This window comes from Burkholderia pseudomultivorans (assembly GCF_001718415.1).
GTDB lineage: Bacteria > Pseudomonadota > Gammaproteobacteria > Burkholderiales > Burkholderiaceae > Burkholderia > Burkholderia pseudomultivorans_A.
Genome location: NZ_CP013378.1, coordinates 229037 through 286213, shown reverse-complemented (window position 1 = coordinate 286213; position 57177 = coordinate 229037). Strand labels below are relative to the sequence as shown.

Sequence of the window (57177 nt, the reverse complement as noted above, 5' to 3'; positions counted from 1 at the left end):
CAGAACGGCTGCCTGAACACCGTCGTCGCCAGCGATCCCGTGACGATCGTCAGCATCATGATGTTCGAGCCGAACCAGATCGTGAAGAGATCCTTCGCGCTGCCGTGCCGCTCAGTCAGCGGGATCGGCTGGATGGTGCTTTCTTCGAGATGAGCGATGGACTCGCGTTGACTCATTGCGTCTCCTGATTTCTGTTTAGATATGTATTCCTGATTAAATTTGTGACATCGGCACAGGTGCGATTGCCGTGGCGGGATCACGACACGTTCGGCACGCGGCCCGGGCATCGGACCATCGCTCCGGACGAGCGGTCCGGAGCGATGCCTGCCGCCACGCAGGCCCGTCAGCAGGCGATGCCGAGCACCTCGCGCGCGGTCGCGTCCACGGCCTTGCGCATCGTGCCGACCAGTTCGTCGATCTGCGCATGATCGATCACGAGCGGCGGCGCAACGATCAGGCGACCGTTCGTCGAGCGCACGATCGCGCCGAGTTCGAACCCGACGGTCCGGCTGTGCCAGGTCAGGTCGGCCTCGTTTGCAAAGCGCTCGCGCGTCGCTTTGTCCTTCGCGAACTGGATCGCACCGACCATGCCCGCGCCCTGAATCTCGCCGACCAGCGGATGGCCGTCGAACGCATCGCGCAGCGCCTTCTGCAGATACGGGCCCGTATCGGTCCGGGTCCGCTCGACGAGACCTTCGCGTTCGAGTACGTCGAGGTTCGCCAGTGCGACGGCGGCCGCGACCGGATGCCCCGAGTAGGTCAGCCCGTGCGCATAGACGCCGCCCTGGTCGACCAGCGCCTCGCCGACGCGCCGGCTCATGATCAGCCCACCCATCGGCACATAGCCCGACGTCAGTCCCTTCGCCATGCAGATCAGGTCGGGCTCGAAACCGAAATGCCGGTGCGCGAACCATTCGCCGGTACGGCCGAAGCCGCCGATCACTTCGTCCGCGCACAGCAGCACGTCGTACTGACGGCAGATGCGCTCGATCTCCTGCCAGTAGCCGTCCGGCGGGAAGATCATCCCGCCCGCGCCCTGGAACGGCTCGGCGACGAATGCGGCCACGCGGTCGGCGCCGAGTTCGAGGATCTTGCGTTCGAGCGACAGCGCGGCCTGCCTGCCGAAGGCCTCGGGGCTCAGGTCGCCGCCGTTCGCGTACCAGTACGGCTCGTCGACGTGCGCGACGTTCGGAATCGGCAGGTCGCCCATTTCATGCATGAACGTCATGCCGCCGAGCGATGCGCTGCCGACCGTCGACCCGTGATAGCCGTTCACGCGGCCGATCAGCACCTTCTTCTGCGGCTTGCCCATCACGTCCCAGAAGCGCCGCACGGTGCGGATCAGCACCTCGTTCGATTCGGATCCCGAATTGGTATAGACGACGTGGCTGAAGCGATTGCCCAGCAGCGCGAACAGTCGCTCCGACAGCTCGATCACCGACGGATGCGTCGTATGAAAGAACATGTTGTAGTAAGACAGTTCCTTCATCTGCCGCGCGGCGGCGTCGATCAGTTCCGGGCGCCCGTAGCCGACGTTGGTGCACCACAGCCCCGACATGCCGTCGAGATAGCGGTTGCCGTCGTTGTCCCACAGATAGACGCCTTCGCCGCGCACCATCACGCGCGCGCCTTCCTCGTTCAGCGCCTTCTGGTCGACGAACGCATGAAGATGATGCGCAGCGTCGCTGCGTTGGTAGTCCTGTGTCGTGCGGTGCGGAAAGTTGGGCGCATTCATGTGCGAGTCTCCGGTACGTTTTTTCAGGTAGAAAGAGGTGCGCTGCCCGGCACTGCGGTCTGCCGTCGCCGGACGACGCGGCACAGCATGTCGCATCGGATCAGTAGCTGATCCAGGTCGTCTTGAGCCCCGTGTACTTGTCGATCGCGTGCAACGACAGGTCGCGGCCGAACCCGGACTGGCGGAAGCCGCCGAACGGCGTCTGCGCGCTCAGCGCATCGACCGTATTGACGGACACCGTGCCGGCGCGCAGGCGGCCCGACACGCGATGTGCGCGCGACAGGCTGCCGGTCCACACCGATGCGGCCAGACCATAAATCGAATCGTTGGCCAGCCGCACGGCCTCGTCCTCGGTATCGAACGACATCACCGACAGCACGGGGCCGAAGATTTCCTCGCGTGCGATCGGGTGGTCGGGTTGCACGTCGATGAAGATGGTCGGCTCGATGAAGTAGCCTTTGCCGTCGATGCGCGGTGCGCCGCCGCCGACCGCGAGCGTCGCGCCCGCCCGGCCGCGTTCGATCCAGTCCCGCACGCGGCGATGCTGATGCTCGTCGACGATCGCCCCCATGCCGCTCCCGGGGTCGAGCGGATCGCCCGGCATGAAAGCGCCCGCATGAGCGATCAGCCGGTCGACGAACGCGTCGTGGATCGAGCGTTGCACCAGCAGCCGCGAATTCGCCGAGCACACCTCGCCCTGGTTGAAGAAGATCCCGAAGCAGGCCTTGCGCGCCGCGAGGTCGAGATCGTCGGTATCGTCGAAGACCAGATTCGGACTCTTGCCGCCGCACTCGAGCCATACCTGCTTCATGTTCGATTGCGCTGCGTATTCGAGAAACTTCTTGCCGACCGCCGTCGAGCCCGTGAACGCGAGGACGTCCACGTCGGGATGCAGGCCGAGCGCGCGCCCTGCCGTCTCGCCGTAGCCGGGCACGACGTTCAGCACGCCGGGCGGCAGGCCCGCTTCGAGCGCCAGTTCCGCGAGACGCAGCGCGGACAGCGGCGATTGCTCGGCGGGTTTCAGCACGACGCTGTTACCGGCCGCGAGCGCCGGCGCGACTTTCCACGCGACCATGTCGAGCGGGAAATTCCACGGCACGACGGCACCGACGACGCCGAGCGGCTCGCGCGTGACGATCGCGAGATTGCCCGGATCGGTGGACGCCACTTCTCCGTTCAGCTTGTCCACCGCCTCGCCGTACCATGCGAACAAACCGCCTGCGGCCGGCACGTCGATGCTGAACGCGTCCGCGACGCGCTTGCCCATGTTGAGCGAATCGAGCAGTGCGAGCTCTGCGCCATGCGATGCGATGAGTTCACCGAGCCGGCAAAGCACGCGCTTGCGTTCGGCCGGCGCGCAGCGCGACCAGACGCCCGACTCGAATGCGCGGCGGGCGGCGCGCACAGCGGCGTCAACATCCGCCGCGTCGCACGACGCGACTTCCGCGATGACGGCCTCGGTGGCCGGATTGATCGCGGCAAAGGTCTGGCCGCTACGGGCCGGCACGTTGCGTCCATCGATATGTGCGAGCGTTCCGGGAGTCACCTGCGCCGCGAGTCGTCTCCAGTCCGCGTGCTGATAGGTTTCTGCTGAAGTTGGGTTCATTCGACACTCCGTTGTGGCGACCAGGCGCTTCTACGTTGTTGTCCGCCTGAAATCGACCCGACGAAAATGCGCCGGCGGACACGATCGAGGTTCGTGACCGCCGTGAATCGCTGCAGTCGTCCGGTTGTCCAACTGTCGGTCATCAAAAGGGGATTTGAAAGAACAGTTTTTCTTCTCATTGAAGAGGTTATTTCTATACATCCGGCCAACATGCAGTGGGTTTTCCTGTCGGCATGCGCCAGGCGTGCCGTTCGCACGTGTATGCGGATGTGCGCGCTGTCACGCACCGCGCAGCGATGCGGCGTGCACGCGATGTTGCGCCCCGCTCCGGCCGACCACATACTGGTCGATCCGTACGACGGATGAACGAGGTCGCTTCGATGGTGAATGTCGATCCGTGTGCCGCTTCGCTCTTTGGCATTGCCGGATCCGCCGTGTCCCTGCTGGCGGCGATTCCGTACGGGCTCGCGATCTACCGGCGCACCGTTCGCCCGCATCTGTTCACGTGGCTCGTCTGGTCGGTGGTCACGGTCATTGCCGCTGCCGACCAGTTCGTGGCGGGCGCCGGGCCGTCGGCGTGGTGCACGGCGGCGATCGCCGTCACCTGTGTGCTGACCTTCGTAGCCAGCATTTTTCGCGGCGAACGCGGCTGGACCCGCACCGACTGGTTGTTCCTCTGCTGCGCGCTGTCGGCCATTCCGCTCTGGATGCTCACCGCCGAGCCGACGCTGTCGATCTGCGTCGTCACGCTGATCGAACTCGCAGGCCTCGGCCCGACCGTTCACAAGACGATCCGCGATCCGTGGAGCGAAAGTCTCGGCTACTTCGCGCTCTGCATCGTCAAATACGCGCTGGCGTTGCTGGCACTGCGGAGCTGGAGTGTCGCGGTCGCGTTTTACCCGATCGTCAATGTCCTGGCGTCGATCGGCATCTGCGTGGTGATGGTCGCGGGACGACATCGACTGCGGTCGAAAACGAAAGTCGGCCGCGGCTCATGAGCGATACGACGAACGGGAGACGAAATGCGCACACCATTTACCGTACGTGCCGCCCGCGCCTCGGATGCGGGGCAGTTGACGACGCTGGCTCGCCTGTCGAAGGCGCACTGGGGGTATCCGCGCGAATGGCTCGACTTGTGGGAAGCCGATCTCACGATCACACCGGAGACGATCGACGACTCGATCGGCTACGTCGCCGAATACGAAGGCCGGATCGTCGGCTTTTGGATCAGGGCAGCGATGGATTGCGATCGACCGACACCCGGATGGTTGTTCGTTCACCCGGATCATATGGGCCAGGGTATTGGCCGCGCGCTGTGGGCAGCGGTTCGGCAAGAAGCTGCGGCGCGGGGGATTGCCAGTTTCGTGATCGAAGCCGATCCCCATGCGGCAGCGTTCTATCTGTCGCTCGGTGCGCAGAGGATCGGGGAGAAGGAATCGGCCGTTATCCCGGGCAGGTTTTTTCCGATCTTGCGGATCATGGTTTGAACGGTGAACCAACGCGAGAATGAAAAACCAGGAAAGGGACGGTCGTGCCGAATCGCCGGATCTTTTCGCCTTTTCCGCGCCACAAATGCAAAAACCCCCGCCTTGTCGGGCGGGGGTTTCTGGCTTAGGGAGCCTGACGATTACCTACTTTCACACGGGAATCCGCACTATCATCGGCGTGGAGTCGTTTCACGGTCCTGTTCGGGATGGGAAGGGGTGGGACCGACTCGCTATGGTCATCAGGCAAAGAGGGTTGTTGCGTTGCTTCGCAGCGCAACCAATCTTGGAAGAAGCAGTAATTTGGTTGGGTTGTGAGGTTGTATCTCACACATACGCGGTACTTCAACCGCAGTACGTCGAGTGCCTCGCACTCGACGCTCGATATCCGTAAGCGCTGAAGCGCTAACGGCTATCGAGACAGACTTGTTATAGGATCAAGCCTTACGGGCAATTAGTATCGGTTAGCTGAACGCATTACTGCGCTTACACACCCGACCTATCAACGTCCTGGTCTCGAACGACCCTTCAAGGAGGTCAAGCCTCCAGGGATATCTCATCTTAAGGCGAGTTTCCCGCTTAGATGCTTTCAGCGGTTATCTCTTCCGAACATAGCTACCCGGCGATGCGACTGGCGTCACAACCGGTACACCAGAGGTTCGTCCACTCCGGTCCTCTCGTACTAGGAGCAGCCCCCTTCAAATATCCAACGCCCACGGCAGATAGGGACCAAACTGTCTCACGACGTTTTAAACCCAGCTCACGTACCTCTTTAAATGGCGAACAGCCATACCCTTGGGACCGGCTACAGCCCCAGGATGAGATGAGCCGACATCGAGGTGCCAAACACCGCCGTCGATATGAACTCTTGGGCGGTATCAGCCTGTTATCCCCAGAGTACCTTTTATCCGTTGAGCGATGGCCCTTCCATACAGAACCACCGGATCACTATGACCTGCTTTCGCACCTGCTCGACTTGTCGGTCTCGCAGTTAAGCACGCTTATGCCATTGCACTATCAGCACGATTTCCGACCGTACCTAGCGTACCTTCGTACTCCTCCGTTACCCTTTGGGAGGAGACCGCCCCAGTCAAACTGCCTACCATGCACTGTCCCCGATCCGGATCACGGACCAAGGTTAGAACCTCAAACAAACCAGGGTGGTATTTCAAGGACGGCTCCACCGAAACTAGCGTTCCGGTTTCATAGCCTCCCACCTATCCTACACAGATCGGTTCAAAGTCCAATGCAAAGCTACAGTAAAGGTTCATGGGGTCTTTCCGTCTAGCCGCGGGTAGATTGCATCATCACAAACACTTCAACTTCGCTGAGTCTCGGGAGGAGACAGTGTGGCCATCGTTACGCCATTCGTGCAGGTCGGAACTTACCCGACAAGGAATTTCGCTACCTTAGGACCGTTATAGTTACGGCCGCCGTTTACCGGGACTTCAATCAAGAGCTTGCACCCCATCATTTAATCTTCCGGCACCGGGCAGGCGTCACACCCTATACGTCCACTTTCGTGTTTGCAGAGTGCTGTGTTTTTATTAAACAGTCGCAGCCACCAGTTTATTGCAACCCCTTCACCCTCCTGGCGCAGGCCAGTCAAGCTACAAGGGCGTACCTTATCCCGAAGTTACGGTACCAATTTGCCGAGTTCCTTCTCCCGAGTTCTCTCAAGCGCCTTAGAATACTCATCTCGCCCACCTGTGTCGGTTTGCGGTACGGTCATCGTTAGACTGAAGCTTAGAGGCTTTTCTTGGAACCACTTCCAATTGCTTCGCTCCCGAAGGAGCTCGCGCCACACCCTTGAATTCCGCGCCCGGATTTGCCTAAGCGCCTTCTCCAATGCAGCGACCGGGACTTCCAACACCCGGACAACCTTCCGCGATCCGTCCCCCCATCGCATCTAACGACGGTGCAGGAATATTGACCTGCTTCCCATCAGCTACGCATTTCTGCCTCGCCTTAGGGGCCGACTCACCCTACGCCGATGAACGTTGCGTAGGAAACCTTGGGCTTACGGCGAGGGGGCCTTTCACCCCCTTTATCGCTACTCATGTCAGCATTCGCACTTCCGATACCTCCAGCACCCTTTACAAGGCACCTTCGCAGGCTTACGGAACGCTCTCCTACCATGCGAGCAAGCTCGCATCCGCAGCTTCGGTATATGGCTTAGCCCCGTTACATCTTCCGCGCAGGACGACTCGATCAGTGAGCTATTACGCTTTCTTTAAAGGGTGGCTGCTTCTAAGCCAACCTCCTGACTGTTTTAGCCTTCCCACTTCGTTTCCCACTTAGCCATATTTGGGGACCTTAGCTGGCGGTCTGGGTTGTTTCCCTCTTGACACCGGACGTTAGCACCCGATGTCTGTCTCCCGTGATTTCCAGGTTTGTTTAGCCTTTCACCCCTATCCACAGCTCATCCCCTAACTTTTCAACGTTAGTGGGTTCGGACCTCCAGTACGTGTTACCGCACCTTCATCCTGGCCATGGATAGATCACCTGGTTTCGGGTCTACGCCCAGCAACTGAACGCCCTATTCGGACTCGCTTTCGCTACGCCTGCCCTATACGGTTAAGCTTGCTACTGAACGTAAGTCGCTGACCCATTATACAAAAGGTACGCCGTCACCCCTGCAGAGGCTCCGACTGTTTGTATGCATGCGGTTTCAGGATCTATTTCACTCCCCTCCCGGGGTTCTTTTCGCCTTTCCCTCACGGTACTGGTTCACTATCGGTCGATCACGAGTATTTAGCCTTGGAGGATGGTCCCCCCATCTTCAGACAGGATTTCACGTGTCCCGCCCTACTTGTCGTACACCTAGTTCTTTCATACTGTTTTCGCCTACAGGGCTATCACCTGCTATGGCCGCACTTTCCAGAGCGTTCGGCTAACAATACAAATAAAGAGTACAAGGCTCATCCCATTTCGCTCGCCACTACTTTGGGAATCTCGGTTGATTTCTTTTCCTGCGGTTACTTAGATGTTTCAGTTCACCGCGTTCGCTTCGCATGGCCTATGTATTCAGCCATGGATACTCCATAAGGAGTGGGTTTCCCCATTCGGACATCCCCGGATCAAAGCTTGTTTGCCAGCTCCCCGGGGCTTTTCGCAGGCTACCGCGTCCTTCATCGCCTGTGATCGCCAAGGCATCCACCACATGCACTTGTTCGCTTGACCCTATAACGAGTCTGTCTCGTTACAGGTTGAGTTCTCGCGTTGTGCCGTATTCCAATTGAGTCGAACATGAAGTTCGAATCATCTTGAGATACATCGATACAATCACAACCCGGATAGTTTCCACGTCCATCTCAAAGACGCTTCCGCTATCCAAATTACTTACTTCTTCCAGATTGTTAAAGAACGACAGCCGATACAGTTGCCTGCATCACTCTGACTGGCTCAATCGCCAATGGCAAATGCTCGTCTCACACGTCACTTACGTGTGAGCCAAACGCTTCCCATTGAAGATTGGTGGAGGCAGACGGGATCGAACCGACGACCCCCTGCTTGCAAAGCAGGTGCTCTCCCAGCTGAGCTATGCCCCCATACAGAGACGCCCCAGGTTTCTTCACGCCAGACAACTTGGTGGGTCTGGTTGGATTCGAACCAACGACCCCCGCCTTATCAAGACGGTGCTCTAACCGACTGAGCTACAGACCCCTGAGTCTGTCTTGATTTACAGCCGATAAGCGTGAGCGCTCAACCTGGCGAGCTAGCTCTGGAAAGGAGGTGATCCAGCCGCACCTTCCGATACGGCTACCTTGTTACGACTTCACCCCAGTCATGAATCCTACCGTGGTGACCGTCCTCCTTGCGGTTAGACTAGCCACTTCTGGTAAAACCCACTCCCATGGTGTGACGGGCGGTGTGTACAAGACCCGGGAACGTATTCACCGCGGCATGCTGATCCGCGATTACTAGCGATTCCAGCTTCATGCACTCGAGTTGCAGAGTGCAATCCGGACTACGATCGGTTTTCTGGGATTAGCTCCCCCTCGCGGGTTGGCAACCCTCTGTTCCGACCATTGTATGACGTGTGAAGCCCTACCCATAAGGGCCATGAGGACTTGACGTCATCCCCACCTTCCTCCGGTTTGTCACCGGCAGTCTCCTTAGAGTGCTCTTGCGTAGCAACTAAGGACAAGGGTTGCGCTCGTTGCGGGACTTAACCCAACATCTCACGACACGAGCTGACGACAGCCATGCAGCACCTGTGCGCCGGTTCTCTTTCGAGCACTCCCGAATCTCTTCAGGATTCCGACCATGTCAAGGGTAGGTAAGGTTTTTCGCGTTGCATCGAATTAATCCACATCATCCACCGCTTGTGCGGGTCCCCGTCAATTCCTTTGAGTTTTAATCTTGCGACCGTACTCCCCAGGCGGTCAACTTCACGCGTTAGCTACGTTACTAAGGAAATGAATCCCCAACAACTAGTTGACATCGTTTAGGGCGTGGACTACCAGGGTATCTAATCCTGTTTGCTCCCCACGCTTTCGTGCATGAGCGTCAGTATTGGCCCAGGGGGCTGCCTTCGCCATCGGTATTCCTCCACATCTCTACGCATTTCACTGCTACACGTGGAATTCTACCCCCCTCTGCCATACTCTAGCCTGCCAGTCACAAATGCAGTTCCCAGGTTGAGCCCGGGGATTTCACATCTGTCTTAACAGACCGCCTGCGCACGCTTTACGCCCAGTAATTCCGATTAACGCTTGCACCCTACGTATTACCGCGGCTGCTGGCACGTAGTTAGCCGGTGCTTATTCTTCCGGTACCGTCATCCCCCGACTGTATTAGAGCCAAGGATTTCTTTCCGGACAAAAGTGCTTTACAACCCGAAGGCCTTCTTCACACACGCGGCATTGCTGGATCAGGCTTTCGCCCATTGTCCAAAATTCCCCACTGCTGCCTCCCGTAGGAGTCTGGGCCGTGTCTCAGTCCCAGTGTGGCTGGTCGTCCTCTCAGACCAGCTACTGATCGTCGCCTTGGTAGGCCTTTACCCCACCAACTAGCTAATCAGCCATCGGCCAACCCTATAGCGCGAGGCCCGAAGGTCCCCCGCTTTCATCCGTGGATCGTATGCGGTATTAATCCGGCTTTCGCCGGGCTATCCCCCACTACAGGACATGTTCCGATGTATTACTCACCCGTTCGCCACTCGCCACCAGGTGCAAGCACCCGTGCTGCCGTTCGACTTGCATGTGTAAGGCATGCCGCCAGCGTTCAATCTGAGCCAGGATCAAACTCTTCAGTTCAAACCTGTTACTGTTTTCGGTTCTTTCGAACCGGTCGCTCACTCAAAGCTGACAGGTCAATGAATTACTTCATAAACCTGACTTACTTTAGTGTGAGACTCTTGATACTTTTGCTATCCCGATCCGAGGATCGGGTCTCGCTCACATCAAGCGCCCACACTTATCGGCTGTTAGTTTTTAAAGAGCATTCTGCGAGAGGCATCAGGCCTTCCAGCAGCGCTGCGTTTTCAGCAGCAGAGAAGCGAGATTATGAACCGTGTTTCGCAGCGCGTCAACTACTTTTTGCTACATCGTTGCGACTGCGGGGTTCTGACTGCGGGGTTCTTCTTCCTTCGTCGCCAGGGCGCCCCCACACTGCAGCACACCGTCGACTCCGCTTCCCCTTCCGCACCGCGTTGCCGTTAGCGCGAAAGAGGCGTGATTCTAGGCACCCGCAGCCAAACACGCAAGCGCTTTGTGAAAATAGTTTGAAAAAGCCGCCGTGCGCTGCCGCGCACGGCTGCTCTCGTCGGGCATACGACACGGCCGGTCTATATATAGAGCACCGTTACTTGCCCGCTGCGACCGCCTGCAGCCGGTCGACCGGAACCGCCTCGGCCATCGCCGAGTAGCCCGCATCGCTCGGATGAATGCCGTCGCCGCTGTCGTAGCGACGCTGGAGTACGCTCGGGCGAGCCGGATCGCGCAGCACCGCATCGAAATCGACCACGCCGTCGAACCCGCCGCCACTCCGGATCCACCGGTTCACCTCGAGCCGGATCGCCTCGCGCGCCGCCGGCAGCCCGGCCGGCGTCAGCGTCGCGCCGAACACCTTCACGCCTTGCCGGTGCGCTGCTTCGATCAGGCGCCGGTAGCCGTCGATCAGCGACGCCGCCGTGACCTGCGTATGCGGGTAGTCGCAATCGAGCCCCGCATGCGCCGGCATCGCGGCAAAATTGATGTCGTTGATGCCGATCAGCACGATCGCCGCCTTCACGCCCGCCCGCGACAGCGCATCACGCTCGAACCGGGAGGCCAGCGACGTCCCGTAGCACGGCGAGTCGCTGAGCAGACGGTTGCCGCTGATGCCGAGATTCACGACGCCGATCGAATCCGTCCCCGCCGCCGTCAGCCGTCGCGCCAGCGCGTCCGGCCAGCGCCGGTTCCGGTTCAGGCTCGAGCGCAGCCCGTCGGTGATCGAATCGCCGATCGCGGCGACGCTCGCGCGCGCCGAACCGGCCTCGACCGCCAGTTCGGTCACCCACGCATATTGGGTAAAACGGCTGCGGAACGCAGCGGCGCCGGCATCGTTCACGTGATCGCCCGGCGTCGACACATAATTGAGCTGGTTCGACACGCGGTGCCAGACGGTCATCCGCTGGTTCGCCCCCATATGGAGACTGACCGCGTACGGTCGCCCCGCCGACACCTCGATCGCGACCGGATCGCTTTCCAGTTCCTGGCCCGGCGCGAGCGTGACCGACGCGCGCCCGCCGAACCGCACCGGCACGGCCGCCGCGTCCGCGAGCGCCGCGCCTTCGCCGGCGCGCGCGAGGCTCGCCGCCTCGACGACCAGCGGCGCACGGCCATAGGCATTGCTCACCCGTATCCGCGCCGCCCGCCCGGACACCGTCGGATAAACGATCTGGCGCACCGTCCTCCCGGCCACGTCGGGCGCGCGATACAGCGGCGGCGGCGAAGCGAGGTCGGGAATCGGCTGCAGCGCGGTCGCCCACGCGGCCACCCATCCGGCCGGCGCAGCCGAGGCCGCGAGCGGCGACAGGAACACGGACGCGCCCAGCACGGCCGCGGCGAAACTGCTTCGGAATGACATCGGCAAAATCCTCATCGGAAAGCGGGCATTGTGCCGCAGAAGGCGGCCGCTTCGCGTCCCGCGCCGCATTCGGCTGGCCGATTGCGCCCCGACGTCCCTCGCCGACGTCCCTCGTTTACCCGCACCCGACCGGAAATCCGCAATAAATTTATTAACCGACCGGTCGGTTGGTTTATACTGCGCACACATTCACCCGGACGAGAGCCCTCGCCATGTACACGCAATCCCTCGACATCCCCGGCAACGTCGCGCCGCTCGACGCCACCGCCGAGTCGCCCGAGCAGGCGCGGTTCGACGCGGTCATGGCCGCGGACGGCAAGATCGAACCGCAGGACTGGATGCCCGACGCCTACCGCAAGACGCTGATCCGCCAGATCTCGCAGCACGCGCACTCGGAAGTGGTCGGCATGCTGCCCGAAGGCAACTGGATCTCGCGCGCGCCGAGCCTGAAGCGCAAGGCGATCCTGCTCGCGAAGGTGCAGGACGAAGCCGGCCACGGCCTCTACCTGTACAGCGCGGCCGAAACGCTCGGCGTGTCGCGCGATGCGCTGATCGACGCGCTGCATGCCGGCAAGGCCAAGTATTCGAGCATCTTCAACTATCCGACGCCGACCTGGGCCGACGTCGGCGTGATCGGCTGGCTGGTCGACGGCGCCGCGATCATGAACCAGATCCCGCTGTGCCGCTGCACGTACGGCCCCTATGCGCGCGCGATGATCCGCGTGTGCAAGGAAGAGTCGTTCCACCAGCGCCAGGGCTTCGACGCGCTGCTGTCGATGATGAAGGGCAGCGACGCGCAGCGCGCGATGGTGCAGCAGGCCGTGAACCGCTGGTGGTGGCCGGTGCTGATGATGTTTGGCCCGAGCGATGCCGATTCGGTCCACAGCAACCAGTCGGCGAAATGGGGCATCAAGCGGATCTCGAACGACGATCTGCGGCAGAAGTTCGTCGACGCGACGGTCGAGCAGGCGAAGGTGCTCGGCGTCACGCTGCCCGATCCCGACCTGAAGTGGAACGACGCGCGCGGCCACTACGATTACGGCGCGATCGACTGGGACGAATTCTGGCGCGTCGTCAACGGCGACGGCCCGTGCAACAAGGAACGCCTCGCCACGCGCGTGAAGGCGCACGAGGACGGCGCGTGGGTACGCGAAGCCGCGCTCGCGCATGAAGCGAAGCGCCGCGCGCGCGCCGAACAGCACGCCGCGTAAGCGGCCCGCGCCGGCGCCCGCGCGCCGGCATCCATCGAATTCGCAGCATTGCATCCGACCGGCACATGCGCCCGCGCGCGAGACGCCGGTCGACAGGAGAGAAAGATGAACAAGGAATGGCCGATCTGGGAAGTGTTCGTGCGCAGCAAGCAGGGCCTCGACCACAAACACTGCGGCAGCCTGCACGCGGCCGACGCGACGATGGCGCTGCGCATGGCGCGCGACGTCTACACGCGCCGCCAGGAAGGCGTGAGCATCTGGGTGGTGCCGTCGTCGGCGATCACCGCGTCGGATCCGAACGAGAAGGCCGAGATGTTCGAGCCGGCGGGCGACAAGATCTACCGTCACCCGACCTTCTACACGCTGCCCGACGAAGTCAACCACATGTAACGCCCGCGCCATGACGATCACGCCCGAACACCTCTCCTACGTGCTGCGCCTCGCGGACAACGCGCTGATCCTCGGTCAGCGCAACGCCGAATGGTGCGGCCACGGCCCGATCCTCGAGGAAGACATCGCGCTCACCAACATGAGCCTCGACCTCATCGGCCAGGCGCGCATGCTGTATACGCACGCGGCCGAGCTCGAGCGCCAGCTCAACGGCGCGGCGAAGACCGAGGACGATTACGCTTACTTCCGCACCGAACGCGAGTTCGCGAACTTCACGCTCGCCGAGCTGCCGCACTACGGCCCGCTCGCCGGCACCGCGCACGCCGACAAGGACTACGCGGTGACGATCGTGCGCAATTTCCTGTATGCGACGCTGATGCTGCACGTATGGAGCGCGCTCGAAACGTCGGCCGACGCGCAGCTCGCCGCGATCGCTGCGAAATCGGTGAAGGAAACGCGCTATCACGTGCAGCACGCACGCGAATGGCTGGTGCGCCTCGGCGACGGCACCGACGAATCGCATCGCCGCGCGCAGGCCGCGCTCGACTACCTGATGCCGTACACGCGCGAATGCTTCGCGCCCGACGCCGTCGACGCCGCGGTCGCCGCGCAGCAGATCGCCCCCGCGCTGGCCGACATCGAAGCCGCGTGGCGCGCGGACGTCGACGACGCACTCGCCGAAGCGACGCTGTCGATGCCGGCGCCCGTGCAGCACGTGACGACCGGCAAGCAGGGCGAGCACTCGGAGCATATGGGCTACCTGCTCGCGGAAATGCAGAGCCTCGCGCGCCAGCATCCCGGCGCGAGCTGGTAAGCGGCCGACGCCACGGAGCCCGACGATGTCCGTCCCGACCACCGCCCCCGCCCACGAAGCGCCCGCAGCGCGCCACGACGACGCGCTGCTCGCGCGCGCGTGGGACGTGCTCGAAGCCGTGCCCGACCCCGAGATTCCGGTCGTGTCGATCCGCGAACTCGGGATCCTGCGCGACGTCCGCCGCGCGGACGACGGCCTGCTCGAAGTCGTGATTACGCCGACCTACTCGGGCTGCCCGGCGATGTCGCAGATCGCCGAGGACATCGCCGCCGCGCTGCAGGCCGCCGGCCTGCCGCCGCACCGGATCGAGACGGTGCTCGCGCCCGCGTGGACGACCGACTGGATCACGCAGGAAGCGCGCGACAAGCTGCGCGCGTACGGCATCGCGCCGCCGGTCGGCCAGTGCGGCAGCGCCGCGCCGCGCGAGAACGTCGTGCGCTTCGTGCCGCGCCCCGTCGCGGCGCCCGTCTGCCCGCGCTGCGGCTCCGCGCGCACCGAACGTCTCGCGCAATTCGCGTCGACCGCCTGCAAGGCGCTGTATCGCTGCGTCGATTGCCGCGAACCCTTCGACTACTTCAAACCTTACTGACCGATATGGCGACCCCGCAATTTCATCCGCTGCGTATCCGCGACGTGCGGCCCGAGACCGCCGACGCCGTGACCGTCTCGTTCGATGTGCCGGCCGAGCTGCGCGACGCGTACCGCTTCACGCAGGGCCAGTTCGTCACGCTGAAGACCCACATCGACGGCGAGGAAACGCGCCGTTCGTATTCGATCTGCGTCGGCACGACCGACTACGACCGCGACGGCGAGCTGCGCATCGGCATCAAGCGCGTGCGCGGCGGCCGCTTCTCGAACTTCGCGTTCGACACGCTGAAGCCGGGCCACACGATCGACGTGATGACACCGGACGGCCGCTTCTTCACGCACCTGAACGCCGACCACGGCAAGCAGTACGTCGCGTTCTCCGGCGGCTCGGGGATCACGCCGGTGCTCGCGATCGTGAAGACGACGCTCGAACTCGAGCCGCGCAGCACGTTCACGCTGATCTACGGCAACCGCAGCGTCGACGCGATCATGTTCGCGGAGGAGCTGGAGGACCTGAAGAACCGCTACATGAACCGCTTCGTCCTGTATCACGTGCTGTCGGACGACCTGCAGGACGTCGAGCTGTTCAACGGCGTGCTCGACGAGGCGAAGTGCACGGCCTTCCTCGCCACGCTGGTGCCGGCCGACACGATCGACGAGGCGTTCATCTGCGGCCCCGCGCCGATGATGGACGCGGCCGAAGCCGCGCTGAAGGCGGCCGGCGTGCCGCCGGCCAAGGTGCACGTCGAGCGCTTCGGCTCGCCGCTGCCTCAGGCCGGCGTGCCGGTCGTCGAGATCACCGAGCAGACGCCCGCCGCCGACCTCGAAATCGTGCTCGACGGCAAGAAACGCAAGCTGCGCCTGCCGTACGAGGGCGTGAGCCTGCTCGATGTGGGCCTGCGCGCGGGCCTCGCGCTGCCTTACGCGTGCAAGGGCGGCGTGTGCTGCACGTGCCGCGCGAAGGTCGTCGAAGGCGAAGTCCGGATGGAAAAGAACTACACGCTGGAGGAGCAGGAAGTGAAGGACGGTTTCGTGCTCACCTGCCAGTGCCATCCGGTCAGCGACAAGGTGGTCGTCAGCTTCGACGAGCGTTGACCGGCGTCGCGTCGCGGCGCCCGGCGGTTTCTCGTCGTCACACATCTCGCTTACACTAGGGGCCGCCGGCCGGCTGGACACGTCTCGCAGCGTCCAGTCCGCCGGCGGTTTTCTTTTGCTGACGACAGGCCGATGAGTACCATTCACGTGATTCAGGGCGGCACCGCCGCCGCGTCGCTGCGCGAGGCGCTCGCGCAAGCCGGGCGCGACGAGCGCGTCGTCGGGCTGCTCGACGATCTCGGCGTCGGGCCGCTGAAGGGCGCCGACGAGGCGTCGGACACGCGCGCGTCGTTCTGGCAGCGCGTGCTCGGCGACCAGATTCCCGACTGGAAGGCGGAAGTCGAACAGGAATTCGCCCGCCTCGACCAGCTCGCGATGGACGCCGGCCAGGTGGTCGTGTGGCATGCGCCGAGCGTCGGCGACAAGCTGCTGCTGCGCCGCGTCGCCTATCACTTGCGCAACGTGCCGCAGCGCCTGAACGAGGTGCGGCTGTCCGCCGCCGACCTCGACGCGCCGCAGCGCGCCTCGCTCTCGCGCGCCGACCAAGCCTGCTCGACCGGCATGTTCGAGCCCGCGCAGCTGGCCCGCAAACGGCCGGCGGCCGCGCCGATCTCGGTGCTGCGCATCGGCCGCCTCGCGCTCGAATGGCAGGAAGCGAAGCATCTGAACGCCGAACTGCGCTATTGGGTCAGCAATACGATCAAGAGCGGCTACTACGCCGACCTCGACGCACTGATCCTCGCGCGCGCGGAAGCCGGCTGGCGGCCCGCGCGCCATCTCGTCGGCAGCATCATGGCCGACGCCGACCGCGGCGGCCTGTTCGTCAGCGACTCGATCGCCTGGTGGCGCTGCCGCGAACTCGCGGCGGCCGGCCGGCTCGAGCTGCAGGACGACGCGCCCGCCGCCCTCCCCACCACGCAGCTGCGCGCGGCAAGCGCGCACCGCTGATCTTCCGCATTCGACCATGGCCCGTACCCGAGCGCCCGACCACGAATCCCAGCGCGAGCAGATCCTCGATCTCGCCGCCGACAAATTCGCGCAAACGAGCTATCCGAGCACGTCGATGTCCGATCTCGCGACCGCGAGCGGCACCTCGAAGGCGCGCCTCTATCACTATTACGAGAGCAAGGAAGCGATCCTGTTCGACCTGCTCGACCGCTACACGAAGCGGCTGATGCTGATCATCGCGGAGGTCGAAGGCGCGAGCCAGCGGCGCGGCCTGACCGAGCGCGAGGCGTTCGCGGCGCTGGTGCGCGCGTTCCTCGCCGAATACGAGACCTCGCACAGCCGCCATGTCGCGCTGCTCAACGACGTGAAATACCTCGAGGACGCGCAGCGCGAAATCGTGCTCGACCGCCAGCGCGACATCGTCGCCGCATTCTCGCGCCAGCTCGCACGCGCGTATCCCGACCGCATTTCGAAGGAAAACCAGACGTCGGTGACGATGATGGTGTTCGGGATGATCAACTGGACCTTCACGTGGCTGAAGCCCGGCGGCCGGCTCGGCTACCGCGACTTCGCCGAACAGGTGATCGACATGATCGAGCGCGGGCTGTCGACGACGGGCTGAATGGCGCGGAGCAGCAAGCGTTGCGCGGCGGGTACACTGCGACAGCGCGCCGCAAATTTCATATGATGAATTATAAATTCCTTAAAAATCAATGATATAGCTTATTAACTAAGCGGATTTAGAATTCATCCTCAGTGAGACGTACGGGTTTTCCCGGATCCGGAGGCCCTCGGTCGGGTAAAATGCTGCTGCATTGCACAACCCGCTGTACGGTCACACACTGAGGAACCCACGATGAACACGCAATTCGACGGCTCGGCCGATGTTGTCGGCACGGCCGGCAGTGCGCCGGTTCTCGTCAGGGAACTGGCTTCCAAAGATCGTGAGCGCATGCTCACCCACTTTCTATCGCTCGACGAAGAGGACCGCCTGCTGCGCTTCGGCCAGATGGTGCCCGACCACGTGATCGAGAACTATGTCCGCACCATCGATTTCGGCCGCGACACCGTGTTCGGCGTATTCGACCATGCCCTCGAACTGGTCGGCGTCGGCCATCTGGCCTATCTGCCGGCCGAAGGCGACAAGCGCACGGCCGAGTTCGGCGTGTCGGTGCTCGAAAGCGCGCGCGGCCGCGGCGTCGGCACGAAGCTGTTCGAGCGCGCGGCGATCCGCAGCCGCAACACGCACGTGACGATGCTGTACATGCACTGCCTGTCGCGCAACGCGACGATGATGCACATCGCGAAGAAGTCCGGGATGCGGATCGAGTACGCATACGGCGAGGCCGATGCATACCTGTCGCTGCCGCCGGCCGACCACTCGACGATCATCGCCGAGATGCTGCAGGAACAGGCTGCGGTGTTCGACTACGCGCTCAAGCGTCAGGCGCACCGCACGTCGAAGTTCATCGAATCGCTGATGCCCGCCGCGCTGACGGCGTAATGTCGGCCAGCTGGGCGCCCCGCGGGCGTCCGGCCTTTCCCTTCCCCGCCTCCGCGCCCCGCGCTAGCGCACCGACCGGATCGGCAGCGCCGTCGTCTCCTTGAAGCATTCGAGCGAAAAGCTCGTCTTCACGTCGATTACCGACGGATGATGCAGCAGATGCTCCTGCACGAAGCGCGAGAAATGCGCCATGTCCTCGACCTGCACGCGCAGCAGGTAATCCATGTCGCCCGTCATCGCATGGCACGCGACCACCTCCGGCCACGCCTGCACGGCCGCGCGAAACAGCTCCGCATGGGTCGCGCCCGCGCGCGCCGAGGTTTCGTCGACGCGCACCGGCACGACGCCGCCGCGCTTCTCGAGCCGCACGCTCACGTACGCGAGCAGGTCGAGTCCGAGCTTCTGCGGGTCCAGCAGCGCGACGTAGCCGGTGATCACGCCGATTTCCTCGAGCCGCCGGATCCGCCGCAGGCAGGGGCTCGGCGACAGGTTCACGCGCTCGGCGATCTCCTGGTTCGACAGGCGGCCGTTCTCCTGAAGAATCGCCAGGATCCGCCGGTCGATGGCATCCAATTCGACTTGCGCCATCTTCTGCCCTCACAGGGTTATTTCAAGACTGGAAATTGCGCCATCGTAGGCACGGACGATGAAGTTCGCAAGTTTTCGCTCGCGGTCGCCCGCTACACTTTGTCGCACGGACTCATTCGTTGCGCGTCGCCGCGCATCACCCTCGACATGGGACCGGCGGCGGTTTCGCATCGCCCCGGCCGACTCAGGAGACAGAGCATGCAGATCCCCAACTGGGACAACCCCGTCGGCACCGACGGCTTCGAATTCATCGAATACACGGCACCGGACCCGAAAGCGCTCGGACAGCTGTTCGAACGGATGGGCTTCACCGCGATCGCGCGCCACCGCCACAAGGACGTGACGGTCTACCGCCAGGGCGACATCAACTTCATCATCAACGCCGAACCCGATTCGTTCGCGCAACGCTTCGCGCGGCTGCACGGCCCGTCGATCTGCGCGATCGCGTTCCGCGTGCAGGACGCGGCGAAGGCGTACAAGCACGCGCTCGAACTCGGCGCGTGGGGCTTCGACAACAAGACCGGCCCGATGGAGCTGAACATCCCGGCGATCAAGGGCATCGGCGATTCGCTGATCTATTTCGTCGACCGCTGGCGCGGCAAGAACGGCGCGCAGCCCGGCGCGATCGGCGACATCAGCATCTACGACGTCGACTTCGAGCCGATCCCGGGCGCGAATCCGAATCCGGTCGGCCACGGCCTGACCTACATCGACCACCTGACGCACAACGTGCATCGCGGCCGCATGCAGGAATGGGCGGAGTTCTACGAGCGCCTGTTCAACTTCCGCGAAGTGCGCTACTTCGACATCGAAGGCAAGGTGACGGGCGTGAAGTCGAAGGCGATGACCTCGCCGTGCGGCAAGATTCGCATCCCGATCAACGAGGAAGGTTCGGACACGGCCGGCCAGATCCAGGAATACCTCGACGCGTACCACGGCGAAGGGATCCAGCACATCGCGCTCGGCACGAACGACATCTATGGTGCGGTCGACGGCCTGCGCAGCAAGGAAGTGAAGCTGCTCGACACGATCGACACCTATTACGAGCTGGTCGACCGCCGCGTGCCGAACCACGGCGAATCGCTGGAAGAGCTGAAGAAGCGCAAGATCCTGATCGACGGCGCGCGCGACGACCTGCTGCTGCAGATCTTCACCGAGAACCAGATCGGGCCGATCTTCTTCGAGATCATCCAGCGCAAGGGCAACCAGGGCTTCGGCGAAGGCAACTTCAAGGCGCTGTTCGAATCGATCGAACTCGACCAGATCCGCCGAGGCGTCGTGCAGGACAAGGCCTGATACATCGGCGCGCGAACGTCCGGCACGCGGGCGTTCGCCGCATCGACGGCACAAAGAAAAAGGGCGGGAATCGCAGGATTCCCGCCCTTTCGTCATTTCGGCGCGGCCTGCCGGCCGCGCGAGCGGATCAACGCACGTTCGCCTTCGGCGCGGCGACGCGCGCGACGGACGGCTGCGCGTCGGCATCCTGCGCCGCCGCGATCTGGCGCATCTGCGAGCCGGCTGCCGCCAGTGCGCTCGCGCCTTGCGCGCGCACCGGGCCGGTCATCGAGAAAAACGCCGCGGACACGATCAGGAAACTCTGGATATGACGTGTGTTCATTGCACCTCCTGTAAAACTGCCGGCGCCTCCCCGGCCGCCTCGAAACGAATCGATACGGTCGGGCACCTCCGGCAGGCCGACAAGATTAACGGCATTTGCCCGCAGATGGGGCCAGCTTTACATGCTTTTACATGCTGTAACGTCCCCCCTTGCCCGCTGCGGTGGTGCACCGCGGTAATTTTGTCCGCACGCGGCGGGTTTATCCCAGTGCTACCATCACTTAAAACCGGCCAATATGCCGGCCACTGCCGACGCGTCCACAAGATGCCGAAGCAATCGACGTTTTGGTGATCCCAAACTGTGGGTGGAGGAGACTGTTAATGAATGCCCCGCTAGACGCAGGCCAACGCGCATCGCTCGAAGCCGCGCTGAAGTCCGTCACGCTTGACGACAAATACACGCTCGAACGCGGGCGCGCGTACATGAGCGGCATCCAGGCCCTCGTGCGCCTGCCGATGCTCCAGCAGGAACGCGACCGCGCCGCCGGCCTCAACACGGCCGGCTTCATCTCCGGCTATCGCGGCTCACCGCTCGGCGGCCTCGACCTGTCGCTCTGGAAGGCCAAGCAGCACCTGGCTGCCCATCAGATCGTCTTCCAGCCCGGCCTCAACGAAGATCTCGCCGCGACCGCCGTGTGGGGCTCGCAGCAGGTCAACCTGTATCCCGGCGCGAAGTACGACGGCGTGTTCGGCATGTGGTACGGCAAGGGCCCGGGCGTCGACCGCACCGGCGACGTCTTCAAGCACGCGAACTCGGCCGGCTCGTCGAAGCACGGCGGCGTGCTGGTGCTCGCCGGCGACGACCACGCGGCGAAATCGTCGACGCTCGCGCACCAGTCGGAGCACATCTTCAAGGCCTGCGGGCTGCCGGTGCTGTTCCCGTCGAACGTGCAGGAATATCTCGATTTCGGCCTGCATGGCTGGGCGATGAGCCGCTATTCGGGCCTGTGGGTCGCGCTCAAGTGCGTGACCGACGTCGTCGAATCGTCGGCATCGGTCGATATCGACCCGCACCGCACCGAGATCGTGCTGCCGACCGATTTCGTCCTGCCCGAAGGGGGCCTGAACATCCGCTGGCCCGACCCGCCGCTCGTGCAGGAAGCACGGCTGCTCGACTACAAGTGGTACGCGGCGCTCGCCTACGTGCGCGCGAACAAGCTCGACCGGATCGAGATCGATTCGCCGAACGCGCGCTTCGGCATCATGACGGGCGGCAAGGCGTATCTCGACGTGCGCCAGGCGCTGACCGACCTCGGCCTCGACGACGAAACCTGCGCGCGCATCGGCATCCGGCTCTACAAGGTCGGCTGCGTCTGGCCGCTCGAAGCGCAGGGCGCGCAGGCGTTCGCACGCGGCCTCGACGAAATCCTGGTCGTCGAGGAAAAGCGCCAGATCCTCGAATACGCGATCAAGGAAGAGCTGTACAACTGGCCGGACGCGCAGCGCCCGCGCGTGTACGGCAAGTTCGACGAGAAGGACGGCGCCGGCGGCGAATGGTCGGTGCCGATGGGCAACTGGCTGCTGCCCGCGCACTACGAGCTGTCGCCCGCGATCATCGCGAAGGCGATCGCGACGCGCCTCGACAAGTTCGAGCTGCCGTCGGACGTGCGCGCGCGCATCGCCGCGCGCATCGCCGTAATCAACGCGAAGGAAATGGCGCTCGCGAAGCCGCACGTGCAGACCGAGCGCAAGCCGTGGTTCTGCTCGGGCTGCCCGCACAACACGTCGACCAACGTGCCGGAAGGCTCGCGCGCGATCGCCGGCATCGGTTGCCACTACATGACCGTGTGGATGGACCGCAACACGAGCACCTTCAGCCAGATGGGCGGCGAAGGCGTGCCGTGGATCGGCCAGGCGCCGTTCACCGACGAAAAGCACGTGTTCGCGAACCTCGGCGACGGCACCTACTTCCACTCGGGCCTGCTGGCCGTGCGCGCGGCGATCTCGTCGAAGGCGAACATCACGTACAAGATCCTGTACAACGATGCCGTCGCAATGACGGGCGGCCAGCCGGTCGACGGCGTGCTGACCGTCCCGCAGATCACGCATCAGCTCGCGTCCGAAGGCGCGAAGAAGATCGTGATCGTCACCGACGAGCCGGAAAAGTACGACGACAAGAAGGCGCTGCTCGCGCCGGGCGTGACGATCCACCATCGCGACCAGCTCGACGACGTGCAGCGCGAACTGCGCGAGATCGAAGGCACGACGATCCTGATCTACGACCAGACCTGCGCGACCGAGAAGCGCCGCCGCCGCAAGCGCGGCGCGTATCCGGACCCGGCCAAGCGCGTCGTGATCAACGACGCGGTGTGCGAAGGCTGCGGCGACTGCTCGGTGCAGTCGAACTGCCTGTCGGTCGAGCCGCTGGAAACCGAATTCGGCACGAAGCGCCAGATCAACCAGTCGAGCTGCAACAAGGACTTCTCGTGCCTGAAGGGCTTCTGCCCGAGCTTCGTCACGGTCGAGGGCGGCCAGTTGAAGAAGCCGAAGGCGGTTTCGGTCGACGGCAGCGCGCTGCCGCCGATCCCCGAGCCGACGCTGCCGGCGATCGAACGCGCGTACGGCGTGCTCGTCACCGGCGTCGGCGGCACTGGCGTCGTGACGATCGGCGCGCTGCTCGGGATGGCCGCGCACCTGGAAAACAAGGGCGTGACCGTGCTCGACGTGACCGGCCTCGCACAGAAGGGCGGCGCCGTGATGAGCCACGTGCAGATCTCGCATGCGCCGACCGACATCCACGCGACGCGGATCGCGATGGGCGAAGCGGATCTCGTGATCGGCTGCGACGCGATCGTCACGGCCGGCGACGAGTGCACGTCGCGGATGCGGTACGACGCGACGCGCGTGGTCGTCAACAGCGCGCAGACGCCGACTGCCGAGTTCATCAAGAACCCGAACTGGGCGTTCCCGGGCACTTCCGCCGAACGCGACATCCGCGCGGCGGCCGGCGACCGCGTCGACTTCGTCGATGCGAACCGCTTCGCGGTCGCGCTGCTCGGCGACGCGATCTACACGAACCCGTTCGTGCTCGGCTACGCGTGGCAAAAGGGCTGGCTGCCGCTGACGCTCGCGTCGCTCGAACGCGCGATCGAGCTGAATGCGGTGTCGGTGGATAAGAACCGCGCCGCGTTCGACTGGGGCCGCCGCGCCGCTCACGATCTCGCGAGCGTGCAGCAGGCCGCGGCCGGCGACGCGCGTCCGGCGCAAGGCGCGACCGTGATCGCGCTGCACACGAAGAAGGCGGTCGATGCGCTGATCGCCAAGCGCGTCGAATTCCTGACTGCGTACCAGAACGCCGCGTACGCGGCGCGCTATGCGGCATTCGTCGACAAGGTGCGCGCGGCCGAGCGTGCGCTGGCGGATGGCGACATGCAGGAGCCGCTGACCGAGGCGGTCGCACGCAACCTGTTCAAGCTGATGGCGTACAAGGACGAATACGAGGTCGCGCGGCTGCAGTCGGATCCGGCGTTCCTCGCGCGCCTGTCCGCGCAGTTCGAAGGCGACTGGAAGCTGAAGTTCCACCTCGCGCCGCCGCTGCTCGCGAAGAAGGACGCGCACGGCCATCTGGTGAAGAAGGCGTACGGCCCGTGGATGATGTCGGCGTTCCGGCTGCTCGCGAAAGCGAAATTCCTGCGCGGCACCGGCCTCGATCCGTTCGGCCGCACCGAGGAGCGTCGCACCGAGCGTGCGCTGATCGGCGAATACCAGGCGCTGATCGACGAGGTGCTGGCAAAGCTGAACGCGGCCAACCGCCCGCTCGCGCTCGAACTGGCGGCGCTGCCGGACGGCATCCGCGGCTACGGTCACGTGAAGGAGAACAACCTGCGCGCGGTACGCGTGAAGTGGAACACGCTGCTCGCGCAATGGCGTTCGCCGACGGGCGGCCAGACGCGCCAGCAGGTCGCGTAGCCGCGACGCGCGGCGGGCGTTCGCGGTCCGGACGTCCGCCGCGCTTGCCGTACCGACGGATCGCGATAAAAAAAGCCACGGAACGCAGGGTTCCGTGGCTTTTTCGTTGCGCCGCGCCGATGGCGCGGCACACGCGAGCGCTTACTTCGTGTTCACGTTCGCGGCGGCAACGGCCGTCATGTTGATGATCCGGCGCACGGTCGCGGCCGGCGTCAGGATGTGGACCGGCTTCGCCGCGCCGAGCAGGAACGGGCCGACCGTCACGCCTTCGCCGCCGACCATCTTCAGCAGGTTGTACGCGATGTTCGCCGCTTCGACGTTCGGCATGATCAGCAGGTTCGCTTCGCCCGACAGCGTGGTGCCCGGGAACGCGGCCTTGCGGACCGCTTCGGACAGCGCCGCGTCGCCGTGCATTTCGCCGTCGACTTCCAGCTCCGGCGCGCGTTCGACGATCAGCTTGCGGGCGTCGGCCATCCGGCGCGACGACGCCGACGGCGCGCTGCCGAAGTTCGAGTTCGACAGCAGCGCGGCCTTCGGCACGATGCCGAAGCGCTCGATCTCGGCGGCGGCCTGGATCGTCATGTCGGCGAGCTGTTCGGCGCTCGGCAGTTCGTTCACGTACGTGTCGCAGACGAACAGGTTGCGGCCCGGCAGCATCAGCAGGTTCATCGCCGCGAAGTGCTCGGCGCCCTTCGCGCGGCCCAGCACCTGCTCGATGAACTTCAGGTGGCTGTGGTACGTGTCGATCATCCCGCAGATCATCCCGTCCGCGTCGCCCAGGTGCACGAGCATCGCGCCGATCAGCGTGTTGAACTTGCGCAGCGCGGCCTTCGCGACTTCCGGCGTCACGCCGTCGCGCGCACCGATCTCGTGGTACGCCTGCCAGTAGCGGTGGTAGCGCGTGTCGTCTTCCGGATTGACGATCTCGAAATCGACGCCCGCCTTCAGCTTCGAGCCGATCTTCGCGAGACGCATCTCGACGACCGACGGACGGCCGATGATGATCGGCTTCGCGATCTTCTCGAGCAGCACGAACTGCGCGGCGCGCAGCACGCGCTCGTCCTCGCCCTCGGCGAACACGATGCGGGCCTCGGCCTTCTTCGCGGTCGCGAACACCGGGCGCATCACCATGCCGGTGCGGTAGACGGTCGCGCCGAGCTGCTCGCGGTACGCGTCCATGTCCTGGATCGGACGCGTGGCGACGCCCGAATCCATCGCGGCCTGGGCCACGGCCGGCGCGATCTTGATGATCAGGCGCGGATCGAACGGCTTCGGAATCAGGTACTCCGGCCCGAATTCGAGCGAATGGCCTTCATAGGCCTTGGCGACTTCCTCGCTCTGGTCGGTTTCCTCGGCCAGCTCGGCGATCGCGCGCACGCAGGCGAGCTTCATCTCTTCGGTGATCGTCGTCGCGCCGACGTCGAGCGCACCGCGGAAGATGAACGGGAAGCACAGCACGTTGTTGACCTGGTTCGGGTAGTCCGAACGGCCGGTCGCGACGATCGCGTCCGGGCGCACGGCCTTCGCGTCTTCCGGGCGGATTTCCGGTTCCGGGTTCGCGAGCGCCAGGATCAGCGGCTTGTCGGCCATCGTCTTGACCATGTCCTGCTTCAGCACGCCCGCGCTCGAGCAGCCGAGGAACACGTCGGCCCCGTGGATCGCGTCGGCCAGCGAGCGCGCGTCGGTGGTCGCCGCGTAGCGCTGCTTCGACGGGTCGAGATTGCCGCGGCCTTCGTAGATCACGCCCTTCGAGTCGGCGACGAGGATGTTCGACTTCGTCAGGCCGAGGTTCACCAGCAGGTCCAGGCAGGCGATCGCCGCGGCGCCGGCGCCCGAGCACACGAGCTTCACCTCGGACAGCTTCTTGCCGACCACCTTCAGGCCGTTCAGGATCGCGGCCGACGCGATGATCGCGGTGCCGTGCTGGTCGTCGTGGAAGACCGGGATCTTCATGCGCTCGCGCAGCTTCTGCTCGATGTAGAAGCACTCCGGCGCCTTGATGTCCTCGAGGTTGATGCCGCCGAGCGTCGGCTCGAGCATCGCGATCGCCTCGACGAGCTTGTCGGGGTCGGACTCCGACAGTTCGATGTCGAACACGTCGATGCCCGCGAACTTCTTGAACAGGCAGCCCTTGCCTTCCATCACCGGCTTCGCGGCGAGCGGGCCGATGTTGCCGAGGCCGAGCACCGCGGTGCCGTTGGTCACGACGCCGACGAGGTTGCCGCGCGACGTGTACTTCTGCGCGTCGAGCGGATCGGCGTGGATCGCCTCGCACGCGGCCGCGACGCCGGGCGAATAGGCGAGCGACAGATCGAGCTGGTTCGACAGCGGCTTGGTCGGCGTGACCGAAATCTTGCCGGGTTTCGGGTTCTGGTGATAGGCGAGTGCGGCCTGTTTCAGTTGTTCGTCCATGATTGACCTGCGAGCGACTTACGGAATTGTGACGACCCGGTACACAGCATCTCGAGCCGCGTCTGCTTGAATCGAACGGATAATCGACTGCGAGACGGCCGCGACGCGCCCGATCGGCACGCCATCGAACCTTGGCGGGTGGCAAGAAGGAGATGCAAAGTACGGAACGATTTCTAAGGGTCGCTTAGTGTACACCCCCGTGGATGACACGCGTTGCTGCGACACGGCATGCCCGCCATCAGCCTGCCGGCCGGGCGGCCCGCTTGTTTCACCGGTGGCGAGCGGCCGGGCGAACCTGCGCGAATTCCGCCGAAAACCGCCCTGAATCGGGTAAAATTGCGGGCTACGCGCGCAGCGATGCAATCGGCCCGCCGATCGCCCCCGCTCCCCGGCGGGTTCCCCTGCTGCGCCACCGGGCCGCGCCCGCTCCTCGCTCATCACCCAAGGAATGCCCATGACAGGCTACGATCGTCAGTCGATCTCGGATACGACCGCCAAAATCCTGCTCGAAGTGCAGGCGGTGCACTTCAACGCCGAAAAACCGTTCATCTTCACGTCCGGCTGGGCGAGCCCCGTCTATATCGACTGCCGCAAGCTGATTTCGTATCCGCGCGTGCGCCGTGCGCTGATGGAAATGGCTGAAACGACGATCATGCGCGACGTCGGCTTCGAGCAGATCGACTCGGTGGCGGGCGGCGAGACGGCCGGCATCCCGTTCGCGGCATGGCTCGCGGACCGCATGATGGTGCCGATGCAGTACGTGCGCAAGAAGCCGAAGGGTTTCGGCCGCAACGCGCAGATCGAAGGCCATCTGGAAGAAGGCTCGCGCGTGCTGCTGGTTGAAGACCTGACGACCGACAGCCGCAGCAAGATCAACTTCGTCAACGCGCTGCGCACCGCGGGCGCGACGGTGAACCACTGCTTCGTGCTGTTCCACTACAACATCTTCAAGGAAAGCGTGTCGGTCCTGAAGGACATCGACGTCGACCTGCACGCGCTGGCGACGTGGTGGGACGTGCTGCGCGTCGCGAAGGCTTCGGGCTACTTCGAGACCAAGACGCTCGACGAAGTCGAGAAATTCCTGCACGCGCCGGCCGAATGGTCGGCCGCGCACGGCGGCGCGACCGGCGCACCGGCGTAACGCCGCGCCGGCTACTGCGCCGGCACGAGGATCGAGAAAACCGCTCGCAGCGTCGCGAGCGGTTTTTTTTCGTCCGCCGACCCGGCCGCGGCGGCGATCGGCGGCGCGCCCTGCGGCAATGCGCGGGCTTCGTTCATCCAACCCCTAATGCTAGACTTGATCCGTCACCGCCATCATCTTCGCGGGCAACGCACCACGCCAACCTTGCCGGGCGGCTCGGCCCGGCCCACGTGACGGGAGAAGCGCCATATGCGTGTGGATCGCCGGACCGCTGCGCCTGCGTCTTCGGGTCGTCCGCCCGCCTTCGTCATCCCGCTCGTCTGCGTCGCGCTGCTCGCGTCCGGGGTCGTGCGCGCGGAAGGTGCGTTCACCGTGTCGAGCGAGGACCTGCCGAGCGGCGGCCGCGTCGGCAACGCGAACGTGTTCGACCGCGGCGACTGCAAGGGCGCGAACCGCTCGCCGGAGCTGAGCTGGCACAATCCGCCGCCCGGCACGCGCGGCTACGCGGTCACGATGTTCGATCCCGACGCGCCCGGACACGGCTGGTGGCACTGGGCCGTCGCGAGCATTCCCGCCACCGTCACGAGGCTGCCCGCCGACGCGAGCGCATCCGGCTTCCTGCGGCGCATCGGCGCGAGCGAGGCGCGCAACGACTTCGGGACCGACGGCTACGGCGGCCCGTGCCCGCCGCCCGGCAAGCCGCACCGCTACGTGATCACCGTCTATGCGCTGAAGGGCATGGACCTGCGCGTCGCGCAGGGCCGCCCCGCACCGATGTTCGAGCACGAGATCGGCACGCAGACGCTCGGCACCGCGCGGCTCGTCGTCCATTACGGGCGGTGACCGGCGGCCCATACCCGGCCATTCAATATTCCGTCACGCTGGCGATGCACGATAAGGCTGCGCGATCGGCGTCCAGCACCGATGCCGGCCGCCTCGAACGCGGCGGCCGACGCGTGCGAGCCGGCATGCGCGCGCCGCCCGCCCAGCGCGCGGACGTCGACGTGACGCACCGGGCCGCGAATCGTCTTTTTTCGGCCCGTGCGGTGCAGGGCCGCCGGATGAGGTCTTAAAATGTCGGTTTTCGGGCGCCGCCCCCCGTTTCAGTGAGAGCGAAATGAGCACCAAAGTTTTTGTCGACGGCCAGGAAGGCACGACCGGCCTGAAGATCTTCGAATACCTGGCGGCACGCAACGACGTCGAAGTCCTGCGCATCGACGAAGCGAAGCGCAAGGATGTCGACGAGCGCCGCCGCCTGATCAACGCGTCGGACGTCACGTTCCTGTGCCTGCCGGACGTCGCGTCGCGCGAATCGGCGTCGCTGGTCGAGAACCCGCACACTACGCTGATCGACGCGAGCACCGCGTTCCGCACCCACGCCGACTGGGCGTACGGCCTGCCCGAACTGACCCGCACGCAGCGCGAGAAGATCCGCACGTCGAAGCGCATCGCGGTGCCGGGCTGCCACGCGTCGGCCTTCGTGCTCGCGATGCGTCCGCTCGTCGAGGCCGGCATCGTCGCGCCGACGTTCGCCGCGCACAGCTATTCGATCACCGGCTACAGCGGCGGCGGCAAGTCGATGATCGCCGACTACGAGAACGCGGCGGCGGCCGGCAAGCTCGCGAGCCCGCGCCCGTATGCGCTCGGCCTCACGCACAAGCACCTGCCGGAAATGGCCGCGCACACCGGCCTCGAGAACGCGCCGATCTTCACGCCGATCGTCGGCCCGTTCCTCAAGGGCCTCGCGGTGACGACCTACTTCACGCCCGCGCAGCTCGCGAAACGCGCGACGCCGCAGGACGTGCAGCGCGTGTTCGCCGAATACTACGCGGACGAAGCGTTCGTGCACGTCGCGCCGTTCAACGCGGACGCGAATCTCGACGGCGGCTTCTTCGACGTCCAGGCAAACAACGACACGAACCGCGTCGACCTGTTCGTGTTCGGCAACGAGGAGCGCTTCGTCACGGTCGCGCGTCTCGACAACCTCGGCAAGGGTGCGTCGGGTGCCGCGATCCAGTGCATGAACATCAACATCGGCGCGGCCGAGGACACCGGCCTCAAGCGCTGATCCACGTCGCATGCGATGCAAAGCCGGCCGCTGGCCGGCTTTTTTTATTCGCGCGAAGCAATAATAAAAATTCGGTCAGCTTATTTACAAATATTTACAAGCTTTCCATTGCGCGATTGCCGGGGAATTAATTCACCGCGCGTTTCTCCAGTCAATCCCGAATAGGGATAAACCGGATGTGCGGCGCTTTAAACGCTGCCGTTATACGCGCTCAGGCGCTCCGGCGACGGCGCGCATGTGGCGCCGCCCCCACTCGACCACCCGTTCCAGGCCGCGCTGCCGTTTTAATTCTTACTGAAAGCCCCCATCCGGCAAGGATTCAAAATCAGGCCTCCGTTTCAATCGCCTTTTTTAGACGAGTTCGTCAATTGACAGCAAAAATCGCCGCAGCGACATTAGCTCGCACAATTAAACGATTGGAGACAGCGGCATGTCGCACACCTTATCGAAGGGGGTGGCAACGGCCTTTGCCATTGCCCCTTTGCTGGTCGCCTGTGGTGGGGGGGATTCCGGCGGCGCACTCGCGCCGATCGACACGCCCCAATGTTCCGGTTCGAGCTGCGGCACGCAAGGGCCACCGCCGTCGCAGCCCGTCAACGGCGCGCTGTGCCCGGCCGACGCCGACATCGTGAAGAGCACGTATCTCGGCGGCGCCGGTAGCGGCGAGATCGTCAGCGTCAACATCGACGCCGTCGCGATGACCTACACGCTCAAGTGGCTCGAATCGCCGATTCCGCTCGCCACGGGCACCGTCACGCCGAGCCGCGCCGGCACGACGATCACCGGCAAGGTCATGCATCCGCCGACCGGCACGCTGCCGACCGCCGAGCAGACGCGCTGCGCATTCATCCTGACGCCGGGCTCGGGCAAGACGCCGAGCGGCGCCACCTATTCGACGGCCGCCGACTTCAACCAGGCGAACCCGCCGATGCTGCTCGTCGGCATGGGCGTCGCAGGCGGCGGCATTCCGGGTGCGACGGTCCAGTACGACGGGCTGACGATCATTCCCGGCGTGCTGCAGAACGTCGGCCAGGTGCCGAACCGCCATTTCGACTTCTACCCGTTCCTCGGCTTCGCCAACACGACGACCGATCTTTCGAAGCTGCCCGGCACGTACAACGCGCTGATCTATCACCTCGTGCCGTCCGGCAACTACGCGACCAAGGGCACGAACTCGAGCGAGACGTTCGACGCGAACGGCGCGTGTACCTCGACGAGTTCGGGCGGCTGCCAGACGACCGGCAATCCCTGGACCGTGAACACAGCGAACGGCGGCTACTTCGACAGCACGAAGGCGCCGCAGACGCTGCCGCAGACGCAACTGCCGCTGATCGGCGCGACCGGCAAGTCGGCGACCGCGCACATGGTGCTCGGCCAGCTCAACGGCGCGACCGTGCCGGTGATCGTGCGCACGGGCAACGTGAACCTCGGCACGGCGCCGCTGCACACCGACGCGCAGGTCGACGACGAATCGGGCATCGCGGTGCTCGGCGCGGCAACGGCGATCACGTCGGGCGCGATCGACGGCGGCTACGCGGGCGCGGACTCGAACTTCAAGTACACGGCTGCGCTGATCCGCGGCAGCAACGCGTCGTTCATCAACCCGTCCACGCAGGCCGAGGAAGACGGCTTCACGCTCGACTACGGCCAGACGACGCCGGGCCTGCTGGGCGCGACCACGACGCCGCCGAGCGGCGCGAGCTATCCGTCCGCATCGGGCGTGGTGATCGCGACCGGCGGGCTGTATGCGGCGCTGATCCAGGGCACGGTGAACGGCGGCGTCACGTCGACGTCGGCGAATTCGTCCACGTCGTCGACGCCGTACTTCGGCGTGGGCGCGCAGATCAGCAAGTAGCGATCGGGGGCGCGGCGGCGGTGGCCGTCGCCGCGCGAAGCTGGACGGCGCCCGGCATGGCGCCGGCAGGACGAGCACAAGCCATAGAAGCGGCCGACAGGGAGCTGGCCGCCGCACAAGACAAATCTGGAGGAGCAACATGAAGCGCAACCTCATTCTCGCGGCCGCCTTGACCGCCCCCCTTCTTTCGGCCTGCGGCGGCGGCGACGACAATCCGCCGCCGCTCGTCGAAGACCGGCTCTGCCCCGCGTCGCTCGACTACAGCACCGTGTTTACCGGCGGCGCGGGCAGCGGCGAACTCGCGAAAGTCCAGCTCGACACGACCAAGATGACCTGGCAGGTCACCTATGTCGAATCGCCGGTGCCGCAGACGACCGGCACGGTCGTGCCGACCCGCGCGGGCACCGTCGACAGCGGCACGCTCACGCAGGAAACGCTGCTGCCGACCAACAAGCTGAACCAGTGCGCATTCCGCCTGAACGGCGCGAGCCTCGATCCGTCGCGCCCGGCGCGGATCTTCGTCGGCGAAGGCGTGGCGGGCGGCACGATTCCCGGCAAGGAAATCCAGTTCAACGGCGTGCTCGGCCAGGCCGCGGTGCCCGACACGAAATTCCCGTACTACCCGTTCATCGGCTTCTCGTCGATCGAAACCGACATCACGAAGGTCGCCGGCACATACAGCCACGTCGGCTTCGGCGAAGTGCCGTCGCAGAACTTCGCGCCGGCGTCGATCGACGCGAAGGTGACGATCAACGCCGACGGTTCGTGGACCAAGTGCGATTCGACCGGCCAGTTCGCGGGCGCCGCGTGCACGCAGCAGGGCACGAACTTCGTGCAGTCGGCGGACGGCAGCGGCGCGTTCCAGTCGAACCACTACCAGAGCCAGCTGAAGCCGACGCTGTCGGCGACGCCGCAAGGCAAGGGCTTCATGATCGTCGGCAAGCTGCGCAACCAGCTCGTGCCGATCCTCGTGCGCACCGGCGTCGCGAACCCGAACCCGACGCCGGACAGCAACGGCGTGCCGGGCCTGACCGCCGACGACGAATCGAGCATCTCGATCCTCGCGCCGCAGACGGCGATCTCGGTCGGCTCGCAGAACGGCGAGTACATCGGCGTCGACAGCCAGTTCGACTACCGGACCACCGCGCTGATCAACAACCAGGCCACGCTGCTTGATCCGTTCCAGCCGTCGCAGGCGTCGCTCGCGACCGCGCTCGACCTCGACTACACGCAGAAGGTGCCGGGTACGGTCACGACGATCCATACGGGCGCGAGCAGCTCGACGCCGACCGGCAAGTTCATCTTCACGGGCGGCGTGTTCGGTTTCCTCGACAACGCGGGATCGACGCCGTATTTCACGATCGGCGCGTTCGTCCAGTAAGCGGAGGGAAGCCGTGATGAAGAAGACCCTTCTGTGCGCGGCGGCCGGCGCCGCCGTGCTGGCGCCGCTCGCGGCCCACGCGCAGAGCGCCGGCAGCAACGTCGTCACGCTCGGCTGGTTCCACGTGATGCCGCAGCAAAGCAGCACGCCGATGACGACCAACGTCGCACCGACGCCGATCAATACGCCGCTGCGCCTGCCGCCGTCGTTCACGTCGCCGGGCACCGGGCTGCACACGAGCGGCGCGGACACCGTCGGCCTGACCGTCAGCCACTTCCTGACCGACCATATCGCGGTCACGTCGGTGGCCGGCGTGCCGCCGGTGTTCAAGGTGTCGGGCCAGGGCACGATCAAGCCGCCCGGCCCGGCCGGCGCGCTCGGCTCGCAGAACATCGGGCTCGCGTCGGTCAACCCGATCGTGAAGAGCGTGCGGCAATGGAGCCCGGCCGTGCTGCTGCAGTACTACTTCGGGCAGGCCACCGCGAAGTTCCGGCCGTTCCTCGGCCTCGGCGTGTCGTACAACTGGTTCAGCGACCTGCAGCTCAACACCAACTTCATCAAGCAGACGCAGGACAACCTCGGCGCGATCCTGGCGGCGGGCGCGGGCAAGCCGGGCACGACGTCGGTGGAGGCGAAGGCGTCGTCGTCGTGGCAGCCGGTGTTCAACGCGGGCCTGCAGTACAACATGACCGAGCATTTCGGGCTGGTGGCGTCGGTGACCTATATCCCGCTGAAGACGACGTCGACGGTGACGATAAAGGCGGCCGACGGCACCGTGCTGGCCGAGTCGAAATCGGAGCTGAAGGCCGATCCGATCATCAGCTACGTCGGGATGACGTACAAGTTCTGACGCCGGCAGCCGAAGGCGCAACGCGCGCTGCGGGAAAAACGCAGGCAAAAAAAAGCCCGCCTAGGAGGCGGGCTGAATCCATATCAGAGGAGACATGGAGGAGACAGGTGCAACTATAGCGAATCGGTTTCCGCAACGCAACATTTCCGTAGAGAAAATAAGGATTTTCCCTCGAATGCGGACTCTAGACCGCGATTGCATCTGACCCCTTCGTCAGCTCCTGCGCCAGCACGTCGGCCAGCGCGTCGCGCAGCAGTGCGACGGGCCGCATCAGCCGGCCCGGCAGCGCGCCGTGCACGGTCCACACGTTGATCCGCGTCTCGATCCCCGCCGTTTCCACCACCTTCAGCGCGTCGCGATGCGCGCTGCGCGCCAGCGCGTTCGGCGGCGCGATGCCGATGCCCGCGCCGCGCGCGACCAGCGACAGCTGCAGCTCCGAGCCGAACGCCTCGACCGCCACGTCGAACGGCAGCCCGGCCGAGCCGAGCGCGCGGCTCAGCGCCGAGCGCATGCCGCAGCCGTCCTGGCTCAGCACCCATGGGAAACCGGACAGCGTGTCGAGCGTCAGCGGGCCGTCCGGCAACGGGAAGTCGCGCGCGGCGACCAGCACCGTCGGCTGCGTGCCGAGCAGGGTGGCGACGAGCGTGTCCGGCAGCGCCGCGCTGGCCGGCACCATCACGGCGGCCACGTCGAGCGTGCCGCGTTCGACGCCCTGCACCAGCGCCGGCGACCAGCCGGCCGTCACGCGCAGCGTCAGGCGCGGAAACGCTTCGCGCAGCCGGTCGATCGGCTGCTCGAGCGCCAGTTCGGACAGGAACGGCGGCACGCCGATGCGCAGTTCGCCGGCCGGCTCGCTGTCCGGCGTGCCGGCCGCCATCAGCGCGTCGACCGCGCACAGCACGTCGCGCGCCAGCGCATAGACGTCGCGCCCGGCCGCGGTCGGCTTCAGCGGCTTGCTCTGCCGGTCCAGCAGCGGCACGCCGAGCAGCGTTTCGAGGTTCTGCACGCGCCGCGTCAGGCCCGGCTGCGTCAGATGGAGCTTCGCGGCGGCGGCCACCATCGAGCCGCTGTCGACCACCGCGACGAACGCCTGGAGATCACGCGTATTCAAAACAATCTCGCATAATCATGTTAGACATATTTCAATTGTCGCATAAACATCGGCCGCCTACGATGGGATTTCCTTCGACTCCCGCTCCAGGCTTCCGATGAACTGCCCTGCTCCTTCCTGCCCGGCCGCCGACACCCGCGATGCCGCCCGCCTCGCCGCCGCGCCGCCCGCACTCAGCGCCGGCATGACGCTCTTTTTCGCCGCGACGGTCGGCGTGATCGTGATCGACCTGTTCGCCGCGCAGCCGCTCACCGGTCCGATCAGCGCCGACCTGCACCTGCCCGCCGGCCTGGCCGGCCTCGTCGCGATGCTGCCGCAGCTCGGCTATGCGGCCGGCCTCGTGCTGCTGGTGCCGCTCGTCGACCTGCTCGAGAACCGCCGCCTGATCGTGACGACGCTTGCGGTGTGCGCAGCGATGCTCGCGCTGCCGGCGTTCACGCATTCCGGCGTGGTGTTCCTGCTCGCGACGCTGGTCGCGGGCGCCGCATCGAGCGTGATCCAGATGCTGGTGCCGATGGCCGCATCGATGGCGCCCGACGCGCAGCGCGGCCGCGCGGTGGGCAACGTGATGAGCGGACTGATGCTCGGCATCCTGCTGTCGCGGCCGCTCGCGAGCCTGATCGCCGGCTCGGTCGGCTGGCGCGCGTTCTATGCGCTCGCCGCGCTCGCGAACCTCGCGATCGCCGCCGTGCTCGCGTTCCGGCTGCCGTCGCGCCGCCCGTCGGCGACGGCCGGCTATCGCGCGCTGCTCGCGTCGATGGGACGCCTGCTGGCCGACGAACCCGTGCTGCGCCGTTACGCGCTGTCGGCCGCGCTCGCGATGGCCGCGTTCAGCGCGTTCTGGACCGCCGTCGGGCTGCGGCTCGCGCAAGCGCCGTTCGGCCTCGACTTGCACGGGATCGCGCTGTTCGCGTTCGCCGGCGCGAGCGGCGCGATCGTCACGCCGCTCGCCGGGCGCGCGGGCGACCGCGGCCGCGGGCCGGCCGCCCAGCGGCTCGCGCACGGCGCGATGCTGGCGGCGCTGGCCGTGCTTGGCATCGCGGGCGCGGGCTGGTTCGGCTTCGACGCGCATGCGCATCGCGGCGTCGCGCTCGCGCTGCTGGCCGGCGGCGCAGCGCTGCTCGATGCGGGCGTGATCACCGACCAGACGATCGGCCGCCGCGCGATCAACCTGCTGAATCCGGCCGCGCGCGGGCGCCTGAACGGGCTGTTCGTCGGCCTGTTCTTCGTCGGCGGTGCGATCGGCGCGGCGCTGGCCGGCAGCGCGTGGGCGTGGGGCGGATGGAGCGCGGTGTGCGGCGTCGGTTTCGCGTTCGCGGGTGCGGCCGCGGCGTTCGGCCTTGCGTCCGGACGCGCCGCCGACGCGGCGGGACTGCCGGACGCGCGGGCCTGAAACGCGAACGCCCCGTCCTCTTGCGAGGGACGGGGCGTTCGGCGGGCCGAAGCGACGCGGCCGCGCGATCAGTGCCGGACCAGCGCCATCATCGCGCCGAAGCCGACGAACAGGCCGCCGGTCAGCCGGTTGAAGATCTTCGCGACGCTCTGGCTCTTCAGCGTTGCGCCGATGCGCGTGCCGAACGACGCATAGACGAGATACCAGCTCACCTCGATCACCGCGAACGTGACGACGAGGATGCCGAACTGCGGCAGCGTCGGCTCGGCCGCATTGATGAACTGCGGCAGCAGCGCGGCCGCGAACAGGATCGCCTTCGGGTTGCTGCCCGCGACCAGGAAGCCGTTGCGGAACAGCGCCCAGCGCGACGCCGGCGCAGCCTGGCGCGGCACGGACTCGACGTCGGCGGCGGCCGGTGCAGCGTCGTCGACGCGCGCGCGCCACGCCTTCACGCCGAGGTAGACGAGATAGGCCGCGCCCGCGTAACGCAGCGTGTTGAACATCGCCGGCCACGCTTCGAGCACGGCGCCGAGGCCCGCCGCCGATACCGACAGCATCAGCACCAGCGCGGCGAGGCAGCCGGCCATCGTCGACGACGAACGCCGCAGCCCGTGCCGCGCGCCGTGCGTCATCACGAGCAGCATGTTCGGACCCGGAATCGCCGACACGACGAACACCGTCGCCACGAAAAGCCACCACGTATGCAGGTTCATCACCGCTCCCGACCGAAAGAAGAATGAAAACGTCGATTATGCCGCGCGCGACGCGCTTCTGTCGCGCGCCGCGTCAGCGGCCCGCGCGCCGCAGCGCGGCTTCGCCGAGCACCGCGAAGTCCTGGTCGCCGCCGCCGTGGGCAAGCGCGTCGAGCAGGCTGTCGCGCACGACGCTCGCCACCGGCAGCGGCACCGACGCGGCGTCGCCGGCTTCCAGCGCGAGCCGCACGTCCTTCAGGCCGAGACGCGCCTTGAAGCGCGCAGGCTCGTAGCGGCGCTCGGCGATCATCGCGCCGTAACCTTCGTAGACCGGCCCCGGAAACACGCTGCCGGTGATCACGTCGAGGAAATCGCGCATCGCGACGCCGTGCGCCCCGAGCAGCGCCGATGCCTCGCCGAGCGTCTCGATCGCCGACGCGAGCGTGAAGTTCGCCGCGATCTTCGCGACGTTCGCGTGCTGCGGCAGCGATCCGAAGCGCCAGGTCTTCTGGCCGATCGCGTCGAACAGCGGCTGCACGCGGTCGATCGCCTCCGCCGGGCCGCCCGCCATGATCGTCAGCCGCGCGGCGGCCGCGACGTCGGGACGCCCCATCACGGGCGCCGCGACATAGTCCAGGCCGCGCGACGCATGCGCGTGCGCGAGCGATTCCGCGAGCGCGACCGACACCGTCGCCATGTTGACGTGAATCAGCCCGCGCGGCGCCTGCGCGAGCAGCGCGTCGTCGAAGATCGCGCGCGCGGCCGCGTCGTCGGCGAGCATCGAGAACACCGCGTCGCCGCGGAACGCGTCGGCCGGCGTGTCGACGACCTGCGCGCCGAGCGCGGCGAGCGGCTCGGCGCGCTCGCGCGACCGGTTCCACACCCGCACCGCGTGCCCCGCCTTCAGCAGGTTCGTCGCGATGGCCTGCCCCATTTCGCCCAGCCCGATAAATCCGAGATCCATTGCCCGCTCCTTCGACCGTGAAGCGGCGAGTAAAACACAGATGCGGGACGCGTGCAGGGTCCGCACACGATGCGATACTGCGCGAATGGCGACCGCGACCTTCCGCTTCCACGGCGAACTGAACGCGTTCCTCGCGCGTGCGCAGCGCGACCGGGCGTTCGTGCACGCCTGCGCGCGCGACGCGACCGTCAAGCACGCGATCGAGGCGCTCGGCGTGCCGCATACGGAAATCGGCCGGCTCTGCGTGAACGGCGCGCCGGCCACGCTCGAGCGACCGCTCGACGACGGCGACCGCGTCGACGCGTATCCGCCGCGCGCGCAGCCGGCGCCCGGCGCGCCGCCATCGGCCGAATGGCGCTTCATCGCCGACGCGCACCTCGGCGGGCTCGCGCAACTGCTGCGTCTCGCGGGCTTCGACACCTGCTACGACAACCATTACCGCGACGACGAAATCGCGGCGCTCGCCGCACGCGAAAACCGGATCGTGCTCACGCGCGACCGCGAGCTGCTCAAGCGGCGCGCGATCGTGCACGGCTGCTACCTGCACGCGCAGCAGCCCGCCGAACAATTGCGCGAGCTGTTCGTGCGGCTCGATCTCGCGCCGCACATGCGGCCGTTCCGGCTGTGCCTGCGCTGCAATGCGCCGCTGCACGCGCTCGACGCGGCCGCCGCGGCGCCGCGCGTGCCGGCCGGCGTGCGGCAGCGGCACCGCCGCTTCGCCGCGTGCGACGTGTGCCGGCGCGTGTTCTGGGAGGGCTCGCACTGGCGGCGCATGCGCTCGGTGGTCGACGCGATGCGCGCGCCGCCGCTCCCCTCGTCGTCGCCGTCCGGCGAACCCGACGCCTGAAAAAAACAAACCCCGCACGCCGAAACATGCGGGGTTGTCCGACGGTTGGCCGGCCGGGCCGGCTCCGTGGCGACGCGCTTAGTTCTGCGCGCCTGCGTCGTTCGTGCCGGCTGCCGATGCGGCGGCGGCCTTCGCCTTGCCCTTGGCCGAACCGTGGCGCTTCAGCTGGTGCTTCGGCTTGCTGTGATCCTTCTTGGCCGGCGCCGATGCTGCGGCCGACGTGTCGGCTGCCGGCGCGGACGCCTGTGCGAATGCCGAAACCGATGCGAGAGCGAATGCTGCGGTCATGATCGATGCGAGCGTCTTCTTCATTGTTCTTCCTTTAGCGGAGAAATAATTCAAACGTACCGGTACGAAAAGATGCGAGGCATTCGCATCGGAGCGCCAGGTCGCGTCGCAGCTGCCGGCTTCGCCGATCCGCCGCGACAAATACTGACGCACTGGCACCATAACGCATCGTCTTCGCGGCAAGTTGACACGCGGCTTGCGTTTTCGGGTTTTCCCCGAGGCACGCCGGATCGCCCGCGCGGCGGGCTCGCGGGCGGCTTCCCGGGCGGCCCGGCACAAGGTCCGGCGACGCGCGTTACGCGCCCGCCCAACCCGTTCTCGCGCCGTTCGCGGCAACGCTATACTGGGCGACCTTCCGTCCCTTTCCATGGAATCCGGATCGCGGCCGGTCGCGAGACCGCCGCCATGAGGCGCCCAAATTGCCCGATCACAATCTGGACAAACTGAAAATCGACCGGCGTCCGCTCGCCGCGCCGCCGCCGCGGCGCCGCTGGGTCCGCTATGCGATCGCCGCCGCCATCCTCCTCGTCGCCATCGGCGCGAGCGTCGCGCTCACCGGCCGGCCGACCGTCGAGACGACGGCCGTCACTTCCGCCTACCCGTACCAGAACGACACGCAGCTCAACGCGACCGGCTACGTCGTGCCGCAACGCAAGGCCGCGGTGGCGTCGAAGGGCCAGGGGCGCGTCGAGTGGCTCGGCGTGCTCGAGGGTACGCGCGTGAAGAAGGACGAGGTCATCGCGCGCCTCGAAAGCGACGACGTGCGGGCGTCGCTCGCGCAGGCGCTGGCGCAGGTCAAGGTCGCCCGCGCCAATCTCGCGCTGCAGCAGGCCGAGCTGAGCGACGCGGAAATCGCGCTGCGCCGCTCCGCCGCGCTCGCGCCGAAAGGCGCGGTGCCGGCCGCGCAGTACGATGCCGACCGCGCCCGCGTGAACAAGGCGCGCGCCTCGGTCGACAGCGACGCGGCCGCGATCGCGTCGGCGCAGGCCAACGCGCAGGCGGCGCAGGTCGCGGTCGACCAGACCGTGATCCGCGCGCCGTTCGACGGCATCGTGCTTGCGAAGCACGCGAACGTCGGCGACAACATCACGCCGTTCTCGTCCGCGTCGGACAGCAAGGGCGCGGTCGTGACGATCGCCGACATGGACACCCTCGAGGTCGAGGCCGACGTCGCCGAGTCGAACATCGCGAAGATCCGCGCCGAGCAGCCGTGCGAGATCCAGCTCGACGCGCTGCCCGACCTGCGTTTTGCGGGCCGCGTGTCGCGCATCGTGCCGACCGTCGACCGCTCGAAGGCCACCGTGCTCGTCAAGGTCCGCTTCGTCGACCGCGACGACCGCGTGCTGCCCGACATGAGCGCGAAGATCGCGTTCCTGTCGAAGCCGCTGTCCGCGCAGGACCGGCGGCCGGTGACGGCCGTGCAGGCCAGCGCCGTCGTCGAGCGCGACGGCCGGCCGGTCGTGTTCGTCGTAAAGGACGACGCGGTGCGCGCGGTGCCCGTGACGAAGGGTGCGCGAATCGGCGAACTCGTCGCGATTGGCGGCGTGAAGCCGGGCGACACGGTCGTGCTCGCGCCGGGCCCGAAGCTCAGGGACGGCGCGAAAGTGACCGTCGCGAAGAAGTAGCGGGGCGCGCGTGAGCGAAGCGCCGCCGCCCCTCGTCGAGATCAGCCACGTCGCGAAATCGTACCGGCGCGGCAACCAGCTCGTGCCGGTGCTGACCGACATCACGCTCGACATCGGCGAAGGCGAATTCGTCGCGCTGATGGGGCCGTCGGGCTCGGGCAAGAGCACGCTGCTGAACCTCGTGGCCGGCATCGACCGGCCCGACGCCGGCGAACTGCGCGTCGGCGGGCTCGACATCACGCAGCTCGCGGAGGCGCAGCTCGCCGAATGGCGCGCCGCGAACGTCGGCTTCATCTTCCAGTTCTACAACCTGATGCCGGTGCTGACCGCGTTCGAGAACGTCGAGCTGCCGCTGATGCTCACGCACCTGTCGCGCCGCGAGCGGCGCGAGCGTGTCGCGCTCGTGCTCGACATGGTGAATCTCGGCGACCGCACCAGCCACTACCCGTCCGAGCTGTCCGGCGGCCAGCAGCAGCGCGTCGCGATCGCGCGCGCGCTGATCACCGATCCGGCGCTGATCGTCGCCGACGAGCCGACCGGCGACCTCGACCGCGCGTCGGCGACCGACGTGCTCGCGATGCTGCAGCGGCTAAACGCCGAGCTCGGCAAGACCATCATCATGGTGACCCACGACGCGCATGCGGCCGCCGCCGCGAACACGCTCGTGCATCTGGAAAAAGGGGAGCTGATCGATGGCCACGCGGGCTGAGCGTCGGCGGGAGCGCGCACGATGTTCGTGCTGAAGCTGATCGCGCGCAATGCGCTGCGGCACCGGCTGCGAACGCTGCTGACCGTGCTCGGGCTGACCATCGCGGTGCTCGCGTTCGGGCTGCTGCATACGGTCGTCGACGCGTGGTATGCCGGCGCGGCCGCCGCGTCGAGCGGCCGGCTCGTCACGCGCAACGCGATCTCGCTCGTGTTCCCGCTGCCGCTCAGCTACGAGAACCGGATTCGCGGCGTCGACGGCGTGACGGCCGTGGTGCGCTCGAACTGGTTCGGCGGCATCTATCGCGACCCGAAGAACTTCTTCGCGAGCTTCGCGGTATCGGACAACTATCTCGACCTCTACCCCGAATTCATCGTGCCCGCGCAGCAGCGCGCCGACTACGCCCGCGACCGCCGCGGCTGCCTCGTCGGACGCCAGCTCGCGACGCAGTTCGGCTTCAAGGTCGGCGACGTGATTCCGCTGAAGGGCACGATCTATCCGGGCACCTGGGACTTCGTCGTGCGCGGCATCCTTGATGGCCGCGACGATTCGACGATCACGCGCCAGCTGGTATTCCACTGGGACTACCTGAACGAAACGGTGCGCAAGCGCACGCCGAAACAGGCCGACCAGGTCGGCGTGTTCGTGCTCGGCGTCGCGAACCCCGACGACGGCGCGGCGATCGCGCGCAACGTCGACGCGGCGTTCCGCAACTCGCTCGCCGAAACGCTGACCGAGACCGAGCAGGCGTTCCAGCTCGGCTTCGTCGCGATGTCGAACCAGATCATCGCGGCGATCCGGCTGGTGTCCTACGTGGTGATCCTGATCATCATGGCCGTGATGGCCAACGCGATGGCGATGAGCGCGCGCGAGCGCACCGCCGAATACGCGACGCTGAAGGCGCTTGGCTTCGGGCCCGGCTTTCTCGCGCTGCTCGTGTTCGGCGAATCGGTCGTGATCGCGGTGGCCGGCGGCGCGCTCGGGATGCTCGCGACCTCGCCGGCCGCGAGCGCGTTCAAGCAGGCGGCGGGCGGCATCTTCCCGGTGTTCAAGGTGTCGACGCAGACACTCGCGCTGCAGGCGGCCTGCTCGCTCGCGGTCGGCCTCGCGGCCGCGCTCGCGCCGGCCTGGCAGGCGGCGCGCGTGCGCGTGGTCGAAGGCCTGCGGGCGATCGGCTAGGAACCGGCGATGGCGATCCCGCTCACCTACATCGCGCGCAACCTGTGGGCCCGGCGTCTCACCACCGCGCTGACCGCCGGCGGGATGGCGCTCGTGATCTTCGTGTTCGCGACCGTGCTGATGCTCGACGCGGGGCTCACGCAGACGCTCGTCTCGACCGGCGAACCCGACAACGTCGTCGTGATCCGCAAGGGCGCCGAAACCGAGATCCAGAGCGCGATCGACCACCAGCAGGCGAACGCGCTCGAGATGCATCCGTCGGTCGCGCTCGGCGCCGACGGCCGGCCGCTCGTGTCGAAGGAGGCGGTCGTGCTGATCTCGCTCGTGAAAACCTCCACCGGCAAGCCGTCGAACGTCGTGATTCGCGGCGTCTCGCCGTCCGGCCTCGCGCTGCGTCCGCGCGTGCACCTCACGGCGGGCCGCATGTTCGCGCCGGGCTCGTCGGAAATCATCGTCGGCAGCGCGATCGTGAAGGGCTTCAGCGGCACGCAGCTCGGCGACCGCCTGCATTTCGCGCAGCGCGACTGGACCATCGTCGGCGTGTTCGACGCGGGCGGCAGCGGCTTCGATTCGGAGATCTGGGGCGACGTCGACCAGCTGATGCAGTCGTTTCGCCGCACCAGCTATTCGTCGATGGTGCTGCGCATCCCGAGCGCGGACGGCTTCGCGCGCTTCAAGGCCGACATCGACGTGGACCCGCGCCTGACCGACGAGGCGAAGCGCGAGCAGGCGTTCTACGGCGACCAGTCGAAGGCGCTGTCGACCTTCATCAACATCCTCGGCATCACGCTGTCGACGATCTTCTCGATCGCCGCGATGATCGGCGCGATGATCACGATGTATGCGTCGGTCGCGAACCGCGTCGCCGAGATCGGCACGCTGCGCGCGCTCGGCTTCAGGCGCACCAGCGTGCTCGTCGCGTTCGTGCTCGAAGCGCTGCTGCTCGGCTTCGTCGGCGGCGTCGCCGGGCTCGCGTGCGCGTCGCTGATGCAGTTCGCGTCGTTCTCGACGACCAACTTCCAGACCTTCTCCGACCTGTCGTTCCGCTTCGTGCTGACGCCGGCGATCGTCGTCAAGACGCTGCTGTTCTCGCTCGTGATGGGGCTCGTCGGCGGCTTCCTGCCGGCCCTGCGCGCCGCGCGGCTGAACATCGTCGACGCGCTGCGCGCGCAGTGACGCGCAACCGCGCCGCTCAGCGCTCGCGCGGCACCCACGCGCCGTGGAAGCCGGCCGGCACGCGGCGCGGCAGATGCACGGTTGCGAGCGGGCCCGCGTCGATCGCGCGCGCGTCGAGGATCACGACATCGCTCGTATCGGTCGCCGCGCGGTACACCATCACCAGCAGCCAGCCGTCGTCCTCGTCGATGCCGCCCGGGCGTGACACGAACACGGGCTCGCCGTTCTGGTCGCCGGGCGGCACCGCGTAGCGCGTAGTCGTGCCGTTCGCATGGTCGAAGCGCATCACGCCGCGCATCTGCGCGCCGTTCGGCTGCTCGGCCGCGTACAGGTATCGGTAGCGGCGCCCGGTCCGGCGCTCGTTGATGCGCGGCAGCTCGATCCCGCCGTCCGCGAGCGGCCCTTCGTCGACCAGCCCGTTCGCCGTATCGATCACATAGCGCCACAGCTCGCCGACCGGGTTGTCGGCAAAGCGCCCCGTGCGCGCGTCGAGCCGCAGGAACGACGGATAGCGCACCGCATCGAGCACGATGCATTCCGCATCGCAGTCGTAGGCGTTCACGACGTGCAGGATGAAGCACGGCTCGACGCCGAACCAGCGCACGTCGCCGCCGTGGCGCGGCAGCACGCCGATGCGCGCGTCGCGTTCGTCGTGCCAGCGCAGCGGCATCCGGTGACCCTGCTTCAGCAGCGAGAAGTCGTAGCCGACGTTCAGGTCGAGCACCAGGCTGCGGGTTTCGGTGATCGCGAGATCGTGCATCATCGACGGCGCGGGCAGGTCGATGGCGAGATCGACGCGCTGCACGCCGTGCGCGTCGGCCACGCCGTAGCGCAGCCGCGGCGCGCGCCAGTCCGCCTGAAACGCGATCAGCTCGCCGGTCGACGGATTGAGCTTCGGATGGGCGGCCATCGCGCCGTCGAAGCCCGCGTGCCGTGCCGGCGCGCCGAGCGAATCGAGCGCGGCGGTGATCGCGAACGGCGCGCCGCCGTCCGACAGCGCGAGCAGTTCGCCCGCATGCTGCAGCACGCTCACGTTCGGATTGGTATCGGGCAGGTGCGGCGCCTGCGCGGGCGCATGCACGGCGGCCCAGCGCCGCGTGCGCGCCCAGCGGTTCCGGTAGCCGGCCGCGCGGCCGTTTTCGAACGCGATCGCGTGCAGCATCGCGGCTTCCGGCCACCACGACAGCATGTCGTTCCCTTCGAAGCGGCCGCCCGGCGGATTGGGGCCGTTGCGCAGCAGCGTGCCGTCGAGTCCGGGCGGAATGGCGCCCGTCACGTGCAGGTCGACGAGGTCGACCTCGTCGGCGACCGGCGCGATCGCGCCCCGGTTCAGGTCGAATGCGGTCATGGCGTCGCGCGCTCCGTCAACGGTCGTCGGTGAATCGCGGCAGGTCGCCGCGCGCGAGCGCAAGCGCATGGTCGCGCACGTCGTCCGGCCAGCCCGCGATCAGCTCGGCCATCCGCTCGAGGTCGTTCGCGTACAGCATGCGCGCCGCCTCCTCGAAGCCGGGCAGGTCGCCGGCCAGCGCCGACATGAAGTGATACGCGCGCGCCTGCGCGTCGCGCCGCCGGTCGGCGGCCGCATGCGTGCGCCGCGCGTCCTCGACGAGTTTGCGCAGCGCGACCGATGCACCACCCGGCTGCGCGGCGAGCCATTCCCAGTGACGCGGCAGCAGCGTGACCTCGCGCGACACGACGCCGAGCTTCGGCCGGCCGCGGCCGCGCTGTTCGCTCGCGCCGGCCGGCTCGCCGGCGGCGCCTGCAGCGTCGGCTGCGTCACCCTGCGGCGGCGCATAACGCGCGCGGACTTCATCGGCCGTGCCGCGCAGGTCGAGGTCGATCGAGCGGCCCGTCGCATCGTCGAAGATCAGGACCGTGCCGGTCATTCCGTCGCCGGCGACGCGCTTGACCGCGAGCGCCACCGTCGCGAGCGGGCCCGACGCGAGCCGCCGGTGACCGTCGAAGGCCGTGCAGGAAGGAACGAGTGTGGAAGCGGTCATCGTGGTCGCCCTCGGAGCGGGTTCGTTGATTGGAATGCCGCTATTTTTATCCGGGTATAAATAAGATGTCAATATCACCCGGATAAAAATATGGCGATCGGCACGTACGGTCTCTTCCTTCCATCGATCGATTCAAACGCTGAATCGATCAAGTCAGAAATTGGCATGAAAGCGGAATGTCCACCGTGCCAGAATGATCCGCACGCCCTGCCTTGGCGCAGCGACGTCCGGCCGCCTGCGAGCGGCAATCCGCCAGACAACTCGATCGCGCGCACACCGATGCGCGCGACGGCGCCTTCCGCGTCCCGGAGGAGACAAGTCATGAATCCGCTTCACGCGCTGCCGGCGTCCGCGTCGGCGACGGCCCGGCGCACGCGCGTGCGCTGGCTCGTGCTGGCCGTCCTGTTCGCGGTCACGACGATCAACTACGCGGATCGCGCGGCGATCGCGATCGCGGGGCCGAGCCTCGCCCGCGCGCTGCATCTGAACCATGTGCAGATCGGCTTCATCTTCTCGGCGTTCGGCTGGTCGTACGTGATCGCGCAACTGCCGGGCGGCTGGCTGCTCGACCGCTACGGCTCGCGCGTCGTCTATGCGTTCAGCATTTTTTTCTGGTCGCTGTTCACGCTGCTGCAGGGTGCGATCGGCTTCCTCGGCGGCGCGGCGGCGTTTGCGCTGCTGTTCGGGCTGCGCTTCCTGGTCGGCGCGGCCGAAGCGCCGTCGTTCCCGGCCAACAGCCGGATCGTGTCCGCATGGTTCCCGGCGCCCGAGCGCGGCACCGCGTCGGCGATCTTCAATGCCGCGCAGTACGCGGCGACCGTCGTGTTCGCTCCGCTGATGGGCTGGCTCGTGCACGCGTTCGGCTGGCAGTCGGTATTCGCGGTGATGGGCGTGCTCGGCTTCGCGTTCGTCGCGATCTGGAACCGCACCGTCTACGATCCGAAGGACCATCCCGGCATCAATCGCGCGGAACTCGACTATCTCGCCGAGGGCGGCGCGCTCGTCAATATCGACCAGGCGACGGGCCGCCGCGACGCCGGCCCGTCGCTGCATCACGTGAAGGCGCTGCTGAAGAGCCGGATGCTGATCGGCGTGTACGTCGCGCAGTACTGCATCAACGCGCTCACCTATTTCTTCATCACGTGGTTTCCCGTCTATCTGGTACAGGCGCGCGGGATGTCGATCCTCAACGCGGGGCTCGTCGCGTCGATCCCGGCCGTGTGCGGCTTCCTCGGCGGGATTCTCGGCGGCGTGGTGTCCGATGCGCTGCTCAGGCAGGGCCGCTCGCTGTCGGTCGCGCGCAAGGTGCCGATCGTGATCGGCATGCTGCTGTCGATGTCGATGCTGGTCTGCAACTACACCGACTCGCATGTGCTGGTCGTGCTGTTCATGGCGCTGTCGTTCTTCGGCAAGGGGCTCGGCGCGCTCGGCTGGGCCGTCAACGCCGACACCGCGCCGCGCCAGATCGCGGGGCTGAGCGGCGCGCTGCTCAACACGTGCGGCAACCTGTCCAGCATCACGACGCCGATCGCGATCGGCTATATCGTCGACCGCAGCGGCTCGTTCAACGGCGCACTCGTCTACGTCGTCGCGCACGCGCTCGTTGCGGTGATCTGCTACGTGTTCGTCGTCGGCGAGATCCGCCGCGTCGAGCTTGATTGAACGGCGCGGGCCGCGCCGGTCCGTCCGGCGGCCCGCGCGAACGGAACCAGGAGCGAACCGATGTCCGAAACCCGCCATGCCGGCACGCCGCGCGTCACGCGCATGCAGGTGATTCCCGTCGCCGGCCGCGACAGCATGCTGCTCAACCTGTGCGGTGCGCACGCGCCGTACTTCACGCGCAACCTCGTGATCCTCGAGGACAGCAGCGGGCGCACGGGCGCGGGCGAGGTGCCGGGCGGCGAGGGCATCCGCCACGCGCTCGAACGGATGATCGACCGCGTGGTCGGCCAGCCGATCGGGCACTACCAGGCCACGCTGAACGCGGTACGCGCCGCGCTTGCCGGCACGGGGCCGGGCGCCGGACGCACGATCCGGCACGAGGTCACGTCGGCCGGCGAAGCGGCCGTGCTCCGCCAGCCGCACGAGATCAACCTGCGGCTCGACAACGTGATCACCGCGATCGAGGCCGCGCTGCTCGACCTGCTCGGCCAGTACCTCGACGTGCCCGTCGCGGCGCTGCTCGGTGAAGGGCAGCAACGCGACGCGGTGCCGATGCTCGCCTACCTGTTCTATATCGGCGACCGGCGCCGCACCGACCTGCCGTACCGCGACGAAGCGCACGCATCGGACCCGTGGTTCCGGCTGCGCAACGACGAGGCGCTGACGCCGGCCGCGATCGCGCGGCAGGCCGAGGCTGCGGTCGAGCGCTACGGCTTCGCCGATTTCAAGCTGAAGGGCGGCGTGATGGCCGGCGCGGACGAGATGGAGGCGATCGCGGCGATCAAGGCGCGCTTCCCGGATGCGCGCGCGACGCTCGATCCGAACGGCGCGTGGTCGCTCGACGAAGCCGTCGCGCTGTGTCGCGGGCAGGGCCACCTGCTCGCCTATGCGGAAGACCCGTGCGGCCCGGAAGCCGGCTATTCGGGCCGCGAGGTGATGGCCGAATTCCGCCGCGCGACGGGCATCCCGACCGCGACCAACATGATCGCGACCGACTGGCGGCAGATGGATCATGCGGTGCGGCTGCAGGCGGTCGACATCCCGCTTGCCGACCCGCACTTCTGGACCATGCAGGGCTCGGTGCGGCTCGCGCAGCTCTGCCGCGACTGGGGACTCACGTGGGGCTCGCACTCGAACAATCACTTCGACGTGTCGCTCGCGATGTTCACGCACGCGGCCGCCGCCGCGCCCGGCACGATCACCGCGATCGACACGCACTGGATCTGGCAGGAAGGCGATGCGCGGCTCACGCGCGAGCCGCTCGCGATCGTCGGCGGCAAGGTCGCCGTGCCGGAGCGGCCGGGGCTCGGCATCAAGCTCGACATGGCGCAGATCGAGGCCGCGCATGCGCTGTACCGGCAGGTCGGCAGCACTGCGCGCGACGATGCGGTCGCGATGCGTTACCTCGTGCCGGGGTGGACGTATGATCCGAAGCGGCCGAGTTTCGGGCGGGGGTGACGGGGAAGTCGAAGGTGGCGACGGGGACGAAGGCCGGGGATACAGCCGGAAACACGTGGCCGCGGCGCGCGCCTTCCCGCGCTTCAATGCAAAAAACCCCGCCGGGCATCGCCCGACGGGGTTTTCGAATTCTGTTGGTGGAGCGGAGGAGGATCGAACTCCCGACCTTCGCATTGCGAACGCGACGCTCTCCCAGCTGAGCTACCGCCCCAACAGTCCACCATCATACACACGCTTTTCCGCGCTTGGCAATAGGGTTCTCCCCAGCCATTTTGACGCGCACGGCCGGCCGGCGCCGGCCTCGCGCATCACTGCTGCGGTGCGCCCGCGAGCACCCATTCGACGACCGAGCGGACGTCCGCATCGCTCATGCGCGGATGCGCGGGCATCGGAATCGCGCCCCAGACGCCGGAGCCGCCCTCCTTCACCTTCTTCGACAGCTTTGCCACCGCCTGCGGATCGGCCTTGTATCGCGCGGCGATGTCCTTGAACGACGGACCGACGAGCTTGCGGTCCACCGCATGACAGCCCATGCATGCGTTGCTGCGCGCGACCTTCAGGCCGTCGCCGACATCCGCGTGCGCGACCGCGCCGAACGTCCCGGCCATCAGCGCCGCGGCCGCGACGCCCTGCACCATCCGTTGCTTCATCGACTTCATCTTCCCGGCCTTCATTGCGGAGTCGCCTTCGGATTGCCGGGATGCACGCTCGACGAATTCGAGATCGGCGCGGGCGGCTGCAGCGGCGTGGACTGCACGGACGCATCGGGCACCGCGCCGACCGTCGCGGCATCGGCCGGCGCCGCGGCGGCCTGCGCGCCGGCGGCATCGCTTGCCGGCGTGGCGGCCTGCAGCGCCTGCGCATCCTGCGGCTTGATGTACTGGAACACCTTCACGACCTTCTCGACGCCCGGCACCTGGCTCGCCGCCTCTGCGCCGCGATTGCCCTCGTCGACCGTCACGAGGCCCATCAGGTAGATGTTGCCGCGCTCGCTGACGACCTTGTAGTTGTTCGCCGAAATCCCCTTCGTCGCGATCAGTTCGGACTTCACGCGCCCTTCGAGGTACGAGTCGTTCGCCCGCGACGACAGCGACGACGCCGGCTCGACCGACAGTTCGTTGACGATCCCGTTGACGTTGTTGATGCCGCGCACGATTTCCTCGGCGCGCTGCTTGGACGCATCGTTCGGCACCTCGCCGGTCAGCAGCACGCGGCGGTTGAACACCGTCACGTTCACGTGCGACTGGTCGGGCAGCCCGTTGTTGATCTGCGTGAGCGACTTGACCTGGATCTCGCGATCCTCCGTCTGCGCGCCGAGCGTGCGGCGATCGGTTGCGATCAGCGCGCCGCCGCCGGCCGCCGCACCCACCACTCCGAGCACACAGCCCTGCAGCGACACGGCCAGGCCCGCCGTCAGCGCGGCGAGCAGCGTGGTTCTGACGAGCGTCTGTTTGACGCGGCTTTGATTCATCGACGGCTCTCCTTCGTTCAATCCTCACCCAGCAGCATCGCGTCGATGCCGTCGCACAGGCAGTGGATGGTCAGCAGATGGACTTCGTGGACGCGCGCCGCCCGCTCGGCGGGCACGTTGATCGGAATATCGGTGTCGGACAGCGCGGCCGCGACCGCATGGCCGCTGCCGCCCGTCAGCGCGACGACGGTCATCTCGCGCTCGTGCGCCTCGTCGATCGCCGCCAGCACGCGCGGCGACGCGCCGCTCGCATCGAGCACCAGCAGGATGTCGCCGGTCTGCCCGAGCACGCGCACCTGCTGTGCGAACAGCTGCTCGGCGGCGGCCGCCCCCGTGAGCCCGCCCTGCGACGCATCGGTGGCCAGCGCGATCGCGGGCAGGCCCGGACGCTCGCGCTCGAAGCCGCCGACCAGCGACACGGCGAGGTAATGCGCGGCAGCGGCCGACGGGCCGTCGCCGCAGGCGACGATCTTGTTGCCGTTCGCCAGCGCGGCGAACATCGCGTCGACCGCGGCCGCGATCGGCAACGACAGCGCGTCGGCCGCTTCGGCAAGCAGCGCGACACTGTCGTTAAAATGTTGCTGAATACGTTCGACTGACATCGATTCCTGGTGAACTGGGCGCGCGACGCATCTCGCGCGACATCGTGGGTGCGGCGAGTTTACCGTACTCCGGCGCCCTGTCCGGGGGGTTGGCAAGAACTCTTTACATCTGGTCACAGCTCGCGGCTACGCGTCGTCGGTACGAAATGCGTCACGCAGCCATACGAGCCGCCCGGCCTCGAACGCGACGACGTCGAAACGGCACGCCGCGCGCGGGTCGTGCCGCGCCCAGAAGCGCTGCGCCGCCGCGACGAGCCGCCGCCGCTTGCGCCAGCCGACGCTCGCGGCCGCCCCGCCGTGCCGTGTGCTGCGCCGCGCGCGCACCTCGACGAACACGAGCGTGCCGTCCGCTTCGCGCATCACGAGATCGAGCTCGCCGCCGCGCATCGTCACGTTCGCCGCGACGAACGCGAGCCCGCGGCGCGCGAGGAACTGCCGCGCACGCAGCTCGAATGCCGCACCGACGGGCTTGGATCGCGCCGCGCCGGAAAAGTTGTCGCGTGCATGCGCCGCACCGCGACGCGCCTCCGGCGCGGGCGCCGCCGCGTGGCACAATGCCGTCCTTGTTCCGCTTGCGCCGCGATTGCGTGCATTGCCTGCCATGACTGCCCTCCTCGAACTCGCGCATACGCAGCACTATCCGGAAGCCGCGCTCTACGTGGTCGCGACGCCGATCGGCAACACCGCCGACATCACGCTGCGCGCGCTGCACGTGCTCGGCCTCGCCGACCGCATCGCAGCCGAAGACACCCGCAACACGGGCCAGCTGCTGGCCCGCTACGGGGTCTCGAAGCCGCTCGTCGCAGTGCACGAGCACAACGAACGCGAGGCGGCGCTGCGCGTGATCGAACTGCTGCGCGCCGGCGAGCGCGTCGCGTACGTGTCGGACGCCGGCACGCCCGGCATCTCGGACCCGGGCGCGCGGCTCGTCGACGCCGTGCGCGCGGCCGGCTTCGCGGTGATCCCGCTGCCGGGCGCGAGCGCGGCCGTGACCGCGCTCAGCGTCGCCGGCGACTGGGCCGGCGCGTTCACGTTCGCCGGCTTCCTGCCGCCGAAGGCGAAGCAGCGCGCGAGCGCGCTGCAGGCGCTGGTGTCGCATCCGTATGCACTGGTGTTCTACGAAGCGCCGCACCGGATCGCCGACACGGTCGCGGCGCTCGCCGAGGCGTTCGGCCCCGCGCGCCGGCTGCTGATCGCGCGTGAACTGACCAAGCTACACGAGCAGCTGTTCCAGGGCACCCTGGCCGAAGGACAGAGCTGGCTCGACGCCGACCCGAACCGTCAGCGCGGCGAATTCGTGCTGGTCGTCGAAGGCGCGCCGGACAACGAGGGCGCCGCCGACGACACCGCGCACGACGCGCTGCTCAGGCTGCTGCTGGAAGAAGTGCCGGTGAAGAGCGCCGCCAGGCTCGCGGCCGCGCTGACCGGCGCGTCGCGCAATGCGCTGTATGCGCGCGCACTGGCACTGAAGGAAGGGTGACGAACCGTCAACGAGCGGCGGGCCGGCGAACGAAACGCCGGCGCCCCCGGAACGACAAAGGGCTGCCTCGGGCAGCCCTTTTGCATGAGCGGACGATCCGCCGTACGACTACTTCGACGAGATCGACGCGAACATCTCGTCGCGCGCCTCGCGCGCTTCCTGCGGCGAGAGTCCTTCGATCTTCACGCGGCCGGTGCCGGCGTGCACGAGGCCGATCACCTTCGCCGCCGCATACGACAGGTCGAGCACGCGACCGCGCTTGAACGGCCCGCGATCGTTGACCTTCACCACGACCCACTTGCCGGTCGACGCGTTGGTCACCTTGATGTACGACGACAGCGGCAGCGTGCGGTGCGCGGCGGTGAACGCGTTCATGTTGAAGCGCTCGCCGTTCGCGGTGCGGCGGCCGTGGAAGTCCTTCCCGTACCACGATGCGCGGCCCGTCTGGCGGAAATCGGACACGTCCTTGCCGTCGATCGGCTCGGCGTCCGCCAGCGACGACTTCTTCGCGTCGCTGCTGTCGGCGGCCGGCATCGATGCCAGCGCGGAATCGAAATTCAGTTGCTGCTTGTCGTCGTCCGCCTTCGCGGCGGCGGCGGTCTTGTCGACCGCCTTCTTCTGGCTCACGCTGCCGGTGGTCTGGCTGGGCGGCACGGCACAGCCCGTCAGCGCGAGAAATAATGCAATGGTCCCGAATCGACTCGGAAAACGTAAATTCATCGACGTGTCGCCTTCTGGTTCGGGCCGCGACTCCACAACGCTGTACTCAACGCTGACATGCGACCCGGACGGCAAATGCGTGCACGCCCCGCTCGAACGCGAGCAGGCGGCGGCTTGCATGGGCGCGGCTTTCGTCTCTGCCGCAACCGTCCTGATTAGCTTTCACGTCTGGCGCAACCTGTCCCCGGCAGCCTGACCAGACCCCACATGCCGCCATCGAACATGGCTTTCACGTTCGCGCGCGTCGATACAGCCAACGCACAGGAACGGCGGCACAGGCCTCATCCGGCGGCGCGGCAGCAAGGCCGCAGGCGGGCGCGCAGCACCCGGCCGGACAAGACGTGAGCACCGAATGCTCGGTGCTGGATACACCGCCGGACTCCCCGGCGGCTGATGCTTGACGGTGAATCCGACGCCCCTTTTAACGGGGCCGAAACACCAGCGAATTGCGTGAAATTCACGCGCAATGGGGCGCATTATACATAAATCAAAAGTGCGACCGGAAAAACGCCCTGCGCCGACCATTGATTCTCGCTATGGCGGTAACAATCGGGATGCTCCGGGATTGCCCCCACACGCGCCGCGCGTGCACCGCCGCGCGAGCGGCAGGCCCCTCGCGCGACCGGTACAATCGATCCTTTTAGCCGCCGGTGCCTCCATGAAAGTCACGCTCATCCCGGTCACGCCGTTCCAGCAGAACTGCTCGCTGCTCGTCTGCGAGCAGACCGGCCGCGCCGCCGTCGTCGATCCGGGCGGCGATCTCGAACGGATCGAACAGGAGATCGCGCGACAGAACGTGCAGGTCGAGAAGGTACTGCTCACGCACGGGCACATCGACCACTGCGCGGGCGCGAAGACGCTCGCGACGCACTACGGCGTGCCGATCGAGGGGCCGCAGGAAGACGAGCGCTTCTGGATCGAGAAGCTGCCGATGCAAAGCGAACGCTTCGGCTTCCCGGCCGCGGAAGCGTTCGAGCCGGACCGCTGGCTCAACGACGGCGACACCGTGCAGTTCGGCGACGAGACGCTCGAGGTCTATCACTGCCCGGGCCACACGCCGGGCCACGTGGTGTTCTTCAGCCGCGCGCATCGCGTCGCGATCGTCGGCGACGTGCTGTTCGCGGGCTCGATCGGCCGCACCGATTTCCCGCGCGGCAATCACGCCGACCTCGTGCGCTCGATCAAGGAGAAGCTGTGGCCGCTCGGCGACGACGTCACGTTCGTGCCGGGCCACGGCCCGGTGTCGACGTTCGGCGACGAGCGCCGCACGAACCCGTTCGTATCGGACAAGGTGTTCGGATGAACCAGACCGCCATCCCGGAAATCTACGTCAGCACCGACGTCGAGGCCGACGGCCCGATTCCCGGCCCGCACTCGATGCTGAGCTTCGCGTCGGCCGCCTATACCGAGGACAAGCAGCTGATCGCGACCTTCTCGGCGAACCTCGAGACGCTGCCGGGCGCGCACGCGCACCCGGTGCAGGAAGCGTGGTGGAAGACCGAGCCCGAAGCATGGGCCGCGTGCCGGCAGGACCTGCAGGCGCCCGAGGCCGCGCTCGTCGCGTACGTCGAGTGGGTCGAGGCGCTGCCCGGCAAGCCGGTATTCGTCGCGATGCCGGCCGGCTTCGATTTCACGTTCATGTTCTGGTACATGATGCGCTTCGCGGGCCGCTGCCCGTTCTCGTGGTCGGCGCTCGACATCAAGACGCTCGCGTTCGCGATGACGGGCCTGCCGTACCGCAAGGCGATCAAGCCGCGCTTCCCGAAGCACTGGTTCGACGATCATCCGCACACGCACGTCGCGCTCGACGATGCGATCGAACAGGGCGCGCTGTTCTGCAACATGCTGGCGGACCTGCGGCGGCAGCAGGCCGCGCTGGCCGGCCTCGCGGTGTCCGACACCGATCGTTCGGAACAGGCGGGCGCGGGACAAAATCCCACGGATCCGCGCGCAAATTAGCGAATCTCGCTCAGCAGCGGCGCGTCAGATTGCCTTTCCTTTCCCGGCCCTCTAACATTCAGCGTGTTGTAGGCTGCCACATGGAGGCGCAGGTGACGCTCGATTCCTTTTCGCAAAAAATCCTTCGCCTGTTGCAGCTCGACGCGCGTCGTTCGGTCCAGGAAATCTCCGACCAGGTCGGCCTGTCGAGCACGCCGTGCTGGCGCCGCATCAAGGACATGGAGCAGTCGGGCGTGATCCAGCGCTACACCGCGCTGCTCGATCGCGAGAAGCTCGGGCTGCATGTGTGCGCGCTCGCGCACGTGCACCTGACGCGCCACAACGAAGGCGGCGTCGAGCAGTTCGAGCGCGAGATCGCGACCTGCCCGGAAGTCACCGAGTGCTACAGCACGACCGGCGAAGCCGACTACATCCTCAAGATCGTCGCGCCCGACATCAAGGCCTACGACGTGTTCCTGCACGAACGCATCTTCAAGATCCCGGCCGTGTCGCAGGTGCGCACCAGCGTCGTGCTGCGCGAAATCAAGTTCGATACGCAGCTGCCGCTGTGACGCGACGCGCGCGGGCGCGGCGCTTCACGCCGTCAGCGCGCGCGTGAAGCCGATCCGGCGCGCACCGAACTGGCGCTTCAGCGCGTCGACGTCGAGCCGGCCGGCCAGCGCCGCGTCGTCGTCCGAATCGGCCGCGAGCGTCACGTCGATCTCGAGCCCCGTGCTCAGGTAATGCAGGTTGATCGCGCTCGCGCGCAGCCCGCGCTGCGCGAGCGCGGCCTCGATGCGCGTCGCGATTTCGCCGCGCGGCGGCAGCGCGAGCGCGGGACGGCGCGCCGCATCGTTCTCGGGATCGACGTGGATCAGCGCGTCGAGCACGCGCGGGTCCGACAGCACGCGCGCACGCGCGGTTTCCGCGATGTAGTGCCCTTCCGATACCGAGATCATCGGATCGACGAGGATGTGCGCGTCGACGAGCGCGGCGTCGCCCATCTTGCGCGTGCGCAGGTCGTGCACGTCGCGCACGCCGGGCGTCGCCGCGAGCAGCGCGCGGATCTCGGTGGTGTCGGCCGTATCGAGCGCGCGATCGGACAGGTCCTGCAGCGCGTCATAGCCGAACGTCCAGCCCATGCGCGCGACCATGAAGCCGACGATCGCGGCCGCGATCGGGTCGAGCAGCGTGAAGCCCGCGAGGCTGCCGATGATGCCGATCGCGACCACGAGCGACGACGCGGCATCCGAACGCGCATGCCATGCGTTCGCGACGAGCATCGCCGAACGCACGCGCCGCGCCTCGCGCAGCATGTAGCGGAACAGCGCCTCCTTCGACACGAGCACCGTGACCGCGACAAGCAGCGCCGAAAAATGCACGGGCGGAATGTCTTCCAGATGCACGAGGCGCTCGCCGGCCCGCCACAGCATGCCGATGCCGACCGCGATCAGGATCGCGCCGAGGAACATCGACGCGACGGTCTCGTAGCGGGAGTGGCCGTAATTATGGTCGGCGTCCGGCAATGCGCCGCTATGCCGATTCGCAACCAGCACGACAAAATCGGACACCAAATCCGAAATCGAATGCACACC

The 57177-nt window shown here is 66.6% G+C and carries 51 protein-coding genes, 3 tRNA genes and 3 rRNA genes (2 of these 57 only partly in view); 31 read left to right on the top strand and 26 right to left on the bottom strand.

Features of this window, described 5'->3' with window-relative positions; genetic code table 11:
* From WS57_RS14260 to WS57_RS14250, 3 genes are all read right to left on the bottom strand, one after another.
* Window positions 1–176, bottom strand: partial view of a purine-cytosine permease family protein gene (locus WS57_RS14260; RefSeq protein ID WP_059518079.1) — the 5' end (the start) only. Its footprint begins 1222 nt before the window's first position; the window shows 176 of its 1398 coding nt (coding positions 1–176); it begins with the start codon at window positions 174–176; its stop codon lies off the left edge, out of view.
* Window positions 177–343: 167 nt separating this feature from the next.
* Window positions 344–1735, bottom strand: coding sequence for an aspartate aminotransferase family protein (locus WS57_RS14255; protein ID WP_009690510.1), 1392 nt, complete (start codon window positions 1733–1735; stop codon window positions 344–346).
* Between the two features lie 100 nt (window positions 1736–1835).
* Window positions 1836–3341, bottom strand: a complete 1506-nt coding sequence (locus WS57_RS14250) for an aldehyde dehydrogenase (protein WP_059518075.1) — start codon at window positions 3339–3341, stop codon at window positions 1836–1838.
* Between the two features lie 380 nt (window positions 3342–3721).
* On the opposite strand from WS57_RS14250, the gene WS57_RS14245 reads away from it, so the two are divergent.
* Together WS57_RS14245 and WS57_RS14240 are read left to right on the top strand one after the other, a co-directional pair.
* Window positions 3722–4339 carry a hypothetical protein gene (locus WS57_RS14245; protein WP_069245417.1) on the top strand — a complete coding sequence of 206 codons (618 nt, stop codon included), beginning with the start codon at window positions 3722–3724 and terminating at the stop codon, window positions 4337–4339.
* 24 nt (window positions 4340–4363) lie between these two features.
* Window positions 4364–4828 (top strand): GNAT family N-acetyltransferase, encoded by a 465-nt coding sequence (locus WS57_RS14240; protein ID WP_009690506.1) that lies wholly within the window; start codon window positions 4364–4366, stop codon window positions 4826–4828.
* Between the two features lie 131 nt (window positions 4829–4959).
* Here WS57_RS14240 and rrf read toward each other — a convergent pair.
* From rrf to WS57_RS14205, 6 genes are all read right to left on the bottom strand, one after another.
* A 5S ribosomal RNA gene (gene rrf / locus WS57_RS14235) occupies window positions 4960–5072 on the bottom strand.
* 186 nt (window positions 5073–5258) lie between these two features.
* Window positions 5259–8008: ribosomal RNA gene (locus WS57_RS14225) — 23S ribosomal RNA — on the bottom strand.
* A 292-nt stretch (window positions 8009–8300) separates the two neighbouring features.
* Window positions 8301–8376, bottom strand: a tRNA-Ala gene (locus tag WS57_RS14220).
* 38 nt (window positions 8377–8414) lie between these two features.
* Window positions 8415–8491: transfer RNA gene (locus WS57_RS14215), tRNA-Ile, on the bottom strand.
* Window positions 8492–8553: 62 nt separating this feature from the next.
* Window positions 8554–10086, bottom strand: a 16S ribosomal RNA gene (locus WS57_RS14210).
* The 16S, 23S and 5S rRNA genes sit together here with 2 tRNA genes alongside, the layout of an rRNA operon.
* A gap of 547 nt (window positions 10087–10633) precedes the next feature.
* Window positions 10634–11899 (bottom strand): SGNH/GDSL hydrolase family protein, encoded by a 1266-nt coding sequence (locus WS57_RS14205; RefSeq protein WP_069244437.1) that lies wholly within the window; start codon window positions 11897–11899, stop codon window positions 10634–10636.
* A 212-nt stretch (window positions 11900–12111) separates the two neighbouring features.
* Between WS57_RS14205 and paaA the strand changes: the two genes are divergently transcribed.
* The 8 genes from paaA (at window position 12112) to WS57_RS14165 (ending at window position 18449) form a co-directional block, all read left to right on the top strand.
* Entirely contained in the window at window positions 12112–13110 is a 999-nt protein-coding gene (gene paaA / locus WS57_RS14200; protein WP_069244436.1) for a 1,2-phenylacetyl-CoA epoxidase subunit PaaA, read from the top strand.
* 105 nt (window positions 13111–13215) lie between these two features.
* Window positions 13216–13500 carry a 1,2-phenylacetyl-CoA epoxidase subunit PaaB gene (gene paaB, locus WS57_RS14195; RefSeq protein ID WP_006401299.1) on the top strand — a complete coding sequence of 95 codons (285 nt, stop codon included), beginning with the start codon at window positions 13216–13218 and terminating at the stop codon, window positions 13498–13500.
* Window positions 13501–13510: 10 nt separating this feature from the next.
* Window positions 13511–14314, top strand: coding sequence for a 1,2-phenylacetyl-CoA epoxidase subunit PaaC (gene paaC / locus WS57_RS14190; RefSeq protein ID WP_040126478.1), 804 nt, complete (start codon window positions 13511–13513; stop codon window positions 14312–14314).
* Window positions 14315–14339: 25 nt separating this feature from the next.
* Entirely contained in the window at window positions 14340–14903 is a 564-nt protein-coding gene (gene paaD, locus WS57_RS14185; RefSeq protein WP_040126477.1) for a 1,2-phenylacetyl-CoA epoxidase subunit PaaD, read from the top strand.
* Window positions 14904–14908: 5 nt separating this feature from the next.
* Window positions 14909–15997 (top strand): 1,2-phenylacetyl-CoA epoxidase subunit PaaE, encoded by a 1089-nt coding sequence (gene paaE / locus WS57_RS14180; RefSeq protein ID WP_069244435.1) that lies wholly within the window; start codon window positions 14909–14911, stop codon window positions 15995–15997.
* A 132-nt stretch (window positions 15998–16129) separates the two neighbouring features.
* Window positions 16130–16945, top strand: a complete 816-nt coding sequence (locus WS57_RS14175; RefSeq protein ID WP_069244434.1) for a DUF1835 domain-containing protein — start codon at window positions 16130–16132, stop codon at window positions 16943–16945.
* Between the two features lie 16 nt (window positions 16946–16961).
* Window positions 16962–17567: a TetR/AcrR family transcriptional regulator gene (locus tag WS57_RS14170; protein WP_009691332.1), complete on the top strand. Its 606-nt coding sequence runs from the start codon at window positions 16962–16964 to the stop codon at window positions 17565–17567.
* Window positions 17568–17801: 234 nt separating this feature from the next.
* Window positions 17802–18449 carry a GNAT family N-acetyltransferase gene (locus WS57_RS14165; RefSeq protein WP_009691331.1) on the top strand — a complete coding sequence of 216 codons (648 nt, stop codon included), beginning with the start codon at window positions 17802–17804 and terminating at the stop codon, window positions 18447–18449.
* Between the two features lie 63 nt (window positions 18450–18512).
* Here WS57_RS14165 and WS57_RS14160 read toward each other — a convergent pair whose 3' ends face one another.
* On the bottom strand, window positions 18513–19037 hold the full coding sequence (locus WS57_RS14160; protein ID WP_040126474.1) for an Lrp/AsnC family transcriptional regulator: 525 nt from the start codon (window positions 19035–19037) through the stop codon (window positions 18513–18515).
* 198 nt (window positions 19038–19235) lie between these two features.
* On the opposite strand from WS57_RS14160, the gene hppD reads away from it, so the two are divergent.
* Entirely contained in the window at window positions 19236–20333 is a 1098-nt protein-coding gene (gene hppD, locus WS57_RS14155; protein ID WP_040126473.1) for a 4-hydroxyphenylpyruvate dioxygenase, read from the top strand.
* 127 nt (window positions 20334–20460) lie between these two features.
* Here hppD and WS57_RS14150 read toward each other — a convergent pair whose 3' ends face one another.
* A complete protein-coding gene (locus WS57_RS14150) occupies window positions 20461–20655 on the bottom strand; it encodes a hypothetical protein (RefSeq protein WP_009691327.1) in 195 nt (64 codons plus the stop codon).
* 320 nt (window positions 20656–20975) lie between these two features.
* Here WS57_RS14150 and WS57_RS14145 point away from each other — a divergent pair, with 320 nt between their 5' ends.
* A complete protein-coding gene (locus tag WS57_RS14145; RefSeq protein ID WP_069244433.1) occupies window positions 20976–24563 on the top strand; it encodes an indolepyruvate ferredoxin oxidoreductase family protein in 3588 nt (1195 codons plus the stop codon).
* Window positions 24564–24704: 141 nt separating this feature from the next.
* Here WS57_RS14145 and WS57_RS14140 read toward each other — a convergent pair whose 3' ends face one another.
* Window positions 24705–26975, bottom strand: coding sequence for an NADP-dependent malic enzyme (locus WS57_RS14140; protein WP_059478105.1), 2271 nt, complete (start codon window positions 26973–26975; stop codon window positions 24705–24707).
* 454 nt (window positions 26976–27429) lie between these two features.
* On the opposite strand from WS57_RS14140, the gene WS57_RS14135 reads away from it, so the two are divergent.
* A complete protein-coding gene (locus WS57_RS14135; protein WP_009691322.1) occupies window positions 27430–28116 on the top strand; it encodes an orotate phosphoribosyltransferase in 687 nt (228 codons plus the stop codon).
* Window positions 28117–28127: 11 nt separating this feature from the next.
* On the opposite strand, the gene WS57_RS38190 is transcribed toward WS57_RS14135, so the two are convergent.
* Window positions 28128–28253 (bottom strand): hypothetical protein, encoded by a 126-nt coding sequence (locus WS57_RS38190; RefSeq protein ID WP_009691321.1) that lies wholly within the window; start codon window positions 28251–28253, stop codon window positions 28128–28130.
* Between the two features lie 112 nt (window positions 28254–28365).
* Between WS57_RS38190 and WS57_RS14130 the strand changes: the two genes are divergently transcribed.
* From WS57_RS14130 to WS57_RS14110, 5 genes are all read left to right on the top strand, one after another.
* Complete coding sequence (locus WS57_RS14130; protein ID WP_069244432.1) at window positions 28366–28959, top strand: YbhB/YbcL family Raf kinase inhibitor-like protein; 594 nt, start codon at window positions 28366–28368, stop codon at window positions 28957–28959.
* 274 nt (window positions 28960–29233) lie between these two features.
* Window positions 29234–30184, top strand: a complete 951-nt coding sequence (argC, locus tag WS57_RS14125; RefSeq protein ID WP_040126469.1) for an N-acetyl-gamma-glutamyl-phosphate reductase — start codon at window positions 29234–29236, stop codon at window positions 30182–30184.
* Between the two features lie 430 nt (window positions 30185–30614).
* A complete protein-coding gene (locus WS57_RS14120; protein ID WP_040126468.1) occupies window positions 30615–32039 on the top strand; it encodes a DUF2957 domain-containing protein in 1425 nt (474 codons plus the stop codon).
* 139 nt (window positions 32040–32178) lie between these two features.
* Window positions 32179–33420 (top strand): DUF2957 domain-containing protein, encoded by a 1242-nt coding sequence (locus WS57_RS14115; RefSeq protein ID WP_009691316.1) that lies wholly within the window; start codon window positions 32179–32181, stop codon window positions 33418–33420.
* 16 nt (window positions 33421–33436) lie between these two features.
* Window positions 33437–34270, top strand: coding sequence for an OmpW/AlkL family protein (locus WS57_RS14110; RefSeq protein ID WP_009691315.1), 834 nt, complete (start codon window positions 33437–33439; stop codon window positions 34268–34270).
* 184 nt (window positions 34271–34454) lie between these two features.
* Here WS57_RS14110 and WS57_RS14105 read toward each other — a convergent pair whose 3' ends face one another.
* Window positions 34455–35381: a LysR family transcriptional regulator gene (locus tag WS57_RS14105; RefSeq protein ID WP_059604537.1), complete on the bottom strand. Its 927-nt coding sequence runs from the start codon at window positions 35379–35381 to the stop codon at window positions 34455–34457.
* A gap of 97 nt (window positions 35382–35478) precedes the next feature.
* Here WS57_RS14105 and WS57_RS14100 point away from each other — a divergent pair, with 97 nt between their 5' ends.
* The gene (locus tag WS57_RS14100) at window positions 35479–36774 is read left to right on the top strand and encodes an MFS transporter (protein WP_059514813.1); all 1296 of its coding nucleotides are present in this window, start codon (window positions 35479–35481) and stop codon (window positions 36772–36774) included.
* Between the two features lie 68 nt (window positions 36775–36842).
* Here WS57_RS14100 and WS57_RS14095 read toward each other — a convergent pair whose 3' ends face one another.
* Together WS57_RS14095 and WS57_RS14090 are read right to left on the bottom strand one after the other, a co-directional pair.
* Window positions 36843–37487, bottom strand: a complete 645-nt coding sequence (locus WS57_RS14095; protein WP_059514810.1) for a LysE family translocator — start codon at window positions 37485–37487, stop codon at window positions 36843–36845.
* A gap of 73 nt (window positions 37488–37560) precedes the next feature.
* On the bottom strand, window positions 37561–38430 hold the full coding sequence (locus tag WS57_RS14090) for an NAD(P)-dependent oxidoreductase (protein WP_040126463.1): 870 nt from the start codon (window positions 38428–38430) through the stop codon (window positions 37561–37563).
* An 85-nt stretch (window positions 38431–38515) separates the two neighbouring features.
* On the opposite strand from WS57_RS14090, the gene WS57_RS14085 reads away from it, so the two are divergent.
* Window positions 38516–39277 (top strand): Mut7-C RNAse domain-containing protein, encoded by a 762-nt coding sequence (locus tag WS57_RS14085; RefSeq protein ID WP_069244431.1) that lies wholly within the window; start codon window positions 38516–38518, stop codon window positions 39275–39277.
* A gap of 78 nt (window positions 39278–39355) precedes the next feature.
* Here WS57_RS14085 and WS57_RS14080 read toward each other — a convergent pair whose 3' ends face one another.
* Entirely contained in the window at window positions 39356–39589 is a 234-nt protein-coding gene (locus WS57_RS14080) for a hypothetical protein (RefSeq protein WP_040126461.1), read from the bottom strand.
* Window positions 39590–39984: 395 nt separating this feature from the next.
* Here WS57_RS14080 and WS57_RS14075 point away from each other — a divergent pair, with 395 nt between their 5' ends.
* The 4 genes from WS57_RS14075 to WS57_RS14060 are packed head-to-tail and all read left to right on the top strand — an operon-like array spanning window position 39985 to window position 44251.
* Window positions 39985–41190 (top strand): efflux RND transporter periplasmic adaptor subunit, encoded by a 1206-nt coding sequence (locus WS57_RS14075; RefSeq protein ID WP_069244430.1) that lies wholly within the window; start codon window positions 39985–39987, stop codon window positions 41188–41190.
* Between the two features lie 10 nt (window positions 41191–41200).
* Entirely contained in the window at window positions 41201–41899 is a 699-nt protein-coding gene (locus tag WS57_RS14070) for an ABC transporter ATP-binding protein (protein ID WP_009692063.1), read from the top strand.
* Between the two features lie 21 nt (window positions 41900–41920).
* A complete protein-coding gene (locus WS57_RS14065; protein ID WP_069244429.1) occupies window positions 41921–43075 on the top strand; it encodes an ABC transporter permease in 1155 nt (384 codons plus the stop codon).
* Between the two features lie 9 nt (window positions 43076–43084).
* A complete protein-coding gene (locus WS57_RS14060) occupies window positions 43085–44251 on the top strand; it encodes an ABC transporter permease (protein WP_009692065.1) in 1167 nt (388 codons plus the stop codon).
* Window positions 44252–44267: 16 nt separating this feature from the next.
* Here the strand turns inward: WS57_RS14060 and WS57_RS14055 are convergent, their stop codons facing one another.
* Together WS57_RS14055 and WS57_RS14050 are read right to left on the bottom strand one after the other, a co-directional pair.
* On the bottom strand, window positions 44268–45599 hold the full coding sequence (locus WS57_RS14055) for a carotenoid oxygenase family protein (protein ID WP_069244428.1): 1332 nt from the start codon (window positions 45597–45599) through the stop codon (window positions 44268–44270).
* A gap of 16 nt (window positions 45600–45615) precedes the next feature.
* A complete protein-coding gene (locus tag WS57_RS14050) occupies window positions 45616–46251 on the bottom strand; it encodes a DUF2239 family protein (RefSeq protein WP_069244427.1) in 636 nt (211 codons plus the stop codon).
* Between the two features lie 321 nt (window positions 46252–46572).
* On the opposite strand from WS57_RS14050, the gene WS57_RS14045 reads away from it, so the two are divergent.
* Together WS57_RS14045 and WS57_RS14040 are read left to right on the top strand one after the other, a co-directional pair.
* Window positions 46573–47913 (top strand): MFS transporter, encoded by a 1341-nt coding sequence (locus tag WS57_RS14045; RefSeq protein ID WP_059604548.1) that lies wholly within the window; start codon window positions 46573–46575, stop codon window positions 47911–47913.
* Between the two features lie 60 nt (window positions 47914–47973).
* Complete coding sequence (locus tag WS57_RS14040) at window positions 47974–49371, top strand: enolase C-terminal domain-like protein (RefSeq protein WP_069244426.1); 1398 nt, start codon at window positions 47974–47976, stop codon at window positions 49369–49371.
* A gap of 135 nt (window positions 49372–49506) precedes the next feature.
* On the opposite strand, the gene WS57_RS14035 is transcribed toward WS57_RS14040, so the two are convergent.
* The 5 genes from WS57_RS14035 to WS57_RS14015 all read right to left on the bottom strand — a co-directional run bounded on the left by WS57_RS14035 (window position 49507) and on the right by WS57_RS14015 (window position 51999).
* Window positions 49507–49582 (bottom strand) — tRNA-Ala (locus WS57_RS14035).
* Between the two features lie 97 nt (window positions 49583–49679).
* Window positions 49680–50030: a c-type cytochrome gene (locus WS57_RS14030; protein WP_059514830.1), complete on the bottom strand. Its 351-nt coding sequence runs from the start codon at window positions 50028–50030 to the stop codon at window positions 49680–49682.
* An 11-nt stretch (window positions 50031–50041) separates the two neighbouring features.
* Window positions 50042–50842: a BON domain-containing protein gene (locus tag WS57_RS14025; RefSeq protein WP_009687632.1), complete on the bottom strand. Its 801-nt coding sequence runs from the start codon at window positions 50840–50842 to the stop codon at window positions 50042–50044.
* Between the two features lie 17 nt (window positions 50843–50859).
* Complete coding sequence (locus WS57_RS14020; protein WP_059603793.1) at window positions 50860–51444, bottom strand: SIS domain-containing protein; 585 nt, start codon at window positions 51442–51444, stop codon at window positions 50860–50862.
* Window positions 51445–51570: 126 nt separating this feature from the next.
* The gene (locus WS57_RS14015; RefSeq protein WP_040126450.1) at window positions 51571–51999 is read right to left on the bottom strand and encodes a YraN family protein; all 429 of its coding nucleotides are present in this window, start codon (window positions 51997–51999) and stop codon (window positions 51571–51573) included.
* A 46-nt stretch (window positions 52000–52045) separates the two neighbouring features.
* Between WS57_RS14015 and rsmI the strand changes: the two genes are divergently transcribed.
* Window positions 52046–52924, top strand: coding sequence for a 16S rRNA (cytidine(1402)-2'-O)-methyltransferase (rsmI, locus tag WS57_RS14010; protein WP_069244425.1), 879 nt, complete (start codon window positions 52046–52048; stop codon window positions 52922–52924).
* Window positions 52925–53032: 108 nt separating this feature from the next.
* Here rsmI and WS57_RS14005 read toward each other — a convergent pair whose 3' ends face one another.
* A complete protein-coding gene (locus WS57_RS14005) occupies window positions 53033–53644 on the bottom strand; it encodes a septal ring lytic transglycosylase RlpA family protein (protein ID WP_009693706.1) in 612 nt (203 codons plus the stop codon).
* On the opposite strand from WS57_RS14005, the gene WS57_RS37995 reads away from it, so the two are divergent.
* From WS57_RS37995 to WS57_RS13990, 4 genes are all read left to right on the top strand, one after another.
* Complete coding sequence (locus WS57_RS37995; RefSeq protein ID WP_228545363.1) at window positions 53526–53840, top strand: hypothetical protein; 315 nt, start codon at window positions 53526–53528, stop codon at window positions 53838–53840. The genes WS57_RS14005 and WS57_RS37995 overlap by 119 nt on opposite strands.
* 462 nt (window positions 53841–54302) lie before the next feature.
* Complete coding sequence (locus WS57_RS14000) at window positions 54303–54947, top strand: MBL fold metallo-hydrolase (protein WP_009693707.1); 645 nt, start codon at window positions 54303–54305, stop codon at window positions 54945–54947.
* Window positions 54944–55603: a hypothetical protein gene (locus WS57_RS13995; protein ID WP_009693708.1), complete on the top strand. Its 660-nt coding sequence runs from the start codon at window positions 54944–54946 to the stop codon at window positions 55601–55603. Before WS57_RS14000 ends, WS57_RS13995 begins: the two co-directional genes overlap by 4 nt.
* Before the next feature lie 80 nt (window positions 55604–55683).
* Complete coding sequence (locus WS57_RS13990) at window positions 55684–56154, top strand: Lrp/AsnC family transcriptional regulator (protein WP_006477376.1); 471 nt, start codon at window positions 55684–55686, stop codon at window positions 56152–56154.
* 24 nt (window positions 56155–56178) lie between these two features.
* Here the strand turns inward: WS57_RS13990 and WS57_RS13985 are convergent, their stop codons facing one another.
* Window positions 56179–57177, bottom strand: the 3' portion of a protein-coding gene (locus WS57_RS13985; RefSeq protein WP_059514796.1) for a cation diffusion facilitator family transporter. 150 nt of this gene lie beyond the right edge of the window; the window shows 999 of its 1149 coding nt (coding positions 151–1149); its start codon lies off the right edge, out of view — the gene reads right to left on this strand; its stop codon occupies window positions 56179–56181.

Bases quoted from the DNA above. Each gene is read 5' to 3' on its own strand.
- WS57_RS14255 (WP_009690510.1), bottom strand. From the start codon at position 1,735: ATGAATGCGCCCAACTTTCCGCACCGCACGACACAGGACTACCAACGC.
- WS57_RS14250 (WP_059518075.1), bottom strand. From the start codon at position 3,341: ATGAACCCAACTTCAGCAGAAACCTATCAGCACGCGGACTGGAGACGA.
- WS57_RS14245 (WP_069245417.1), top strand. From the start codon at position 3,722: ATGGTGAATGTCGATCCGTGTGCCGCTTCGCTCTTTGGCATTGCCGGA.
- WS57_RS14240 (WP_009690506.1), top strand. From the start codon at position 4,364: ATGCGCACACCATTTACCGTACGTGCCGCCCGCGCCTCGGATGCGGGG.
- WS57_RS14205 (WP_069244437.1), bottom strand. From the start codon at position 11,899: ATGTCATTCCGAAGCAGTTTCGCCGCGGCCGTGCTGGGCGCGTCCGTG.
- paaA (WP_069244436.1), top strand. From the start codon at position 12,112: ATGTACACGCAATCCCTCGACATCCCCGGCAACGTCGCGCCGCTCGAC.
- paaB (WP_006401299.1), top strand. From the start codon at position 13,216: ATGAACAAGGAATGGCCGATCTGGGAAGTGTTCGTGCGCAGCAAGCAG.
- paaC (WP_040126478.1), top strand. From the start codon at position 13,511: ATGACGATCACGCCCGAACACCTCTCCTACGTGCTGCGCCTCGCGGAC.
- paaD (WP_040126477.1), top strand. From the start codon at position 14,340: ATGTCCGTCCCGACCACCGCCCCCGCCCACGAAGCGCCCGCAGCGCGC.
- paaE (WP_069244435.1), top strand. From the start codon at position 14,909: ATGGCGACCCCGCAATTTCATCCGCTGCGTATCCGCGACGTGCGGCCC.
- WS57_RS14175 (WP_069244434.1), top strand. From the start codon at position 16,130: ATGAGTACCATTCACGTGATTCAGGGCGGCACCGCCGCCGCGTCGCTG.
- WS57_RS14170 (WP_009691332.1), top strand. From the start codon at position 16,962: ATGGCCCGTACCCGAGCGCCCGACCACGAATCCCAGCGCGAGCAGATC.
- WS57_RS14165 (WP_009691331.1), top strand. From the start codon at position 17,802: ATGAACACGCAATTCGACGGCTCGGCCGATGTTGTCGGCACGGCCGGC.
- WS57_RS14160 (WP_040126474.1), bottom strand. From the start codon at position 19,037: ATGGCGCAAGTCGAATTGGATGCCATCGACCGGCGGATCCTGGCGATT.
- hppD (WP_040126473.1), top strand. From the start codon at position 19,236: ATGCAGATCCCCAACTGGGACAACCCCGTCGGCACCGACGGCTTCGAA.
- WS57_RS14150 (WP_009691327.1), bottom strand. From the start codon at position 20,655: ATGAACACACGTCATATCCAGAGTTTCCTGATCGTGTCCGCGGCGTTT.
- WS57_RS14145 (WP_069244433.1), top strand. From the start codon at position 20,976: ATGAATGCCCCGCTAGACGCAGGCCAACGCGCATCGCTCGAAGCCGCG.
- WS57_RS14140 (WP_059478105.1), bottom strand. From the start codon at position 26,975: ATGGACGAACAACTGAAACAGGCCGCACTCGCCTATCACCAGAACCCG.
- WS57_RS14135 (WP_009691322.1), top strand. From the start codon at position 27,430: ATGACAGGCTACGATCGTCAGTCGATCTCGGATACGACCGCCAAAATC.
- WS57_RS38190 (WP_009691321.1), bottom strand. From the start codon at position 28,253: ATGAACGAAGCCCGCGCATTGCCGCAGGGCGCGCCGCCGATCGCCGCC.
- WS57_RS14130 (WP_069244432.1), top strand. From the start codon at position 28,366: ATGCGTGTGGATCGCCGGACCGCTGCGCCTGCGTCTTCGGGTCGTCCG.
- argC (WP_040126469.1), top strand. From the start codon at position 29,234: ATGAGCACCAAAGTTTTTGTCGACGGCCAGGAAGGCACGACCGGCCTG.
- WS57_RS14120 (WP_040126468.1), top strand. From the start codon at position 30,615: ATGTCGCACACCTTATCGAAGGGGGTGGCAACGGCCTTTGCCATTGCC.
- WS57_RS14115 (WP_009691316.1), top strand. From the start codon at position 32,179: ATGAAGCGCAACCTCATTCTCGCGGCCGCCTTGACCGCCCCCCTTCTT.
- WS57_RS14110 (WP_009691315.1), top strand. From the start codon at position 33,437: ATGAAGAAGACCCTTCTGTGCGCGGCGGCCGGCGCCGCCGTGCTGGCG.
- WS57_RS14100 (WP_059514813.1), top strand. From the start codon at position 35,479: ATGAACTGCCCTGCTCCTTCCTGCCCGGCCGCCGACACCCGCGATGCC.
- WS57_RS14095 (WP_059514810.1), bottom strand. From the start codon at position 37,487: ATGAACCTGCATACGTGGTGGCTTTTCGTGGCGACGGTGTTCGTCGTG.
- WS57_RS14090 (WP_040126463.1), bottom strand. From the start codon at position 38,430: ATGGATCTCGGATTTATCGGGCTGGGCGAAATGGGGCAGGCCATCGCG.
- WS57_RS14085 (WP_069244431.1), top strand. From the start codon at position 38,516: ATGGCGACCGCGACCTTCCGCTTCCACGGCGAACTGAACGCGTTCCTC.
- WS57_RS14080 (WP_040126461.1), bottom strand. From the start codon at position 39,589: ATGAAGAAGACGCTCGCATCGATCATGACCGCAGCATTCGCTCTCGCA.
- WS57_RS14065 (WP_069244429.1), top strand. From the start codon at position 41,921: ATGTTCGTGCTGAAGCTGATCGCGCGCAATGCGCTGCGGCACCGGCTG.
- WS57_RS14060 (WP_009692065.1), top strand. From the start codon at position 43,085: ATGGCGATCCCGCTCACCTACATCGCGCGCAACCTGTGGGCCCGGCGT.
- WS57_RS14055 (WP_069244428.1), bottom strand. From the start codon at position 45,599: ATGACCGCATTCGACCTGAACCGGGGCGCGATCGCGCCGGTCGCCGAC.
- WS57_RS14050 (WP_069244427.1), bottom strand. From the start codon at position 46,251: ATGACCGCTTCCACACTCGTTCCTTCCTGCACGGCCTTCGACGGTCAC.
- WS57_RS14045 (WP_059604548.1), top strand. From the start codon at position 46,573: ATGAATCCGCTTCACGCGCTGCCGGCGTCCGCGTCGGCGACGGCCCGG.
- WS57_RS14040 (WP_069244426.1), top strand. From the start codon at position 47,974: ATGTCCGAAACCCGCCATGCCGGCACGCCGCGCGTCACGCGCATGCAG.
- WS57_RS14030 (WP_059514830.1), bottom strand. From the start codon at position 50,030: ATGAAGTCGATGAAGCAACGGATGGTGCAGGGCGTCGCGGCCGCGGCG.
- WS57_RS14025 (WP_009687632.1), bottom strand. From the start codon at position 50,842: ATGAATCAAAGCCGCGTCAAACAGACGCTCGTCAGAACCACGCTGCTC.
- WS57_RS14020 (WP_059603793.1), bottom strand. From the start codon at position 51,444: ATGTCAGTCGAACGTATTCAGCAACATTTTAACGACAGTGTCGCGCTG.
- rsmI (WP_069244425.1), top strand. From the start codon at position 52,046: ATGACTGCCCTCCTCGAACTCGCGCATACGCAGCACTATCCGGAAGCC.
- WS57_RS14005 (WP_009693706.1), bottom strand. From the start codon at position 53,644: ATGAATTTACGTTTTCCGAGTCGATTCGGGACCATTGCATTATTTCTC.
- WS57_RS14000 (WP_009693707.1), top strand. From the start codon at position 54,303: ATGAAAGTCACGCTCATCCCGGTCACGCCGTTCCAGCAGAACTGCTCG.
- WS57_RS13995 (WP_009693708.1), top strand. From the start codon at position 54,944: ATGAACCAGACCGCCATCCCGGAAATCTACGTCAGCACCGACGTCGAG.
- WS57_RS13990 (WP_006477376.1), top strand. From the start codon at position 55,684: ATGGAGGCGCAGGTGACGCTCGATTCCTTTTCGCAAAAAATCCTTCGC.